This is a genomic window from Lysinibacillus sp. NPDC093197, from assembly GCF_044754025.1.
Taxonomy (GTDB): domain Bacteria; phylum Bacillota; class Bacilli; order Bacillales_A; family Planococcaceae; genus Lysinibacillus.
The window spans coordinates 174005-230661 of the sequence record NZ_JBIVOH010000007.1; the positions used below are offsets into that span (position 1 = coordinate 174005).

At 38.9% G+C, this 56657-nt stretch carries 71 protein-coding genes, 1 pseudogene and 2 other annotated features (1 of these 74 cut by a window edge); all 72 genes and pseudogenes read left to right on the plus strand.

Going from position 1 to position 56657, the window contains the following annotated elements; all coding sequences use genetic code 11:
• Window positions 1-655, plus strand: the 3' portion of a protein-coding gene (gene ispD, locus ACIP9G_RS17645) for a 2-C-methyl-D-erythritol 4-phosphate cytidylyltransferase (protein ID WP_340821732.1). The gene continues 38 nt to the left of window position 1, outside the view; 655 of the gene's 693 nt are visible here — the last part of the coding sequence; the start codon falls outside the window, past its left edge; its stop codon occupies window positions 653-655.
• A 249-nt stretch (window positions 656-904) separates the two neighbouring features.
• Window positions 905-1381: a 2-C-methyl-D-erythritol 2,4-cyclodiphosphate synthase gene (gene ispF / locus ACIP9G_RS17650; RefSeq protein ID WP_401021084.1), complete on the plus strand. Its 477-nt coding sequence runs from the start codon at window positions 905-907 to the stop codon at window positions 1379-1381.
• Between the two features lie 121 nt (window positions 1382-1502).
• Window positions 1503-2963 (plus strand): glutamate--tRNA ligase, encoded by a 1461-nt coding sequence (gltX, locus tag ACIP9G_RS17655; RefSeq protein WP_401021086.1) that lies wholly within the window; start codon window positions 1503-1505, stop codon window positions 2961-2963.
• A gap of 49 nt (window positions 2964-3012) precedes the next feature.
• Window positions 3013-3230, plus strand: a binding site (T-box leader).
• Window positions 3231-3418: 188 nt separating this feature from the next.
• Window positions 3419-4069 carry a serine O-acetyltransferase EpsC gene (epsC, locus tag ACIP9G_RS17660; protein ID WP_340821735.1) on the plus strand — a complete coding sequence of 217 codons (651 nt, stop codon included), beginning with the start codon at window positions 3419-3421 and terminating at the stop codon, window positions 4067-4069.
• Window positions 4066-5466, plus strand: a complete 1401-nt coding sequence (cysS, locus tag ACIP9G_RS17665; RefSeq protein ID WP_340821736.1) for a cysteine--tRNA ligase — start codon at window positions 4066-4068, stop codon at window positions 5464-5466. Before epsC ends, cysS begins: the two co-directional genes overlap by 4 nt.
• 5 nt (window positions 5467-5471) lie before the next feature.
• Complete coding sequence (locus ACIP9G_RS17670) at window positions 5472-5891, plus strand: Mini-ribonuclease 3 (RefSeq protein ID WP_340821737.1); 420 nt, start codon at window positions 5472-5474, stop codon at window positions 5889-5891.
• Window positions 5891-6643 carry a 23S rRNA (guanosine(2251)-2'-O)-methyltransferase RlmB gene (gene rlmB, locus ACIP9G_RS17675; protein ID WP_401021090.1) on the plus strand — a complete coding sequence of 251 codons (753 nt, stop codon included), beginning with the start codon at window positions 5891-5893 and terminating at the stop codon, window positions 6641-6643. Before ACIP9G_RS17670 ends, rlmB begins: the two co-directional genes overlap by 1 nt.
• Window positions 6644-6645: 2 nt before the next feature.
• Complete coding sequence (locus ACIP9G_RS17680; protein WP_401021092.1) at window positions 6646-7158, plus strand: NYN domain-containing protein; 513 nt, start codon at window positions 6646-6648, stop codon at window positions 7156-7158.
• A 68-nt stretch (window positions 7159-7226) separates the two neighbouring features.
• Window positions 7227-7874 (plus strand): RNA polymerase sporulation sigma factor SigH, encoded by a 648-nt coding sequence (gene sigH / locus ACIP9G_RS17685; RefSeq protein ID WP_024364386.1) that lies wholly within the window; start codon window positions 7227-7229, stop codon window positions 7872-7874.
• A gap of 76 nt (window positions 7875-7950) precedes the next feature.
• On the plus strand, window positions 7951-8097 hold the full coding sequence (gene rpmG, locus ACIP9G_RS17690; RefSeq protein WP_340821740.1) for a 50S ribosomal protein L33: 147 nt from the start codon (window positions 7951-7953) through the stop codon (window positions 8095-8097).
• Between the two features lie 48 nt (window positions 8098-8145).
• On the plus strand, window positions 8146-8331 hold the full coding sequence (gene secE, locus ACIP9G_RS17695) for a preprotein translocase subunit SecE (RefSeq protein ID WP_004233589.1): 186 nt from the start codon (window positions 8146-8148) through the stop codon (window positions 8329-8331).
• Between the two features lie 313 nt (window positions 8332-8644).
• On the plus strand, window positions 8645-9178 hold the full coding sequence (nusG, locus tag ACIP9G_RS17700) for a transcription termination/antitermination protein NusG (RefSeq protein WP_340821742.1): 534 nt from the start codon (window positions 8645-8647) through the stop codon (window positions 9176-9178).
• A gap of 231 nt (window positions 9179-9409) precedes the next feature.
• Window positions 9410-9835 (plus strand): 50S ribosomal protein L11, encoded by a 426-nt coding sequence (gene rplK, locus ACIP9G_RS17705; protein ID WP_004233593.1) that lies wholly within the window; start codon window positions 9410-9412, stop codon window positions 9833-9835.
• Between the two features lie 116 nt (window positions 9836-9951).
• The gene (gene rplA, locus ACIP9G_RS17710) at window positions 9952-10650 is read left to right on the plus strand and encodes a 50S ribosomal protein L1 (protein ID WP_401012515.1); all 699 of its coding nucleotides are present in this window, start codon (window positions 9952-9954) and stop codon (window positions 10648-10650) included.
• Window positions 10651-10704: 54 nt separating this feature from the next.
• Window positions 10705-10851 (plus strand) — a sequence feature (ribosomal protein L10 leader region).
• 32 nt (window positions 10852-10883) lie between these two features.
• Window positions 10884-11384 (plus strand): 50S ribosomal protein L10, encoded by a 501-nt coding sequence (gene rplJ / locus ACIP9G_RS17715; protein ID WP_010860619.1) that lies wholly within the window; start codon window positions 10884-10886, stop codon window positions 11382-11384.
• A 72-nt stretch (window positions 11385-11456) separates the two neighbouring features.
• Complete coding sequence (rplL, locus tag ACIP9G_RS17720) at window positions 11457-11816, plus strand: 50S ribosomal protein L7/L12 (RefSeq protein WP_010860618.1); 360 nt, start codon at window positions 11457-11459, stop codon at window positions 11814-11816.
• A 74-nt stretch (window positions 11817-11890) separates the two neighbouring features.
• Window positions 11891-12493, plus strand: coding sequence for a class I SAM-dependent methyltransferase (locus ACIP9G_RS17725; RefSeq protein ID WP_401021095.1), 603 nt, complete (start codon window positions 11891-11893; stop codon window positions 12491-12493).
• Window positions 12494-12735: 242 nt separating this feature from the next.
• Window positions 12736-16311, plus strand: a complete 3576-nt coding sequence (rpoB, locus tag ACIP9G_RS17730; protein ID WP_340821747.1) for a DNA-directed RNA polymerase subunit beta — start codon at window positions 12736-12738, stop codon at window positions 16309-16311.
• Window positions 16312-16517: 206 nt separating this feature from the next.
• On the plus strand, window positions 16518-20204 hold the full coding sequence (gene rpoC / locus ACIP9G_RS17735) for a DNA-directed RNA polymerase subunit beta' (protein WP_401021097.1): 3687 nt from the start codon (window positions 16518-16520) through the stop codon (window positions 20202-20204).
• A 135-nt stretch (window positions 20205-20339) separates the two neighbouring features.
• Window positions 20340-20588: a ribosomal L7Ae/L30e/S12e/Gadd45 family protein gene (locus tag ACIP9G_RS17740; RefSeq protein ID WP_340821750.1), complete on the plus strand. Its 249-nt coding sequence runs from the start codon at window positions 20340-20342 to the stop codon at window positions 20586-20588.
• 98 nt (window positions 20589-20686) lie between these two features.
• On the plus strand, window positions 20687-21106 hold the full coding sequence (gene rpsL, locus ACIP9G_RS17745) for a 30S ribosomal protein S12 (RefSeq protein ID WP_010860613.1): 420 nt from the start codon (window positions 20687-20689) through the stop codon (window positions 21104-21106).
• A 148-nt stretch (window positions 21107-21254) separates the two neighbouring features.
• Window positions 21255-21725: a 30S ribosomal protein S7 gene (gene rpsG, locus ACIP9G_RS17750; RefSeq protein WP_024364378.1), complete on the plus strand. Its 471-nt coding sequence runs from the start codon at window positions 21255-21257 to the stop codon at window positions 21723-21725.
• 42 nt (window positions 21726-21767) lie between these two features.
• Window positions 21768-23846: an elongation factor G gene (gene fusA, locus ACIP9G_RS17755; RefSeq protein WP_340821752.1), complete on the plus strand. Its 2079-nt coding sequence runs from the start codon at window positions 21768-21770 to the stop codon at window positions 23844-23846.
• 136 nt (window positions 23847-23982) lie between these two features.
• On the plus strand, window positions 23983-25170 hold the full coding sequence (gene tuf, locus ACIP9G_RS17760; RefSeq protein WP_340821753.1) for an elongation factor Tu: 1188 nt from the start codon (window positions 23983-23985) through the stop codon (window positions 25168-25170).
• Between the two features lie 100 nt (window positions 25171-25270).
• Complete coding sequence (locus ACIP9G_RS17765) at window positions 25271-25954, plus strand: response regulator (protein WP_401021131.1); 684 nt, start codon at window positions 25271-25273, stop codon at window positions 25952-25954.
• Window positions 25955-26977 (plus strand): sensor histidine kinase, encoded by a 1023-nt coding sequence (locus tag ACIP9G_RS17770; RefSeq protein WP_401021100.1) that lies wholly within the window; start codon window positions 25955-25957, stop codon window positions 26975-26977.
• A 96-nt stretch (window positions 26978-27073) separates the two neighbouring features.
• On the plus strand, window positions 27074-27835 hold the full coding sequence (locus ACIP9G_RS17775) for an ABC transporter ATP-binding protein (RefSeq protein WP_340821756.1): 762 nt from the start codon (window positions 27074-27076) through the stop codon (window positions 27833-27835).
• The gene (locus tag ACIP9G_RS17780) at window positions 27825-29804 is read left to right on the plus strand and encodes an FtsX-like permease family protein (protein WP_401021101.1); all 1980 of its coding nucleotides are present in this window, start codon (window positions 27825-27827) and stop codon (window positions 29802-29804) included. The genes ACIP9G_RS17775 and ACIP9G_RS17780 overlap by 11 nt, the downstream gene beginning before the upstream one ends.
• A gap of 198 nt (window positions 29805-30002) precedes the next feature.
• Entirely contained in the window at window positions 30003-31319 is a 1317-nt protein-coding gene (locus tag ACIP9G_RS17785) for a Na+/H+ antiporter family protein (RefSeq protein WP_401021103.1), read from the plus strand.
• A gap of 366 nt (window positions 31320-31685) precedes the next feature.
• Window positions 31686-31994 carry a 30S ribosomal protein S10 gene (gene rpsJ, locus ACIP9G_RS17790; RefSeq protein ID WP_004233624.1) on the plus strand — a complete coding sequence of 103 codons (309 nt, stop codon included), beginning with the start codon at window positions 31686-31688 and terminating at the stop codon, window positions 31992-31994.
• 46 nt (window positions 31995-32040) lie between these two features.
• On the plus strand, window positions 32041-32670 hold the full coding sequence (rplC, locus tag ACIP9G_RS17795) for a 50S ribosomal protein L3 (protein WP_340821760.1): 630 nt from the start codon (window positions 32041-32043) through the stop codon (window positions 32668-32670).
• Between the two features lie 26 nt (window positions 32671-32696).
• On the plus strand, window positions 32697-33320 hold the full coding sequence (rplD, locus tag ACIP9G_RS17800) for a 50S ribosomal protein L4 (protein ID WP_401021105.1): 624 nt from the start codon (window positions 32697-32699) through the stop codon (window positions 33318-33320).
• A complete protein-coding gene (gene rplW / locus ACIP9G_RS17805) occupies window positions 33320-33604 on the plus strand; it encodes a 50S ribosomal protein L23 (RefSeq protein WP_036205532.1) in 285 nt (94 codons plus the stop codon). The genes rplD and rplW overlap by 1 nt, the downstream gene beginning before the upstream one ends.
• A gap of 47 nt (window positions 33605-33651) precedes the next feature.
• Complete coding sequence (rplB, locus tag ACIP9G_RS17810; RefSeq protein WP_340821765.1) at window positions 33652-34482, plus strand: 50S ribosomal protein L2; 831 nt, start codon at window positions 33652-33654, stop codon at window positions 34480-34482.
• Between the two features lie 60 nt (window positions 34483-34542).
• Window positions 34543-34821 carry a 30S ribosomal protein S19 gene (gene rpsS / locus ACIP9G_RS17815; protein ID WP_004233637.1) on the plus strand — a complete coding sequence of 93 codons (279 nt, stop codon included), beginning with the start codon at window positions 34543-34545 and terminating at the stop codon, window positions 34819-34821.
• 22 nt (window positions 34822-34843) lie between these two features.
• The gene (gene rplV, locus ACIP9G_RS17820) at window positions 34844-35188 is read left to right on the plus strand and encodes a 50S ribosomal protein L22 (protein WP_004233639.1); all 345 of its coding nucleotides are present in this window, start codon (window positions 34844-34846) and stop codon (window positions 35186-35188) included.
• Between the two features lie 3 nt (window positions 35189-35191).
• Entirely contained in the window at window positions 35192-35845 is a 654-nt protein-coding gene (rpsC, locus tag ACIP9G_RS17825) for a 30S ribosomal protein S3 (protein WP_340821766.1), read from the plus strand.
• A 1-nt stretch (window position 35846) separates the two neighbouring features.
• On the plus strand, window positions 35847-36281 hold the full coding sequence (gene rplP, locus ACIP9G_RS17830) for a 50S ribosomal protein L16 (RefSeq protein ID WP_010860599.1): 435 nt from the start codon (window positions 35847-35849) through the stop codon (window positions 36279-36281).
• Window positions 36271-36471 (plus strand): 50S ribosomal protein L29, encoded by a 201-nt coding sequence (gene rpmC / locus ACIP9G_RS17835; RefSeq protein ID WP_004233646.1) that lies wholly within the window; start codon window positions 36271-36273, stop codon window positions 36469-36471. Before rplP ends, rpmC begins: the two co-directional genes overlap by 11 nt.
• Window positions 36472-36489: 18 nt before the next feature.
• Window positions 36490-36753, plus strand: a complete 264-nt coding sequence (gene rpsQ, locus ACIP9G_RS17840; protein ID WP_024364366.1) for a 30S ribosomal protein S17 — start codon at window positions 36490-36492, stop codon at window positions 36751-36753.
• A gap of 43 nt (window positions 36754-36796) precedes the next feature.
• Window positions 36797-37165 carry a 50S ribosomal protein L14 gene (gene rplN / locus ACIP9G_RS17845; RefSeq protein WP_004233650.1) on the plus strand — a complete coding sequence of 123 codons (369 nt, stop codon included), beginning with the start codon at window positions 36797-36799 and terminating at the stop codon, window positions 37163-37165.
• Between the two features lie 35 nt (window positions 37166-37200).
• Window positions 37201-37509, plus strand: coding sequence for a 50S ribosomal protein L24 (rplX, locus tag ACIP9G_RS17850; protein WP_107925086.1), 309 nt, complete (start codon window positions 37201-37203; stop codon window positions 37507-37509).
• Window positions 37510-37538: 29 nt separating this feature from the next.
• On the plus strand, window positions 37539-38078 hold the full coding sequence (rplE, locus tag ACIP9G_RS17855; protein ID WP_340821771.1) for a 50S ribosomal protein L5: 540 nt from the start codon (window positions 37539-37541) through the stop codon (window positions 38076-38078).
• 22 nt (window positions 38079-38100) lie between these two features.
• Window positions 38101-38286, plus strand: coding sequence for a type Z 30S ribosomal protein S14 (locus ACIP9G_RS17860; protein WP_004233656.1), 186 nt, complete (start codon window positions 38101-38103; stop codon window positions 38284-38286).
• A 29-nt stretch (window positions 38287-38315) separates the two neighbouring features.
• Entirely contained in the window at window positions 38316-38714 is a 399-nt protein-coding gene (gene rpsH / locus ACIP9G_RS17865; RefSeq protein WP_008181717.1) for a 30S ribosomal protein S8, read from the plus strand.
• A gap of 30 nt (window positions 38715-38744) precedes the next feature.
• Window positions 38745-39284, plus strand: coding sequence for a 50S ribosomal protein L6 (gene rplF, locus ACIP9G_RS17870; protein ID WP_340821772.1), 540 nt, complete (start codon window positions 38745-38747; stop codon window positions 39282-39284).
• A 32-nt stretch (window positions 39285-39316) separates the two neighbouring features.
• Window positions 39317-39676 carry a 50S ribosomal protein L18 gene (gene rplR / locus ACIP9G_RS17875; RefSeq protein WP_340821773.1) on the plus strand — a complete coding sequence of 120 codons (360 nt, stop codon included), beginning with the start codon at window positions 39317-39319 and terminating at the stop codon, window positions 39674-39676.
• Window positions 39677-39697: 21 nt separating this feature from the next.
• On the plus strand, window positions 39698-40201 hold the full coding sequence (gene rpsE / locus ACIP9G_RS17880; protein WP_024364362.1) for a 30S ribosomal protein S5: 504 nt from the start codon (window positions 39698-39700) through the stop codon (window positions 40199-40201).
• A 13-nt stretch (window positions 40202-40214) separates the two neighbouring features.
• A complete protein-coding gene (rpmD, locus tag ACIP9G_RS17885) occupies window positions 40215-40397 on the plus strand; it encodes a 50S ribosomal protein L30 (protein ID WP_024364361.1) in 183 nt (60 codons plus the stop codon).
• A gap of 34 nt (window positions 40398-40431) precedes the next feature.
• Window positions 40432-40872 carry a 50S ribosomal protein L15 gene (gene rplO / locus ACIP9G_RS17890; protein WP_173479258.1) on the plus strand — a complete coding sequence of 147 codons (441 nt, stop codon included), beginning with the start codon at window positions 40432-40434 and terminating at the stop codon, window positions 40870-40872.
• Window positions 40872-42167 (plus strand): preprotein translocase subunit SecY, encoded by a 1296-nt coding sequence (secY, locus tag ACIP9G_RS17895; protein ID WP_173479259.1) that lies wholly within the window; start codon window positions 40872-40874, stop codon window positions 42165-42167. The genes rplO and secY overlap by 1 nt, the downstream gene beginning before the upstream one ends.
• A 69-nt stretch (window positions 42168-42236) precedes the next feature.
• Window positions 42237-42890, plus strand: coding sequence for an adenylate kinase (locus ACIP9G_RS17900; protein WP_340821776.1), 654 nt, complete (start codon window positions 42237-42239; stop codon window positions 42888-42890).
• A gap of 249 nt (window positions 42891-43139) precedes the next feature.
• A pseudogene (locus ACIP9G_RS17905) lies at window positions 43140-43217 on the plus strand (type I methionyl aminopeptidase); the annotation flags it as partial.
• Between the two features lie 88 nt (window positions 43218-43305).
• Window positions 43306-43524, plus strand: a complete 219-nt coding sequence (gene infA / locus ACIP9G_RS17910) for a translation initiation factor IF-1 (protein ID WP_004233690.1) — start codon at window positions 43306-43308, stop codon at window positions 43522-43524.
• 37 nt (window positions 43525-43561) lie between these two features.
• Complete coding sequence (gene rpmJ / locus ACIP9G_RS17915) at window positions 43562-43675, plus strand: 50S ribosomal protein L36 (RefSeq protein ID WP_000868344.1); 114 nt, start codon at window positions 43562-43564, stop codon at window positions 43673-43675.
• Between the two features lie 24 nt (window positions 43676-43699).
• Window positions 43700-44065, plus strand: coding sequence for a 30S ribosomal protein S13 (rpsM, locus tag ACIP9G_RS17920; RefSeq protein WP_024364357.1), 366 nt, complete (start codon window positions 43700-43702; stop codon window positions 44063-44065).
• Window positions 44066-44090: 25 nt separating this feature from the next.
• Window positions 44091-44480, plus strand: coding sequence for a 30S ribosomal protein S11 (gene rpsK / locus ACIP9G_RS17925; RefSeq protein WP_004233731.1), 390 nt, complete (start codon window positions 44091-44093; stop codon window positions 44478-44480).
• A 139-nt stretch (window positions 44481-44619) separates the two neighbouring features.
• Window positions 44620-45564 (plus strand): DNA-directed RNA polymerase subunit alpha, encoded by a 945-nt coding sequence (locus ACIP9G_RS17930; RefSeq protein WP_004233733.1) that lies wholly within the window; start codon window positions 44620-44622, stop codon window positions 45562-45564.
• Window positions 45565-45620: 56 nt separating this feature from the next.
• Window positions 45621-46001 (plus strand): 50S ribosomal protein L17, encoded by a 381-nt coding sequence (gene rplQ, locus ACIP9G_RS17935; RefSeq protein WP_010860588.1) that lies wholly within the window; start codon window positions 45621-45623, stop codon window positions 45999-46001.
• A gap of 385 nt (window positions 46002-46386) precedes the next feature.
• A complete protein-coding gene (locus tag ACIP9G_RS17940; protein WP_340821777.1) occupies window positions 46387-47232 on the plus strand; it encodes an energy-coupling factor ABC transporter ATP-binding protein in 846 nt (281 codons plus the stop codon).
• Window positions 47208-48080 (plus strand): energy-coupling factor ABC transporter ATP-binding protein, encoded by an 873-nt coding sequence (locus ACIP9G_RS17945; RefSeq protein ID WP_401021110.1) that lies wholly within the window; start codon window positions 47208-47210, stop codon window positions 48078-48080. Before ACIP9G_RS17940 ends, ACIP9G_RS17945 begins: the two co-directional genes overlap by 25 nt.
• Window positions 48077-48874, plus strand: a complete 798-nt coding sequence (locus ACIP9G_RS17950; protein ID WP_340821781.1) for an energy-coupling factor transporter transmembrane component T family protein — start codon at window positions 48077-48079, stop codon at window positions 48872-48874. The genes ACIP9G_RS17945 and ACIP9G_RS17950 overlap by 4 nt, the downstream gene beginning before the upstream one ends.
• Window positions 48875-48886: 12 nt before the next feature.
• Window positions 48887-49627 carry a tRNA pseudouridine(38-40) synthase TruA gene (gene truA / locus ACIP9G_RS17955; RefSeq protein ID WP_401021113.1) on the plus strand — a complete coding sequence of 247 codons (741 nt, stop codon included), beginning with the start codon at window positions 48887-48889 and terminating at the stop codon, window positions 49625-49627.
• Window positions 49628-49897: 270 nt separating this feature from the next.
• The gene (gene rplM / locus ACIP9G_RS17960; protein WP_173479261.1) at window positions 49898-50335 is read left to right on the plus strand and encodes a 50S ribosomal protein L13; all 438 of its coding nucleotides are present in this window, start codon (window positions 49898-49900) and stop codon (window positions 50333-50335) included.
• A 25-nt stretch (window positions 50336-50360) separates the two neighbouring features.
• Window positions 50361-50753 carry a 30S ribosomal protein S9 gene (rpsI, locus tag ACIP9G_RS17965; protein WP_004233744.1) on the plus strand — a complete coding sequence of 131 codons (393 nt, stop codon included), beginning with the start codon at window positions 50361-50363 and terminating at the stop codon, window positions 50751-50753.
• A 1260-nt stretch (window positions 50754-52013) separates the two neighbouring features.
• The gene (locus ACIP9G_RS17970) at window positions 52014-52547 is read left to right on the plus strand and encodes a S8 family peptidase (protein ID WP_401021114.1); all 534 of its coding nucleotides are present in this window, start codon (window positions 52014-52016) and stop codon (window positions 52545-52547) included.
• A 123-nt stretch (window positions 52548-52670) separates the two neighbouring features.
• Window positions 52671-53129, plus strand: coding sequence for a YxiG family protein (locus ACIP9G_RS17975; protein ID WP_401021116.1), 459 nt, complete (start codon window positions 52671-52673; stop codon window positions 53127-53129).
• 39 nt (window positions 53130-53168) lie between these two features.
• The gene (locus tag ACIP9G_RS17980) at window positions 53169-53615 is read left to right on the plus strand and encodes a YxiG family protein (RefSeq protein ID WP_340821788.1); all 447 of its coding nucleotides are present in this window, start codon (window positions 53169-53171) and stop codon (window positions 53613-53615) included.
• Between the two features lie 74 nt (window positions 53616-53689).
• Window positions 53690-54133 (plus strand): YxiG family protein, encoded by a 444-nt coding sequence (locus ACIP9G_RS17985; protein ID WP_401021119.1) that lies wholly within the window; start codon window positions 53690-53692, stop codon window positions 54131-54133.
• A 32-nt stretch (window positions 54134-54165) separates the two neighbouring features.
• Entirely contained in the window at window positions 54166-54642 is a 477-nt protein-coding gene (locus ACIP9G_RS17990; RefSeq protein WP_340821790.1) for a YxiG family protein, read from the plus strand.
• 145 nt (window positions 54643-54787) lie between these two features.
• A complete protein-coding gene (locus ACIP9G_RS17995; RefSeq protein ID WP_340821793.1) occupies window positions 54788-55501 on the plus strand; it encodes an N-acetylmuramoyl-L-alanine amidase in 714 nt (237 codons plus the stop codon).
• A gap of 72 nt (window positions 55502-55573) precedes the next feature.
• Entirely contained in the window at window positions 55574-56629 is a 1056-nt protein-coding gene (locus tag ACIP9G_RS18000; RefSeq protein ID WP_401021122.1) for a P-loop NTPase, read from the plus strand.
• Window positions 56630-56657 lie beyond the last annotated feature (28 nt).

The following is a 56657-nucleotide window of genomic DNA, read 5'->3' on the forward strand; positions in this document are numbered from 1 at the left end:
GAAGCGAATGGGAGCAGGACTAAATAAATTATTTTTAGAGCTTTTAGGGAAACCGATTTTAATACACACATTAGAAGTATTTGAGCAAGATAGAAACTGCACAGGAATTTGGCTTGCGGTGAAGCCGGAGGAGCGAGCGTTTATTCAAGAATTGCTCGTGAATTATGGCATCTCTAAGGTCAAGGGCTTGCCCGATGGTGGTGCAGAGCGCCAACATTCGGTTCATTCCTGCATGAAGGAAATGGAGCAAGTTGATATCGTTTTAGTGCATGATGCAGCACGTCCATTTATTACGCACGCAATTATTGCAAACCTTGTGCAAAGTGCTCATGATTTTGGCGCTGCTATCGCTGGCGTTCGTGCAAAGGATACGATGAAAAAAGTACGTGATGGCATCATTGAAGAAACAGTAGATCGTGAAAGCCTGTGGATGATTCAAACACCGCAAGCTTTTCGCTTTGATTTGATTGTAGAGGCCGAAGATGTTGCCGAGAAAGTAGGCTTCCTAGGTACAGACGAGGCAATGCTAGTTGAACGTCTTGGTCATGCTGTTCATATTGTAGAGAGTACCTACGAAAATGTGAAGATGACAACTAAAGAAGATTTACTATTTGGTGAAGCAATTTTACGTCGCCGAGTGTCGGAAACTTATTAAAAATAACTTTTAAATCTCATCAGCTTTAAATGTAGCTGATGGGATTTTTTTTATTCATCTTGAACAAACTATAAAAAACTTTAAGTATGTTGTTTATCTCTATCTTAAGTAAGATATGTATGGAAAGAGTTTTGAAGATGATGTGGAGAGCTCAATTTCCTAGGAAATATGGTAAACTGTCTATAAATAGAAAATCATAAAGGCAGGTGAATGCTGTTACAATTATCTCTGTTGTAACGGCAGTATTGTATGTTTCGAGTAGGACAAGGTTTTGACGTACATGCATTTGAAGAAGGGCGTCCACTAATTATTGGCGGTATTACAATTCCGCATGAAAAAGGCTTAGTAGGGCATTCGGATGCAGATGTATTATTACACACAGTAACAGATGCAGCACTTGGGGCAATAGGTGAAGGCGATATTGGTCGTCATTTTCCAGATACAGATCCTGAATGGAAGGATGCTGATTCAGCAAAGTTACTAGAGTATATTTGGAAAATCGTTGAAGACAAAGGCTATGTGCTTGGCAATATAGATTGCACCATTATGGCACAACGTCCAAAAATGGCGCCTTACATTGAGCAAATGAGAAACCGCATTGCAACGCTATTAAACGCAGACGCATCACAAGTGAATGTCAAAGCGACAACTACTGAAAGACTGGGCTTTACAGGTCGAGAAGAAGGCATCGCTTCAATGGCAACGATTCTATTGATAAAAAAATAAAAAATGGCGCGTGTCCAATTCCTAAGCACGCGCTACTTTTATTTCCTATACTACAGTGGTAAAATGAACAATTAAAAAGGTCGGAATTATTTTCAGACGAACATTTAGGAGGCATTTAATTATGACGAAAGAAGTTCGCGTTCGTTACGCGCCATCACCAACTGGATTTTTACATATTGGCGGTGCTCGTACAGCGTTATTCAACTATTTATATGCAAAACATCATAACGGTAAATTCATCGTGCGTATTGAAGATACGGATATTGAGCGTAATGTAGAAGGTGGAGAAGCGTCTCAGTTAGATAACTTAAAATGGTTAGGTATCGAATATGACGAGTCAATCGATATTGGTGGTCCTTATGCGCCTTATCGTCAAATGGAACGCCTAGATATTTATAAAGAGCATGCTGAAAAGTTATTACAAGAAGGTAAAGCTTATAAATGTTTCTGTTCATCAGAAAAATTAGAGGCATCTCGTGAAGAGCAAAAAGCTCGTGGCGTTGCAGCACCAACATATGATGGTACTTGCCGTCATTTATCTGCTGAAGAAGTAGCGGCTAAAGAAGCGGCTGGCGAGCAATATACAATTCGTATGCGTGTACCTGAAAATGTAACATATGAATTTGAAGATTTAGTGCGTGGACAAGTATCGTTCGAATCAAAAGATGTTGGTGACTGGGTACTTGTGAAAGCAAATGGTATTCCAACATACAACTATGCGGTAGTGTTAGATGATCACTTTATGGAAATTTCACACGTATTCCGTGGTGAAGAACATTTATCAAACACACCAAAACAAATGATGATTTTTGATGCATTTGGCTGGGAATATCCTCGCTTTGGGCATATGACATTAATCATTAACGAGAACCGCAAAAAATTATCAAAACGTGACGAGTCAATTATTCAATTCGTAACGCAATATAAAGACCTTGGTTATTTACCAGAAGCTATGTTCAATTTCTTCGCTTTACTAGGTTGGTCTCCTGAAGGTGAAGAAGAGATTTTTACAAAAGAAGAATTTATTAAAATGTTTGATGAGAAACGTTTATCAAAATCGCCATCTATGTTTGATAAGCAAAAGCTTACTTGGATGAACAATCAGTACATCAAAAAATTATCTTTAGAAGAAGTAGTGGCTTTATCTTTACCACACTTACAAAAAGCTGGCGTATTACCAGAAGAGCTAACAGCTGAAGAGCGTGCTTGGGCGACAGATTTAATCGCGCTTTACCATGAGCAAATGAGCTTTGGTGCTGAAATCGTAGAGCTATCTAGCCTATTCTTTAACGATCATATTGAATATGATGAGGAAGCAAAAGCAGTTTTAGCTGGCGAGCAGGTACCAGAGGTAATGGCTGCGTTTAAAGTGCAACTTGAAAATTTAGAAGAATTTACACCTGAAACTGTCAAAGCAGCTATTAAAGCTGTGCAAAAAGAAACAGGGCATAAAGGTAAAAATTTATTTATGCCAATCCGTGTTGTGACGACAGGTGAAACGCACGGTCCTGAGCTTCCGAATGCTATTTGTTTAATCGGTAAAGAGAAAACAATTGACCGTGTAGAAAAATACGCGAAATAATAGAAATTTATTGACAAACTGTTTCTTCAATGTAAAATGAATGTACATTGAGAAAGCGTTGATAAGGAGAAGTACGTGGCGCAAGCTCTAAAGAGAGGACCATCACCGGCTGAAAGTGGTCTGAGCCAAGGCAAAACCGAAATGCACCTTTGAGCATAAAGCTGAACAATAGTAGGCTTTATCGGGTCGTTCCCGTTATAGGACGTCCAAAGTGGAAGGCTTATGCCTTCAATCAGAGTGGAACCGCGCAAATTCAGCGTCTCTGTCATTCCTTTTTAGGAATGATAGGGGCGCTTTTTATTATTTTTTTATGATTTTCGGGTGTTAGATGAAAAAGGGAAATCATTACTAATAACAATAGGTTTTAAAGTAATTTTGCATAGGGTTATTGTAAGGATTGGAAATAACGTGGTCGAGATCACAAACACACATTGAATCGAAAAGGGGGAGTTTTGATGTTTAAAAGAATAAAGGAAGATGTAGAGACTATTTTCGAAAATGATCCAGCGGCGCGCAGTGTACTTGAAGTTGTGTTAACATATTCAGGGCTGCATGCTACATGGGCGCATCGTGTTGCACACTGGTTTTTTAAAAGACGTTTTTATTTTATCGCACGCGTGATTTCACAAATAAGTCGCTTCTTTACAGGAATTGAAATACACCCTGGTGCTAAAATTGGTCGTCGCTTCTTTATTGACCACGGCATGGGTGTTGTTATAGGGGAAACATGTGAGATAGGTGATAATGTTACACTTTATCAAGGTGTTACACTAGGCGGTACAGGGAAAGAAAAAGGTAAGCGCCACCCGACATTAGAAGATAATGTGTTAGTTGCCACTGGTGCAAAAGTATTAGGTTCTATTACAATTGGTGAGAATAGTAAAATTGGTGCGGGTTCAGTAGTATTAAAAGAAGTACCACCAAATTCTACGGTAGTCGGTATCCCTGGTAAAGTAGTGATGAGAGATGGTGTTCGTTTGGAGAAAAAACTAGACCATCAAAATATTCCTGACCCTGTAGAGGAACGTTGTCAAGGTTTCGAAAAGCAAATAGCAGCATTGCAAGAAGAAATCGGACGCTTACAAAAGGAGAGAGAAACACAATGAGTATTCAAATTTTTAACTCATTAACAAGACAAAAAGAAACTTTCGTACCGCTAGAAGAAGGCAAAGTTAAAATGTATGTTTGCGGTCCGACTGTTTATAACTATATTCATATTGGGAATTCACGTCCTGTAATTGTGTACGATACGGTACGACGATATTTTCAATATAAAGGCTACGATGTGAAATTTGTATCAAATTTCACGGATGTGGACGATAAAATTATTAAAGCAGCAAACGAGCTTGGTGAAGAAGTTCATGAGCTTACTGACCGATTTATTGCTGCATATTTTGAAGATGTTACGGCACTAGGATGCAAAAAGGCCGACGTACATCCTCGTGTAACGGATCACATGGATGACATTATTGAATTTATTAAAGTGTTAATCGAAAAAGGTTACGCATATGAATCGGCTGGCGATGTGTATTACCGAACTCGAAAATTTAACGGCTACGGTAAGCTTTCACATCAATCGGTGGATGATTTAAAAATCGGTGCACGTATCGAAGCAGGCGAGAAAAAAGACGATGCATTAGACTTTGCATTATGGAAAGCAGCAAAACCTGGTGAGATTTATTGGGAAAGTCCTTGGGGCAACGGACGTCCAGGATGGCATATTGAATGCTCGGTCATGGCACGTGAGCATTTAGGTGATACAATTGATATACATGCAGGTGGTCAAGATTTAACATTCCCGCATCATGAAAATGAAATTGCGCAATCCGAAGCACATAACGATACAACATTTGCGCGTTACTGGATGCATAATGGATATATTAATATTGATAATGAAAAAATGTCTAAATCCCTTGGTAATTTTGTGCTCGTGAACGATATACGTAAACAAATCGATCCGCAAATTTTACGTTTCTTTATGTTATCTGTACATTACCGTCACCCAATTAACTTTGCTAAAGATTTAGTAGATGCGGCAGCTACTGGTTTAGAGCGTATTCGCACTTCTTATAACAACGTCAAGTACCGCTTATCCGCTACTGCAAGTCTCGGTGAACACTCGGACGAATGGCTCCAACAAATCGCTACACAAAAAGCACAATTTGAAGAAGCGATGGATGATGATTTCAATACAGCAAATGCTATTTCAGTATTATTTGAATTAGCTCGTATTGCTAATATTTACTTGAATGAGACAAATACTGATGAAAAAGTATTATTAACTTTTGTTGAAACTTTTGAGGTATTAGGTGACGTCTTAGGTATTGAATTTGCAAAAGAGGCTGAACTGCTAGACGAAGAGGTTGAAGCACTTTTGCAGGAACGCGTAGAAGCAAGAAAAAATCGTGACTTTGCTCGTTCAGATGAAATCCGCGACCATTTACAGGCGCAAGGTATCATTTTAGAGGATACACGCCAAGGGACAAGATGGAAACGAGGGTAAGTAACTTGGATAAACTCCGAAATGAAGATGTTAAGCAATTAAATGCATTAGCGCTCGCATATATGGGAGATGCGGTTTTAGAACAAAAGGTCCGCGAGTATTTACTGCGTAGTGGCCGTGTAAAGCCGAATACACTCCATAGAGAAGCAACGCATTATGTATCAGCAAAGGCACAGTCAACGATTGTACATCGCATGATAGATGAAAACTTTTTAACAGAGCAGGAATTGGCAGTGTTCCGACGAGGACGCAACGCCAAGTCCGGTTCTGTTCCAAAAAATACAGATGTCCAAACTTACCGTAATAGCTCCGGCTTTGAGGCGGTGCTCGGAAGCTTGTATTTACTAGGTGAATTAGAACGCGTTTATGACATCATTGCATACGCTATTCAAATAATCGAGGAATTAAAAGGAGTGTCAAAATAATGGCAGAACAAAATGGTGAAATTATTGCCGGTAAAAACCCAGTGTTAGAAGCACTTCGTTCAGGCCGCGATATGAATAAAGTATGGATTGCAGAAGGTGTTAAAAAGTCAGGGGTCAATGAACTGCTTGATTTAGCGCGTGAACGTGGCATCATTGTTCAATTTGTTCCGAAAAAAAAGATCGATCAATTATCGGATGCTAATCATCAAGGAATTGTTGCCTCTGTTGCAGCGTATAGCTATGCAGAGTTAGAGGATTTATTTGCAGCGGCACAAAAAAAACAAGAAGATCCGTTTTTCTTAATATTAGATGAGTTAGAAGATCCACATAATTTAGGCTCTATTATGCGAACAGCAGATGCAATTGGCGTTCATGGTATAATTATTCCAAAGCGTCGCTCAGTGAGTTTGACAGCGGTTGTGGCGAAAGCTTCTACAGGAGCGATTGAACATGTACCAGTTGTGCGTGTTAATAACCTAGCACAAACAGTAGATGAGTTAAAAGAGCGCGGCGTATGGATTGCTGGTACAGATGCAAAAGGTTCTGCGGATTATCGAAAAATGGATGCAACCTTACCACTTGCAATTATTATTGGTAGCGAGGGCAAAGGGATGGGTCGCCTGTTAAAAGAGAAATGTGACTTTTTATATCATCTGCCTATGGTTGGGCATGTCACATCATTAAATGCTTCTGTTGCTGCCGCACTATTAATGTACGAAGTGTATCGTAAACGTCAAGAAGCGAATGAGTAACGATGAAAAACATTTTGCTTGTTGACGGCTATAATATGATTGGAGCTTGGAAAGAGCTACGCCCATTACGTGACACAAATTTTGAAGATGCACGTAACCGATTAATTGAGCTTATGGCTGAATATAAAGCGGCGATAGGATGGCGCGTGATCGTAGTTTTTGACGCCCATCTTGTGCCGGGGGTGGAACAATCTTATATAGAGAATGGTGTCGAAATCATTTATACAAGGAAAAATGAAACAGCAGATGAACGCATTGAAAAGATGACACATGAACTAAAGGCAAGACATGTACAAATTCACGTCGCAACTTCCGATATGGCAGAACAAAGTGTTATTTTTGGTAATGGTGCACTACGCAAATCGGCAAGAGAGCTAGAAATTGATATGAGCATTATTCAGCATAAAATTTCTCACGATGTAAAAAGAAAGCAAGAAAGCAAGCCACCTTCACGCATTGAGCTAAAGCCAGATGTGGCACTTGCCTTCGAAAAGTGGCGTCGTGGATTAAAATGATTGATTGACGCATATTTTCCAATTCCGTTATACTGTTCCTAATTATCTGTTGCAGCTGAGGTGATACCATGTTTAAAAATAGTATTGTACAAGTGACGCAAGATTTTGAACGATTCAATGATGAAGAGCTTATTGAAATGGTGCATCAAGGTAATACAGATGCGTTGGATTTTTTAATTACAAAATACCGTTTGCTAGTAAGAGCAAAGGCAAGGTCTTATTTTTTAATAGGTGCTGATAAAGAGGATATTGTACAAGAGGGTATGATTGGCTTGTATAAAGCTGTCCGTGATTTTAAAGGGGACAAGCTAGCTTCTTTTCGAGCTTTTGCAGAGTTATGTATAACAAGACAAATTATTACAGCTATTAAAACAGCAACAAGGCAAAAACATATTCCACTAAATTCCTATGTTTCTCTAGATAAGCCTATTTTTGATGAGGAATCAGATCGCACATTAATGGATGTTTTAACAGGCGCTATTATGGATGATCCAGAAGAGTTAATGATTCATAGAGAAGAGTTTGGTTATTTAGAAGAAAAAATGAGTGAAATTTTAAGTGAATTGGAGCTACAAGTATTAGCTCTATACTTAGATGGGCAATCTTATCATGAAATTTCTGCAAAATTGAATCGGCATGTAAAGTCAATTGATAATGCTTTGCAACGAGTGAAGCGGAAATTAGAGCGTCATTTAGTGCTCGAGGAAATGTCATAGAGGGCATGTACCCTTGTTGACATTGACAATTTTAGGTGTTAGTCTTTAAAAGACAAAGTGCCGAAAAGGTGATTACATGGCAAAGAAAGTCGTGCTAAATTGTGAAAAATGCGGATCGAGAAATTACACTTTTCCTGCTAAGGGAGATACTACTGTACGTCTCGAATTAAAGAAATTTTGCTCGCATTGCAATGAACATACAGTGCATAAACAAACGTTATAAAATATTTTGTAAATAGACAGATATGATTGATTCGGAGGTTAGGCTAGAATGGGCAAGATTAAAAGTTTTTTCAGCGACGTAATGTCGGAAATGCGAAAAACTAGCTGGCCAAAAAGTAAAGAACTGACGAAATATACAGTCGTTGTAATTTCAACTGTAGTAATTATGGCTTTATTTTTTGTGTTAGTAGACTTAGGTATTTCATCATTATTCCGCTGGTACTTAGATTTATAATTTAGAAAAGAGCATGTTAATACTTTTGAAAATAGCCCGTCCATTACAATAACGGGTTTTTTCGTTTGTTTTATTAAGTGAAGAGCAGTAAAATGTTCTCATTATGATTAAGTGTGACTACCGGCGAAAGTATGTTGGTAGCGATAGATGACTATGCTAATTAGGTATATATCATCGAGCTTTCGCTTGCTAAGGCGAAAGCTATGTTTTTCTATTGGGAAGTTTGTGAAAAGAATAAAGGATGCACTTTGCATATCGCGATCATTTTCACTTTTATTTGTAAGGGAGGGACGGACGAGTAGTCCTAGCAGTTATGGAGAAAAATTGGTATGTTGTTCATACGTATTCAGGGTATGAAAACCGTGTAAAAGCAAACCTAGAAAAACGTGTTGAAACAATGGGGATGCAAGATAAAATCTTCCGCGTTATCGTGCCTGAGCACGAGGAAACAGAAATGAAGGACGGCAAAAAGCGCACAATGATGCGTAAAGTCTTTCCTGGTTATGTCCTAGTAGAGCTAATTATGACAGATGATTCTTGGTATGTTGTCCGCAATACGCCAGGTGTTACTGGCTTTATCGGTTCATCAGGTGGCGGAGCAAAACCAACGCCTCTATTACCAGAAGAAGCAGATCGTCTATTAGAACAAATGGGCATGACTGATAAAATTGTTGAAATCGATATTACTATCGGTGAAGCAGTTGAAGTATTAGAAGGACCATTTGCGCACTTCCAAGGACGTGTTGAAGAAATCGACGCTGAAAAAGGAAAACTGAAAGTATCTGTAGATATGTTCGGTCGCGAAACGATTATGGAACTGGATTTTGAACAAATTCAAAAATTATAGTTTTCCATTCTAGTTACCATATTACGTATGATTGAGCGTATATCGCAGATTTTGTTAATTACTACTTGCTTAAAAAATTTAAAAGTGGTATCATTTCAAAGGTCAGACTGTCATACTTCGGTTGACGTCTGTAATGATAATTTTAATGTTATCGGCAATTAGCTGACAGACAGATATTGAGTGGGAGGGGCAACCCAATTACCACATCACGGACTTAAGGAGGTGTGTCTCGTGGCTAAAAAAGTTATTAAAGTTGTTAAACTTCAAATCCCTGCTGGTAAAGCAAACCCAGCTCCACCGGTTGGTCCTGCATTAGGTCAAGCAGGTGTGAACATCATGGGATTCTGTAAAGAATTCAATGCGCGTACTGCTGATCAAGCTGGTCTTATTATTCCGGTTGAAATTTCAGTATTCGAAGACCGTTCATTTACTTTCATTACGAAAACTCCACCTGCAGCAGTTTTACTTAAAGTAGCAGCTGGTATCCAATCTGGATCTGGTGAACCAAACCGTAAAAAAGTTGCAACGGTTAAACGTGATAAAGTTCGCGAAATCGCTGAAACTAAAATGCCAGACCTTAACGCTGCTTCAGTTGAAGCTGCTATGTTAATGGTTGAAGGTACTGCACGAAGCATGGGTATTGTTATCGAAGACTAATCCCAGTTACTTGATGTTTTTGTTTTTGGAAGGTTGCGGAGTTTCTTTGTGAACGCGCAACCTTTATTCGTGGGAGGTAAAATCCGCTATAACCACAATCAAGGAGGAAATATATAATGGCTAAAAAAGGTAAAAAGCTGCAAGATGCAGTGAAATTAATCGACCGTAACAACGTATACGGCGCACAAGAAGCAATCGAACTTGCTCAAAAAACTAGCACAGTAAACTTCGACGCTACTGTAGAAGTTGCTTTCCGTTTAGGAATCGATACTCGTAAAAACGACCAACAAATCCGTGGTGCAGTAGTGCTACCAAACGGTACTGGTAAAACTCAACGCGTATTAGTTTTCGCTAAAGGTGAAAAACTTAAAGAAGCAGAAGCTGCTGGCGCTGACTATGTAGGCGATGCAGAATACATCCAAAAAATCCAACAAGGTTGGTTTGACTTCGATGTAATCGTAGCAACTCCTGACATGATGGGTGAAGTTGGTAAACTTGGTCGTGTATTAGGACCTAAAGGCTTAATGCCAAACCCTAAAACTGGTACAGTTACATTTGACGTAACGAAAGCAATCGAAGAAATCAAAGCTGGTAAAGTAGAATACCGCGCTGACAAAGCTGGTATTATCCACGCTCCTATCGGTAAAGTTTCTTTTGCTACAGAAAAACTTGTAGAAAACTTCTTAACTGTATTTGACGTTGTTCAAAAAGCAAAACCTGCTGCAGCTAAAGGTACTTACATGAAATCTGTAAACGTTACAACTACAATGGGCCCAGCTATTAAAATTGACGCTGCTAACGTAGTAGTAAAATAATTTTATATAAATCGATTGACAGCTATCCGTATCTTTGGTAAGATGGATGCTGTTGTGAATCATCCATTTGTACCGTAGACAGTAGGAGTGACTTGTCACTTAATGATCCTACCGAGGACATCGGAATTCGGATTCTTATTTTAAAGATGATGACTTTCAGCCTCTGTGTCTATATGACCCAGAGGCTTTACTTTTGTCGGTATAAATGACCCATTCTAATAGGAGGTGTCATCATGAGCAAAGCAATCGAAAACAAACAATCACAAGTGCAAGAAATCACTGAAAAATTCCAAGGCGCTGCTTCTGTAGTAGTAGTGGATTATCGTGGTCTTAATGTTGCACAAGTGACTGAACTTCGTAAACAACTTCGTGAAGCTGGTGTTGAGTTTAAAGTTTACAAAAACACTTTAACTCGTCGTGCTGCTGAAGCTGCTGGCGTTGAAGGAATCAATGAAGTATTAACTGGTCCTAACGCAATCGCGTTCTCAACTGAAGATGTTGTAGCCCCTGCTAAAATCATCAACGAGTTCGCTAAGAAAAACGAAGCTTTAGAAATTAAAGCGGGTATTATTGAAGGTACAATCTCTTCTGTTGAAGATGTTAAAGCACTTGCAGAACTTCCATCACGCGAAGGTCTTCTTTCAATGCTTTTATCTGTACTTCAAGCTCCAGTGCGCAACTTCGCACTTGCAACAAAAGCTGTTGCAGAACAAAAAGAAGAACAAGGCGCATAATTTCTTGCGTTGCATAACTTCCGCGGCTTGACCGCAAAAAACTAAAACATATCCAATTAGGAGGAAATTATAATGAACAAAGAGCAAATCTTAGAAGCTATCAAAGCTATGACAGTTCTTGAATTAAACGATTTAGTAAAAGCTATCGAAGAAGAATTCGGTGTAACAGCTGCTGCTCCAGTAGCAGTAGTTGCTGGCGGTGCTGCTGCAGCTGAAGAAAAAACAGAATTCGACGTAGTATTAGCATCAGCTGGTGCTGAAAAAATTAAAGTAATCAAAGTGGTTCGCGAAATCACTGGTTTAGGTCTTAAAGAAGCTAAAGAAGTTGTAGATAACGCTCCTAAAGCTCTTAAAGAAGGCGTATCTAAAGATGAAGCTGAACAAATCAAAGCTAAACTTGAAGAAGTTGGCGCATCTGTAGAAGTTAAGTAATCTCGTATTACTTTTATACAAAAGGAAGCTCGTCATTGTGGCGAGCTTTTTCTTCATTCTGAGGAGGCGTGAAAATGTCAGATCACTATTATACAAGTAAGCCTCAAACTGAAAGTAAACCTCGTCACTGGACGTTCAAGTTACTTGGGCATACGTTTTCCTTTGAAACGGATGCAGGTGTATTTAGTAAAAGCGAAGTAGATTTTGGATCCCGTGTATTAATAGATGCGTTTCAAACGCCAGATGTAGATGGTGCGATTTTTGATGTAGGTTGTGGCTATGGGCCAATTGGGTTATCGATTGCCAAGTCAAATCCTGAGCGCACTATTTTGATGATGGATATTAATGAACGAGCAGTTGCGCTTTCTCAAAAAAATGCGCAAGTAAACGGTGTTCAAAATGTACGAATATTTGTCAGTGACGGACTATCGAATGTTGATGATGAGGCGAAGGCTGCAGCTATTTTAACCAATCCTCCAATTCGTGCAGGAAAGGACACGGTTTTCCGCTTTTACGACGGTGCTTATGATAAGTTAGTCACTTCTGGAGAGTTATGGGTAGTAATTCAGAAGAAGCAAGGTGCACCATCAACGGTTAGCTATTTAGAAGAAAAATTTTCTGAAGTCGATGTTGTGGAGAAGAAAAAAGGATACTGGATAGTGCGTGCAAAAAAATAAATGAAATATGTATAAAATATTGACTTGACAAAACGGCTATGATAACATGATACAATGCAAAAATATTATTTTGAGGTCGTGTGCCCTTTTGGTATATGAATGATTTTATATGGGTATACTTGCCAAGATAAGTTTAGTTAACCGAAAATGAGATCTTTTTGAAGACTCGTTTTCTTTTTGTCTTTCGAAATCATACACTATTTGGATGATTTTGCAAAGACCTAATATCGCTTTATTGAGGGGTGAATGAGTTGACAGGTCAACTAGTTCAGTACGGACAACACCGCCAGCGTAGAAGCTTTGCGCGTATTAAAGAGGTGCTTGAGCTTCCAAATCTGATTGAGATTCAAACGGCGTCTTACGAGTGGTTCCTTGAAGAAGGTTTACGTGAAATGTTCCGTGACATTTCGCCGATCGAGGACTTTACAGGTAATCTTTCATTAGAATTCATCGATTATGCATTAGGTGATCCTAAATATGATGTCGATGAGTGTAAAGAGCGAGATGTTACTTACGCAGCTCCATTACGTGTGAAAGTACGTCTTTACAACAAAGAAACAGACGAAGTGAAAGAACAAGATGTATTTATGGGTGACTTCCCATTAATGACAGAAACAGGTACGTTCATTATCAACGGTGCTGAACGTGTTATTGTTTCACAATTAGTTCGATCACCAAGTGTGTATTTCCATGATAAAACTGATAAAAACGGTAAAAAAGGCTTCGGTGCGACAGTAATTCCAAACCGTGGTGCTTGGTTAGAATATGAAACTGACGCGAAGGATGTAGTATATGTACGTATTGATCGTACTCGTAAGCTACCAGTAACAGTGTTACTTCGTGCATTAGGATTCGGTTCGGATCAAGAGATTATCGATATTATCGGTGATAACGAGTATTTACGTAATACGCTAGAAAAAGATAACTCTGAAAGTACAGAAAAAGCACTTTTAGAAATCTACGAGCGTTTACGTCCAGGTGAGCCACCAACAGTAGAAAGTGCGAAAAGTTTATTATATTCTCGTTTCTTTGATGCTAAACGCTATGATTTAGCGAATGTTGGTCGTTACAAAATGAACAAAAAGCTTCACATCAAAAATCGTTTATTCAACCAAACGATTGCTGAAACGCTTGTTGATCCAGAAACAGGCGAAATTTTAGTAGAGAAGGGCACTGTGCTAGATCGTCGTACTTTAGATAAGATTTTACCTTACCTAGAGGATTCTTCTAAAGGCATTGGCTACCGCACTTTATCACAAGTTGGCGGAGTTCTTGAAGATGACGTAACAATCCAATCTATTAAAATTTATGCACCTAAAGATGAAGCGCAAAAAGAAATCAATGTTATTAGTAATGCCTACATTGACGAAGAAGTGAAGAATATTACACCTGCTGATGTATTATCTTCAGTAAGTTATTTCTTCAACCTACTTTACCAAGTAGGAGCAACAGATGATATTGACCATTTAGGTAACCGTCGTCTGCGCTCTGTTGGTGAGTTATTACAAAACCAATTCCGTATCGGTTTATCTCGTATGGAACGTGTAGTGCGCGAGCGTATGTCTATTAATGATACAGCCGCTATCGTACCGCAACAATTAATCAATATTCGTCCAGTAATTGCGTCTATTAAAGAATTCTTTGGTAGCTCTCAATTATCTCAATTCATGGACCAAACAAACCCGCTGGCAGAGTTAACGCATAAACGTCGTCTATCTGCATTAGGGCCTGGTGGTTTAACGCGTGAGCGCGCTGGTTTCGAAGTGCGTGACGTTCACTATTCTCACTATGGTCGTATGTGTCCGATTGAGACACCTGAGGGTCCAAACATTGGTTTAATCAACTCGTTATCTTCATTCGCAAAAGTAAATAAATTTGGTTTCATTGAAACGCCATATCGTCGTATTGACCATGAAACTGGTCAAGTAACGGATCAAATTGATTACTTAACAGCTGACGAAGAAGATAACTACTATGTAGCACAAGCGAACTCGCTATTAAATCCTGATGGGACATTCACTAACGATGAAGTTGTAGGTCGTTTCCGTGGAGATAACACAGTTTTCAATAAGGCTCAAATGGACTATATGGACGTATCTCCTAAACAAGTAGTTTCTGCAGCGACTGCATGTATTCCATTCTTAGAAAACGATGACTCTAACCGTGCGCTTATGGGTGCCAACATGCAACGTCAAGCGGTTCCTCTTTTAAATCCAGAAGCTCCGTTTGTTGGTACTGGTATGGAACACGTAGATGCGCGTGACTCTGGTGCGGCTGTAGTTGCGAAATACGATGGTATTGTTGAGCATGTTGAAGCTCGTTCAATCCATGTACGTCGCATCGAAACAGTCGACGGTAAAGAAGTTAAAGGCGATTTAACAAAATATAAATTACAAAAATTCATTCGTTCAAACCAAGGTACTTCATACAACCAACGTCCACTTGTAAAAGTTGGCGAACGTGTGAAACCTCGCGATATTTTAGCAGATGGTCCATCTATGGAAAACGGTGAACTTGCTTTAGGTCGTAACGTACTTGTTGCGTTCATGACTTGGAACGGGTTCAACTATGAGGATGCTGTTATCATGAGTGAACGCCTTGTAAAAGACGATGTATATACTTCAGTTCATATTGAAGAATACGAGTCAGAATCTCGTGATACAAAATTAGGACCTGAAGAAATTACACGCGACATTCCAAACGTTGGGGAAGATGCACTTCGTAACTTAGACGAACGTGGTATTATCCGTATCGGTGCGGAAGTACGTGATGGTGATATTCTTGTAGGTAAAGTAACGCCTAAAGGGGTTACAGAATTAACAGCTGAAGAGCGCTTATTACATGCAATCTTTGGTGAAAAGGCACGTGAAGTTCGTGATACTTCATTACGCGTACCACATGGTGCGGGCGGTATCATCCTTGACGTTAAAGTATTTAACCGTGAAGACGGCGATGAGTTACCACCAGGTGTTAACCAATTAGTTCGTGCGTATATTGTTCAAAAACGTAAAATTCGCGTTGGGGACAAAATGGCCGGACGTCATGGTAACAAAGGGGTTATCTCTCGTATCTTACCGGAAGAGGATATGCCATTTATGCCAGATGGTACTCCTGTCGATATCATGTTAAACCCATTAGGTGTACCTTCTCGTATGAACATCGGACAAGTTTTAGAGTTACACTTAGGTATGGCTTCTCGTTACTTAGGTGTTCATATGGCAACACCAGTATTTGATGGTGCCAACGAAGAAGACGTATGGGAAACAATGGAAGAAGCAGGGATGAACCGTGACGGTAAAACAATCCTGTATGATGGACGTTCGGGTGAACCGTTCGATAACCGTGTATCTGTTGGGATCATGTACATGATCAAACTTGCACACATGGTTGACGATAAACTTCACGCACGTTCAACTGGTCCTTACTCACTTGTTACACAACAACCACTTGGTGGTAAAGCGCAGTTCGGTGGACAACGCTTTGGTGAGATGGAGGTATGGGCGCTTGAAGCATACGGTGCTGCATACACACTTCAAGAAATTTTAACTGTTAAATCCGATGACGTTGTTGGTCGTGTGAAAACATACGAGGCTATCGTTAAAGGCGAAAGCGTACCAGAGCCAGGCGTTCCAGAATCATTCAAAGTATTGATTAAAGAACTTCAATCTCTTGGTATGGATGTTAAAATGTTAACAATCAATGATGAAGAAGTAGAGCTTCGCGATCTAGACGAAGAAGAAGACCTTCAACCTGCTGACGCACTTAATATTGCGCCACAGCCAGAAACAGAAGAAGAGCCAGTAGAGTCTTTAGAATAATGGATAAGGTTTAGTTCACATTCGTGTGAATATGGTCAAACTTATTTTTCAAATTAGTCGGGCAGGATTTAACGCCCTGCTCGACTTTCTTTATGAATGAAATCAATCTATTTTTAATCTTTTGTCAAAATGTATTTTTGCAAACGATTGTCGAGCTGCGTAAAAGAGTCTTTATAAAGACCTATAACTAGAGGGAGGTAGGCTCCTTGATAGACGTTAATGAATTTGAATATATGAAAATTGGTTTAGCATCCCCTGACAAGATTCGTTCTTGGTCATATGGTGAAGTAAAAAAACCAGAAACAATTAACTATCGTACATTAAAACCAGAAAAAGATGGTTTATTCTGTGAACGTATTTTCGGTCCTACGAAAGACTGGGAATGTCACTGTGGTAAATACAAACGTGTTCGCTATAAAGGCGTAGTTTGTGACCGTTGTGGTGTTGAAGTAACACGTGCAAAAGTTCGTCGTGAACGTATGGGTCACATCGAATTAGCTGCTCCAGTTTCTCATATTTGGTACTTCAAAGGTATTCCAAGCCGTATGGGCCTTATTTTAGATATGTCTCCACGTGCTTTAGAAGAAGTAATTTACTTCGCATCTTACGTTGTAATTGAACCAGGTGCTACAAACTTAGAGAGTAAGCAATTACTTTCTGAAAAAGAGTACCGTGCATACCGTGAAAAATTCGGTGCAACTTTCGAAGCAGCGATGGGTGCAGAAGCAATCAAAAAGCTTCTTGCTAAAATCGATCTTGAAGATGAAACACATTCTTTAAAAGAAGAACTAAAATCAGCACAAGGTCAACGCCGTACACGTGCGATTAAACGTCTTGAAGTAGTAGAATCATTCCGTAACTCAGGTAACTCTCCAGAGTGGATGATTTTAGATGTACTACCTGTTATTCCACCGGAGCTTCGTCCAATGGTTCAATTAGATGGTGGTCGTTTTGCAACATCTGACTTAAATGATTTATATCGTCGTGTAATCAACCGTAATAACCGTTTAAAACGTTTATTAGATCTTGGCGCACCAAGCATTATCGTTCAAAACGAGAAACGTATGTTACAAGAAGCAGTTGATGCATTAATCGATAACGGTCGTCGTGGTCGTCCAGTCACTGGACCAGGTAACCGTCCGTTAAAATCACTTTCACATATGTTAAAAGGGAAACAAGGTCGTTTCCGTCAAAACTTACTTGGTAAACGTGTTGACTATTCTGGTCGTTCAGTTATCGTAGTAGGTCCAAACTTAAAAATGTACCAATGTGGTCTACCGAAGGAAATGGCAATCGAGCTATTTAAACCTTTCGTTATGAAAGAATTAGTAGAACGTGGTCTTGCACATAATATTAAATCTGCTAAACGTAAAATCGAACGTTTAAACAACGACGTATGGGACGTTTTAGAAGATGTTATCCGTGAGCATCCAGTATTACTAAACCGTGCACCAACGCTTCACCGTCTTGGTATTCAAGCGTTTGAACCAACACTTGTTGAAGGTCGTGCAATTCGTCTTCACCCATTAGTATGTACAGCTTATAACGCTGACTTCGATGGTGACCAAATGGCGGTTCACGTACCATTATCAGCAGAAGCACAAGCAGAAGCTCGACTTCTAATGCTTGCTGCACAAAACATCCTAAACCCGAAAGATGGTAAGCCAGTTGTAACACCATCTCAAGATATGGTATTAGGTAACTATTATTTAACACTTGAGCGTGAAGATGCTCGTGGTGAAGGTTCAATTTTCTATGGACCAAACGAAGTTTTAATCGCATATGATACAGGTCATGTTCACTTGCATACACGTATCGCGATCAAAGCAAGTTCACTGAACAACCCAACATTTACAGAAGAACAAAATAATATGTTCTTATTAACAACTGTTGGTAAAGTGATCTTTAATGAAATCTTGCCTGAATCATTCCCGTTCATTAACGAACCTACTGATTTCAACTTAGAGCAAGTAACGCCAGAGAAGTACTTCGCAAACTTAACAATTGACGAAGAAACTTTAGCAGAGCTTGAAGCAGATGCCGCTTACAGCCAATTAGATGAAAAAGGTAAAGTAGAGGCTCAACGTTCAGCAGTACTTCGCAAACATTTTGCATCAGTACCTGTTGTAAACCCATTCCGCAAGAAATTCTTAGGAAATATCATTGCAGAAGTGTTTAAACGTTTCCACATTACTGAAACATCTAAAATGCTTGACCGCATGAAAAACTTAGGTTTTAAATACTCAACTCGCGCTGGTATCACTGTTGGTGTATCTGACATCGTGGTATTACCAGACAAAGGTGAAATCCTAGCTGAAGCACAAGAGAAAGTAGATAAAGTTCAAGCGCAATTCCGTCGTGGTTTCATTACAGAAGAAGAGCGTTATGACCGTGTTATCTCTAGCTGGAGTGCAGCGAAAGATGAAATTCAATCAAAACTGATGAAGTCACTTGAGAAAACAAACCCAATCTTCATGATGTCTGACTCAGGTGCCCGTGGTAACGCGTCTAACTTTACACAGTTAGCTGGTATGCGTGGTCTGATGGCCAACCCGGCTGGTCGTATTATTGAACTTCCAATCAAATCTTCATTCCGTGAAGGTTTAACAGTATTGGAATACTTCATCTCAACACATGGTGCTCGTAAAGGTCTTGCCGATACAGCCCTAAAAACTGCCGATTCAGGTTACTTAACACGTCGTCTTGTAGACGTTGCACAAGATGTAATCGTTCGTGAAGATGATTGTGGAACTGACCGCGGCTTAACTATCGGTGCGTTAATGGAAGGTACAGAACTAATCGAAGCGTTAGACGAACGTATTGTTGGTCGTCATACGAAGAAAACGATTTTCCATCCAGAAACAGGCGATGTAATTCTAGAAAAAGACGGTTTAATCGACCAAGATGTCGCTCGTGTTATTATAGAAGCAGGTATCGAGGAAGTAACAATCCGTTCAGCATTCACATGTAATACAAAACATGGTGTATGTAAAAAATGTTACGGCATGAACTTAGCAACTGGTGAAAAAGTTGAAGTTGGGGAAGCAGTTGGTATTATTGCTGCTCAATCAATCGGTGAACCAGGTACTCAGTTAACAATGCGTACATTCCATACAGGTGGGGTAGCCGGAGACGATATTACTCAAGGTCTTCCTCGTATCCAAGAGATTTTCGAAGCACGTAATCCAAAAGGTCAATCTGTCATTTCTGAGATTGCTGGTACGGTTTCAGATATTACTGAAATTCGTGAAGGTCTAAAAGAAATTACAGTTCAAGGTGACGTAGAAACTCGTAAATACCAAGCACCTTATAATGCACGTCTGAAAGTTATCGAAGGTGACTCAATCGAACGTGGTCAAGTATTAACAGAAGGTTCTATCGATCCAAAACAATTATTAAAAGTAAAAGACGTTTCAACAGTTCAAGAATATTTACTAAAAGAAGTACAAAAAGTATACCGTATGCAAGGGGTAGAAATTGGAGACAAACATATCGAAGTAATGGTACGTCAAATGCTTCGTAAAGTTCGCGTAATTGAAGCTGGTGATACAGAATTATTACCTGGCTCATTATTAGATATTCACCAATTCTCAGAGGCAAATGTAGATGCTGTTATGAACGGCAAAAATCCTGCAACTTGTCGCCCTGTAATCCTAGGTATTACTAAAGCTTCACTAGAAACTGAATCATTCTTATCTGCTGCATCATTCCAAGAAACAACTCGTGTGTTAACGGATGCTGCAATTAAAGGTAAACGTGATGAACTTCTAGGATTAAAAGAGAACGTAATTATTGGTAAACTTGTTCCAGCAGGTACTGGTATGCAACGTTATCGTCAAATCCGCATTGAAAAAGATGAGCTTGACGCAGAAGATCTAGTTTCTGCTGAATAACTTAACTAAGCTCCGAAGAGATGGCAAAAGCGCATCTCTTCGGACTTTTTAAAGATATTAGTTGACAGTAGAAATTGATAATGATAATATATTGAAGGTTGATAGTTAACTGTCTGTACTTCGGAGGATATGAAAATGTCTTATGATAAAGTAAGGGCTAGTAAAACAATCATTGGTACAAAGCAAGCAGTAAAAGCAATGCAAGCTGGTTTAGTGAAAGAGCTTTTTGTGGCACTTGATGCAGACAATTGGGTAACCGATTCGGCCATAACTTTCGCGAGAGAGAACGGTATACCAGTTATTCTTGTCGAGTCCAAAAAGGAACTGGGCAAAGCCTGCGGAATCCATGTTGGAGCTGCGGTTGTTGCTATTGCTGTAGATTAGTTTTTGTGTATAAAACACAAAGACTTTGTTTTTACCCAAAAAATGAACCACCTGGATGTGTGGTATTAACAAGGAATAAATGAAGGGAGGAAATACCGATGCCTACAATTAACCAATTAGTACGTAAGCCTCGTCAATCTAAAATCACGAAATCAAAATCACCAGCGTTAAACAAAGGATATAACTCATTTAAAAAATCTTTAACTGATGTTAAATCTCCACAAAAACGTGGTGTTTGTACTCGTGTAGGTACAATGACACCTCGTAAACCAAACTCAGCGTTACGTAAATACGCTCGTGTACGTTTAACTAACCAAATTGAGGTTACAGCTTATATCCCAGGTGAAGGCCACAACTTACAAGAGCACAGTGTTGTTCTTATCCGTGGCGGACGCGTAAAAGACTTAGCGGGTGTTCGTTACCATATCGTACGTGGTGCTCTTGATACAGCTGGTGTAAACGGTCGTTTACAATCACGTTCTAAATACGGAACAAAACGCCCTAAAGAAAAAAAATAATTTAACACGTTAAGTGTTAATTAGTGTTGAGTCTTACGTCGATATCACCAAATTCCAATCATGCTAGCTGATTTAGAATTAAGTGATAACTTCGTACAAGGCCAACGTATAAAAATAAATCGATAATTATTCGAAAGGAGGAAAACACATGCCTCGTAAAGGTCCTGTTTCCAAACGTGACGTGTTACCAGATCCAATTTATAATTCAAAACTAGTAACTCGTTTAATCAATAAAATGATGGTTGATGGTAAAAGAGGTACTTCTCAAAAGATTTTATACGGTGCGTTCGAACTAGTTAAAGAACGTTCTGGTGAAAATCCAATCGAAGTATTCGAAGCTGCTCTAAACAACGTAATGCCAGTTCTTGAAGTACGTGCTCGCCGTGTTGGTGGTTCTAACTATCAAGTACCGGTTGAAGTTCGTCCAGAACGCCGTACAACTTTAGGTCTTCGTTACCTAGTTAACTATTCTCGTCTTCGTGGTGAAAAAACTATGGAAGAGCGTTTAGCTAACGAAATTCTAGATGCTTCTAACAACACTGGTGCATCAGTTAAAAAACGTGAAGATATGCACAAAATGGCAGAAGCGAACAAAGCATTCGCACACTACCGTTGGTAATCTAAACATAGCATAAGCCCAATATGGAAGGAGAAATACCTAATGAAACGCGAATTCTCTCTAGAGAATACTCGTAATATTGGGATCATGGCTCACATTGATGCTGGTAAAACAACAACAACTGAGCGTATCCTTTATTACACAGGTAAGATTCACAAAATCGGTGAAACTCATGAAGGCGCTTCTCAAATGGACTGGATGGAGCAAGAACAAGAACGTGGTATCACTATCACTTCTGCTGCTACAACAGCTCAATGGGCAGGCCACCGTGTAAACATCATCGATACTCCTGGACACGTAGACTTCACAGTTGAAGTAGAACGTTCATTACGCGTACTTGACGGTGCTGTAACAGTTCTTGATGCTCAATCAGGTGTTGAGCCTCAAACTGAAACTGTATGGCGTCAAGCTACAACATACGGCGTTCCACGTATCGTATTCATTAACAAAATGGATAAAACAGGTGCAGACTTCTTGTATTCAGTAGGAACTCTACATGATCGTTTACAAGCAAACGCTCACCCAATCCAATTACCTATCGGAGCTGAAGATCAGTTCTCTGCTATCATTGACTTAGTTGAAATGAAAGCAACTTTCTACGGCGACGAAAAAGGTACTGCAGTAACTGAAGGTGAAATTCCTGAAGAACACCGCGAATTAGCTGAAGAATACCGTGAAAAATTAATCGACGCTGTTGCAAGTGTTGATGAAGAAATCATGGAAAAATATTTAGAAGGCGAAGAAATCACTGTTGCTGAGCTTAAAGCGGCTATCCGTCGTGCTACAATTGCAGTAGAATTCTACCCAGTAATCTGTGGTACAGCATTCAAACACAAAGGCGTACGCCCAATGTTAAATGCAGTTATCGATTACTTACCATCTCCAGTTGATGTACCAGCAATCAAAGGTACTTCAGTTGATGGTGACGAAGAGTTAGAACGTAAATCTTCTGATGAAGAGCCATTCTCAGCTCTTGCATTCAAAGTTATGACTGACCCATTCGTAGGTAAATTAACTTTCTTCCGTGTGTACTCTGGAACATTAGATGCAGGTTCATACGTACAAAACTCTTCTAAAGGTAAACGTGAACGTGTAGGTCGTATCCTACAAATGCACGCTAACTCTCGTGAAGAGATTTCTAAAGTATTCGCTGGGGATATCGCAGCAGCAGTAGGTCTTAAAGATACTACTACTGGTGATACATTATGTGACGAGAAAAACCTAGTTATTCTTGAATCAATGGAATTCCCAGAACCAGTAATTTCTCTTTCTGTAGAACCAAAATCAAAAGCTGACCAAGATAAAATGGGTCAAGCTTTACAAAAACTTCAAGAAGAGGATCCAACTTTCCGTGCTCACACTGACACAGAAACTGGACAAACAATCATCTCAGGTATGGGTGAGCTTCACCTTGATATCTTAGTTGACCGTATGCGCCGTGAATTTAAAGTAGAAGCTAACGTAGGTGCTCCAATGGTATCTTACCGTGAAACATTCCGTAGCTCTGCAAAAGTTCAAGGTAAATTCACTCGCCAATCTGGTGGTCGTGGACAATATGGTGACGTAACGATTGAGTTCTCTCCAAATGAAGAAGGTAAAGGCTTTGAATTCGAAAACGCTATCGTTGGTGGTGTAATTCCTCGTGAATACATTCCTGCAGTTGAAGCAGGTCTTCGTGACTCTCTTGACCGCGGTGTAGTAGCTGGTTACCCACTAATCGACATTAAAGCGAAATTAGTATTCGGTTCTTACCATGACGTTGACTCGAATGAGATGGCGTTCAAAATCGCTGCATCTATGGCTCTTAAAGAAGCATCTAAACAATGTGATGCTGTAATTTTAGAACCAATGATGAAAGTTGAAGTAGTAATTCCTGAAGAGTACCTTGGTGATATCATGGGTAACATTACATCTCGTCGCGGACGCGTTGAGGGTATGGATGCTCGCGGTAACTCACAAGTTGTTCGTGCAATGGTTCCGTTAGCGGAAATGTTTGGTTACGCAACAACTCTTCGTTCAGCAACTCAAGGTCGTGGTGTATTCTCAATGACATTTGATCATTATGAAGAAGTACCAAAATCAATTGCTGCTGAAATCATCAAAAAAAATAAAGGTGAATAATTGAATTTTCATCTTGCATAAAGTATAACTAATTTGTAAGCTATGATTGCAGGATAGAGGATGGGCCCGTTCTCTATCAGCATTCATTCTATAAATTTTAAAAATAAAACATACAATTTCGAGGAGGCAATCTCTAATGGCTAAAGAAAAATTTGACCGTTCAAAAACGCATGCTAACATTGGTACAATCGGACACGTTGACCATGGTAAAACAACTTTAACTGCTGCAATCGCTACAGTTCTTTCTAAAAAAATGGGTGGTACAGCTAAATCATACGCTGATATCGATAACGCACCAGAAGAAAAAGAACGTGGTATCACAATCAACACTTCTCACGTAGAATATGAAACAGAATCTCGTCACTATGCACACGTTGACTGCCCAGGACACGCTGACTATGTTAAAAACATGATCACTGGTGCTGCACAAATGGACGGCGGTATCTTAGTAGTATCTGCTGCTGACGGCCCAATGCCACAAACTCGTGAACACATCCTTTTATCTCGTCAAGTAGGTGTTCCATACTTAGTAGTATTCATGAACAAATGTGATATGGTAGACGACGAAGAATTATTAGAATTAGTAGAAATGGAAATCCGTGACCTACTATCTGAATATGACTTCCCAGGCGATGATATCCCTGTAATCAAAGGTTCTGCTCTTAAAGCTCTTGAAGGCGAAGCAGAATGGGAAGAAAAAATCGTTGAATTAATGGACGCTGTAGATTCTTACATCCCAACTCCAGAACGTCAAACTGACAAACCATTCATGATGCCAGTAGAGGACGTATTCTCTATCACTGGTCGTGGTACAGTTGCAACTGGCCGTGTTGAACGTGGTCAAGTTAAAGTTGGTGACGTAGTTGAAATCGTAGGTATTTCTGAAGAAGCTAAATCTACAACTGTAACTGGCGTTGAAATGTTCCGTAAATTATTAGACTACGCTGAAGCTGGTGACAACATCGGTGCTTTACTTCGTGGTGTAGCTCGTGAAGATATCCAACGTGGACAAGTATTAGCTAAACCAGGCTCAATCACTCCACACACTAACTTCAAAGCTGAAGTTTACGTTTTATCTAAAGAAGAGGGTGGCCGTCATACTCCATTCTTCTCTAACTACCGTCCTCAGTTCTACTTCCGTACAACTGACGTAACAGGTATCTGTAACTTACCAGAAGGCGTTGAAATGGTAATGCCTGGTGATAACATCGAAATGACAGTAGAACTTATCGCTCCAATCGCTCTTGAAGAAGGTACTAAATTCTCTATCCGTGAGGGTGGCCGTACTGTAGGCGCTGGCGTAGTTGCTACTATCCAAAAATAATTTTTAGCCTATGCTAATTATAAAACCAATCTGTAGGGACGCTTACAGATTGGTTTTTTATGTTAAAATATAATTGTGGAAGGAGTGTATGTAAATGGAAATGAAGGTTTTGTTGATAGAAGATGATCCATCAATTTTTGCAATGATTCAAGAGCGTTTTTCGCAATGGTCCTTACAAGTGGTAGGTCCGAATGATTTTCAAAAGGTGATGGATGATTTTATAGAAGAGAAGCCCCAATTAGTTTTAATTGATATTCAATTACCAGCATATGATGGTTTTCATTGGTGTCGTGAAATACGGCATATTTCGAAAGTACCCATTCTCTTTCTATCCTCACGAGATCATCCAATGGATATGGTGATGGCTATGCAAATGGGTGCAGATGATTTTATACAAAAGCCTTTCCATATGGAAGTGTTACTTGCAAAAGTACAAGCTATTTTACGTCGTACTTATGATTATGTTGAAGAAGCAATGGATGTTACGCGTTTTAATGGTGCTGTTCTCGATTATGCGAGAAGCGAGATTATGTTTAATGGGGAGCTTGTTTCCTTAACTAAAAACGAATTGTTTATTTTACGTATTTTGTTGGAGAAGGGTAATCAAATTGTTTCGAGAGAAGACTTAATGAGGAAATTATGGGACGACGAGCGTTTCGTCAATGACAATACACTATCTGTAAATGTTAATCGTTTACGTACAAAGCTAGAGGATATTGGGTTACAGGAAGTCATTGTGACAAAAAAGGGACTTGGTTATATTGCCGTAACGCAGGTGACGTGAATGAGAATGGCATTATTGTTTTTAAGAGAACGGCTTGCGTGGATTGGTTTTTTTGTGTTTCTTCTTGTTATTCTTAACATATTATTTTCTTTAGATGTTGGTTTAGTAGCCATATCCATTTGGTACGTGAATATCATCATGGTCGTCACTTTTTCTATATTTTTATTATGGCGTTATGTAAGAGAAGTCGGTCAGTTGAAAGATTTCCTGGGAAATGTGGATAGTCGACTTGATGAGCCCCATACTCGAAGTTTAGCTTTATCACCATTTCAAGAGGCTTATTATAAAAAAATTGAAGATGTCTTCTATGATAAGGATGCAGAACTAAATGATGCGAAGGTGCAGCTACAAGAATATTCAGATGAGCTCCTTGCTTGGGTACATGAGGTGAAGGCTCCGTTAACAACGATAAATTTGATGTTAGATCATGTCGAGGATTTATCTTTACGTAGAAAATTAGAGACGGAGTGGTTAAGGCTCCATCTATTGGTTGATCAGCAGTTACATCAAACACGGCTAGCTTCTATAGAAAAAGATAATTATTTAACAGAAATTGAGCTTCGGTCAGTCGTCTATAAAGAAATACGTGCAATGCAGGCTTGGTGTTTAGAAAAAGATATTGGCTTCGATGTAGGAGAATTAACTGAAGTAGTGATGACAGATAGTAAATGGATAGCATTCATTGTTAGACAACTGTTATCCAATGCCATAAAATATAGCCCTGTAAATACAGAGATTATTATTTTTACTGAAGTTGATTTAACTGGGGCAACTTTGCTTCACATTAAGGATGCAGGTATAGGCATTCGTAAAGAGGATATGCCGCGAATTTTTCAAAAATCGTATACAGGTACGGTAGGAAGAGAATCTGCACAATCAACGGGTATGGGCTTGTATTTAGCACAGAATATTGCTCAAAAAATTGGTGTGCGAATTAGTGTACAGTCAGTTGTAGGAGAAGGCTCGATATTTACGCTACGATTTCCATTACAAAATGAATATGTCAAACTAACAGGTAGATGACGAAATTGTCACCTACCTTTTTATATTGTCATGTAAAACGCACGAAAAGAATAAGCAGACGGGGTACACTTGTAGTATAGAAAGGGGAGTTAACCTGTGGCAGTTTTAATTGGACGTAAAGTAAAAAAAGTATATGGTAAAAAATCAACAGCGCAAGAGGTGCTGAAAGGTATAGATTTAGAAGTAAATGAAGGTGAATTTGTTGGCATTATGGGTCCATCAGGCTCAGGCAAGACGACACTATTAAATGTTTTGTGTTCAATTGACTTTGCAACAGAAGGTGTAATTGAAATAAATGGCCAAAGTTTACGCGGTATGAAGGAAAAGGCGTTAGCTAATTTCCGTCGTGAGCAGCTCGGATTCATTTTCCAAGACTATAATTTATTGGACACGTTAACGGTCAAAGAAAATATTTTATTGCCATTAGCAATCGGAAAACTACCAAAAGCTGTTGCAGAAAGTCGCGTGAAGGAGCTGACATATTTACTTGGTATTGCAGATATTTTAAATAAATATCCGAACGAAATATCAGGTGGTCAGAAGCAACGAACATCTGCTGCTCGAGCTTTAATTACAAATCCATCAATGGTATTTGCAGATGAGCCTACCGGTGCACTCGATTCAAAATCAGCAACAGCATTGCTGAAAAACTTACAAGGCATTAATGAAACTAAAAAGGCGACGATTATGATGGTCACACATGATGCGGTGGCTGCAAGTTTCTGTACACGTGTTTTGTTTTTAAAAGATGGGCTTATTTACAGTGAGTTGTATAAAGGTGATAAGACTAGACAGGCGTTTTTCCAAGAAATCATGCATACGCAAAGTGTGCTAGGTGGTGACGGTTATGAGTCTTAGTAAGCTTGTATTCCGAAGCATGAAGAAAAATATGAAGCATTATTATTTATATTTTTTCGCACTTATTTTCAGTGTGACACTCTACTTTTCCTTCGTGACATTACAGCATAATGGTGAAGTTTTCAATACAGTTCAGAAGAGTGGCACAGCATCAGCAGGTTTTAAAGCAGCAACGTATATTTTGTATTTTATAATTTTATTTTTCGTCTTGTATGCTAACCATTTATTTATGAAGCGTCGCAGTAAAGAAATTGGCTTGTATCAGCTAATTGGGATGACGAAGGGCCTGATTGTACGATTATTGGCGTTAGAAAGTATTTTATTATTTGTAGGAGCTGTCGTTGTAGGGATGCTAGTAGGTTTCTTTAGCTCCCGCTTAATCGCAATGATATTATTGCGTCTACTTGAAAAAGAAACGCTTGTCACTATGACCTTTAGTACACAGGCATTACAGCAATCTATCGTTGTTTTCGCTATTTTATTAGTAGTTGTATTGCTACAAATGACGTGGATGATTCACCGAGTATCGCTGCTATCCTTATTTAGCGCTGCTAAACAAGCAGATGAGCGTGTGAAACGATTCAATCCATTACAAATGACTATCGGCTTCTTAGGGCTAGTGTTTATTGCATATGGCTACTATGCATCAACAAAGCTATTTGATATTAATACTGCAGGCAATCTATTTATAAATATGATAATTATTTTGGCTACTACAATTGGGGGAACGTTCCTAGTTTTTCGTTTCTCCGTAGCATTTATAATGAATACCGTTCGTTTAAAGAAAAATGGTCATTTGTCTGTCCATGATGTATTAGCATTAACACCGATTATGCATCGTATGAAAAGTAATGCTAAATCACTGACGCTTATTACCGTTTTAACAGGTGTATCTCTTGGGATTACAACACTATCATATATTTCGTATTATTCTTCAGAAGCATCAGCCTATAGCCGAGTACCGGGAGATTATATTTTGCATGAGGATCAAGGTCAGGCATTTTTAAATAAGCTAGAGGAAAATAATATAGCTTATGACAAGGTTGAATATCGTTTACAAGGAGTTACAGCTTCAATAGCTCAATTAATGGCTGATGGACAACAAGATAGCCCTTTTTATAATATGAAAGGGACGATATACACGATTCCGCTTTCTGATTATCAACAAAAAACACCAAATGCATCAGTTTCGGGTAATGATGTGATTTTAACAAACTATGGAGGCTATATGGCCGAGATGTTTCCTTTAGAAAAGGATCGAGATTTAGTAGTGTCAGCAGGTGGTCTTGAAGAAACACTGCATGTCAAAGCGATTCACGATGAAAGTATTATTGGTGGAACTATTACTGCTGGAGGCGGCGGACCGATTTTCGTAGTATCAGACACACTGTTTGACAAATTGTCTACTCAAGCAAAGCTTTTTCCTTGGCATAAACAAGCTTCTATTACGTTACAGTCAAAAAAAGACTTAGCGCTTGCTGAGAGATTATATAAAGAAACGAGCGCAAATGTTATTTCTATTGTAGACACTGATGGCAATACCCAAAATTTTATTATCGATTCGTTTGAAGCAGAGCGTAAAGATAATATTGAATCACTTGGGTTAACAATTTTTACAACAGCGTTTTTAGGTTTAGCATTTTTAATGACAACTGGTAGCATCCTGTACTTTAAACAAATGTCTGAAGCAGAAGAGGAACGAGGAGCCTATACAATTTTAAGAAAAATAGGCTTTTCAGAACGAGACATTATGAAGGGAATCTTTATGAAACAAGCGTTTAATTTTGGTGTTCCATTATTGATTGGACTCCTCCATAGTTATTTTGCGGTGAAATCAGGATGGTTTTTATTTGGTACGGAGTTAACAGCTCCATTGTGGATTGCTATGAGCTGTTATATAGCGTTATATGCAATCTTTGCGGTGCTTTCAGTTGGTTATTATAAAAAAGTAATTAGAGAGTCTCTGTAGACATTTAAATAGGTAGAAACTCCAAAAAACAGTGTGATCTTATATAGGTCATGCTGTTTTTTTGTTAACGTGACGCTGGAGGATAGATTTCATACTTTTCAGGCTTTTTGTAATGAATAAAAACTGCTTGACTTTCGTTTGTCAGAATATTAAAGTTTAACATATTAACAATCTAGTGTGCGAAAGTGAAGTGTCTTTATGAATGCGGTAATTGTGGCAGTAGCTGTCATGTTAATATTAAGTTTGCTTCGGATCAATGTAGTCCTGTCGCTTGTTTTAGGAGCCTTTGCAGGAGGGTTAGCAAGTGGTATGGGTATTCAAGCAACGGTTGAGTCATTTACAGAAGGATTAGGTGCAGGTGCCACTATCGCGCTAAGCTATGGCTTACTTGGTGGATTTGCTATAGCCATCTCTAAGACGGGAATACCTGAGTTAATGATATCGGGTATTTTGAACATGTTAAATAAAAATGGTTCTAGTAATAGAAAGGGCTTAGTAAAAGTATTAATGTTTCTTCTTATTTTTATGATGGCGATTTTCTCTCAAAATTTAATTCCGATTCATATCGCTTTTATCCCATTACTAATACCGCCTATTTTAAAGGTTTTAAATATGCTTGAAGTAGATCGTAGAATTATAGCAACATTGATTGCGGTTGGTTTGATTGGTACGTATAGCTTTGTGCCAGCTGGCTTCGGAGCCATTTTCCAAGAAATTGTTTCAACACAAGTTACGAATGCTGGCATGGTTGCAAAAGCAAGTGATGTTCCAGCAGCAATGGCGATTCCTATCTTGGGTATGTTGGTTGGATTAGCTATAGCGTTGTTTGTTTATCGTAAACCACGCAAATATCAAAATAATGATGTTGAAACATCAACTTTAAATGTGAAGGTAAGTAAATCGGTTATGATTTCAACCGTGATAGCGTTAATTGTTTCGCTATATGCACAAATCAGTACGGATTCTATGATAGTCGGAGCCTTTGCAGGAATAATGATCATGTATTTCACAGCGGCTCTTAAATGGAAAGAGGCAGATGAGATTTTATCTGAAGGTATGAAAATGATGGCGTTCATTGGCTTTGTAATGATTGCAGCAAATGGATTTGCATCAGTTATCAATGCAACGGGTGATGTAGATAGTTTAATTACAAGCTCTCTAGCTATCCTTCAAGGTAATAAAAGCTTAGCGGTATTCATCATGCTAGTAATCGGATTAATTGTAACAATGGGAATTGGCTCTTCTTTTGCTACTGTGCCGATTATAGCTACCTTATTTGTTCCTTTAGCTCAAGGACTAGGTATGAGCCCTTTAGCGATACTGTGTTTAATAGGTACAGCAGGCGCATTAGGAGACGCAGGTTCACCTGCATCCGATTCAACGCTAGGACCGACAGCCGGCTTAAATGTTGATGGTCAGCATAATCATATTTGGGACACATGTGTACCGACGTTTATCTTTATAAACATTCCACTTGTTATTTTTGGCTGGATCGCGTGTGTGTACTTTTTATAACGTTTATAAGCAGTCTCTAAACTTTAGAGACTGCTTTTATATTTGATAGTTGAACATTAATTGTTCGAAATGTCCGAAAACGTTGATGTTATTAGGTTATGTGTTGCAAAATCATAAAAAATTATATATACTAGTAAACGGCTTAAATAAGCGAGAAATATTAGTAGTAAAGAAAATCTACAACATTTAAAAGAATTTAGCGAAAAGACTTGCTTATTCTTTTTTTATTGTATATAATGTTGAATGTTGGTCTTTGACTGCGATGAAACGAGAGGTTGCCGACACACCCGGCCGCTTTGCCATGGCGGTGTGTTGGAGAATTTTCGTGGAGAATGTCTAGAAAATAGGCGAGAAGGAGGGAAAATAATGGCAAAACAAAAGATTCGTATTCGTTTAAAAGCGTATGATCACCGTATTTTAGATCAGTCTGCTGAGAAAATTGTGGAGACTGCAAAACGTTCAGGTGCAAGTGTATCAGGTCCGATTCCACTTCCAACTGAGAAGTCTGTGTACACAATTCTACGTGCTGTTCACAAGTACAAAGATTCTCGTGAACAATTCGAGATGCGTACGCATAAACGTCTGATCGATATCGTTAACCCAACACCACAAACTGTTGATGCGTTAATGAAACTTGATTTACCATCTGGCGTTGATATCGAAATCAAACTTTAATGGTAAAAACAATATAACTTTTTAAAACTTACAGGAGGTGTGACAAATGGCTAAAGGAATCTTAGGTAGAAAAATTGGTATGACACAAGTTTTCGCTGAAAACGGCGATTTAATCCCGGTAACAGTTATCGAAGCTACTCCAAACGTAGTTCTTCAAAAGAAAACTGTTGATACTGACGGCTACGAAGCGATCCAAGTTGGTTTCGAAGATAAGCGCGTTAAGCTTTCTAACAAACCACAACAAGGTCACGTAGCAAAAGCGAATACTGCTCCTAAGCGCTTCATTCGTGAATTCCGCAACGTGAACGTTGGAGAATACGAAGTTGGTCAAGAAGTCAAAGTAGAAATTTTCGCAGAAGGCGATGTAATTGATGTAACAGGAGTTACTAAAGGTAAAGGTTTCCAAGGTGTTATTAAACGCCACGGACAATCTCGTGGTCCAATGGCCCACGGTTCTCGTTACCACCGTCGTCCTGGTTCAATGGGTCCAGTTGCTCCGAACCGCGTATTTAAACAAAAGAAATTACCTGGTCAAATGGGTGGCACAGTAGTTACAATCCAAAACTTAGAGATCGTTAAAGTTGATGCGGAACGTAACCTACTACTTGTTAAAGGTAATGTTCCTGGTTCTAAAAAAGCTCTAGTTACAGTTAAAACTGCAATTAAAGCTAACTAATCACTTCAAGAAAGGAGGAAACAGGAATGACAAAAGTATCTGTACTTAGTCAAACAGGTGCTTCAGTTGGTGAAATCGAGTTAAACGAAGCGATCTTCGGAATCGAGCCAAATGAAGCAGTATTATTCGACGCAGTAGTTGCACAACGCGCTTCTCTTCGTCAAGGTAATCATAAGGTTAAAAACCGTTCTGAAGTTGCTGGTGGTGGTCGTAAACCATGGCGTCAAAAAGGAACTGGTCGTGCTCGTCAAGGTTCTATCCGTTCTCCACAATGGCGCGGCGGTGGTGTGGTATTTGGTCCAACTCCACGCAGCTACTCTTATAAATTACCTAAAAAAGTTCGTCGTTTAGCTCTTAAATCAGCTTTATCAGCTAAAGTTGTAGAACAAAACTTCTTAGTTCTTGATGCTCTTACACTAGCAGCACCAAAAACAAAAGAATTCACAAAAATTCTTAAAGATCTTTCTTTAGAGAAAAAATCTTTATTCGTAACTGCTGACCTTGATGAAAGCGTAGCATTATCTGCTCGTAACATCCCTGGTGTAACAGTTTTAACTGCAAATGGAATCAACGTTCTTGATCTATTAGGTCACGAAAAAGTTGTATTCACTAAATCTGCAGTAGAAAAAGTTGAGGAGGTGCTTGGATAATGGAAGCACGTGATATTTTAAAACGTCCGGTCATTACTGAGCGTTCTTCAGAACTTATGGCAGAGAAAAAGTATACTTTCGAAGTAGACACTCGCGCTAACAAAACTCAAGTAAAAGACGCTGTAGAAGAAATCTTTGGCGTAAACGTTGAGAAAGTAAACGTTCTTAACTACAAAGGTAAATTCAAACGCGTTGGCCGTTACGGTGGTTATACTAACAAACGTCGTAAAGCGATTGTTAAACTAACTGCGGACAGCAAAGACATCGAATTATTCGAAATGTAATCCTTTAGGGATTTATGATTTGAACAATCAAGAAGGAGGGAAACACAATGGCGATTAAAAAGTATAAACCTACCTCTAATGGTCGTCGTAATATGACGTCTTTAGACTTTGCGGAAATTACAACTAACAAGCCTGAGAAATCATTGCTTGAACCAACTAAACGCAAAGCTGGTCGTAACAACCAAGGTAAAATCACTGTTCGTCATCATGGTGGTGGTCATAAGAAGCAATATCGTGTCATCGATTTCAAGCGTATTAAAGATGGCATTCCAGCGAAAGTTGCTACTATCGAATATGATCCAAACCGTTCTGCGAATATCGCATTAATTAATTACGCTGATGGAGCAAAAGCTTACATCTTAGCACCAAAAGGTCTAGAGGTTGGTCAAACAATCGTATCTGGTCCTGATGCTGATATTAAAGTAGGTAATGCATTACCATTAGCAAACATTCCAATGGGTACAACAATCCATAACATCGAGTTAAAACCTGGTAAAGGTGGACAATTAGTACGTTCTGCTGGTACTTCTGCGCAAGTACTTGGTCGTGAAGACAAATACGTAATCGTTCGTCTACAATCTGGTGAAGTACGTTTAGTTCTTGCTACTTGCCGCGCTACAATCGGTCAAGTTGGTAACGAACAACATGAACTTGTACACATCGGTAAAGCAGGTCGTAGCCGTTGGTTAGGTAAACGCCCAACTGTTCGTGGTTCTGTAATGAACCCTAACGATCACCCACACGGTGGTGGTGAAGGACGTTCTCCAATCGGACGTAAATCACCAATGACTCCTTGGGGTAAACCAGCACTTGGTTACAAAACTCGTAACAAGAAAAACAAATCGGATAAATTCATCATCCGTAGTCGTAAAAAATAACGTGGTTAAACTACGGTTCTATGTGAGAGCCGTGGTGGAATCACAGAGGGAGGTTCCTACATGGGTCGCAGTTTGAAAAAAGGACCTTTTGTTGACGACCACTTAATGAAAAAAGTGGAAGCACAAGAGGCTTCTGAGAAGAAACAAGTTATTAAAACTTGGTCTCGCCGTTCTACAATCTTCCCGAACTTCATCGGATTAACAATTGCTGTATATGATGGACGTAAACATGTTCCTGTATACGTAACAGAAGATATGGTAGGCCACAAACTTGGTGAATTCGCGCCGACACGTACTTATAAAGGTCACGGTGCAGACGACAAGAAAACAAGACGCTAATTTTGAGAGGAGGTAATTCCTAATGACACAAGCTAAAGCTATCGCTCGCACAGTACGTATCGCTCCTCGTAAAGTCCGTCTAGTTGTAGACTTAATCCGAGGTAAGCAAGTAGGTGAGGCAGTTGCAATTTTACGTCATACTCCAAAAGCGGCGTCTCCAGTCGTTGAGAAAGTATTAAAATCTGCAGTTGCTAATGCTGAGCACAACTACGATCTAGACATCAACTCTTTAGTTGTTTCTGAAGTATTTGTTGATGAAGGTCCAACATTAAAACGTTTCCGTCCACGTGCACAAGGACGTGCAAGCGCAATTAACAAACGCACAAGCCACATCACTTTAGTGGTATCTGAGAAGAAGGAGGGTTAATCCGTGGGTCAAAAAGTACATCCAATAGGACTGCGCGTTGGTATTATTCGTGACTGGGAGTCAAAATGGTACGCTGAAAAAGACTATGCAACTCTACTTCACGAAGACATCAAAGTGCGTAAATATATTGAAACGGCTCTTAAAGACGCTTCTGTTTCTAAAGTTGAAATCGAACGTGCTGCAAACCGTGTAAACATTACAATTCACACTGCTAAACCAGGGATGGTAATCGGTAAAGGTGGTACTGAAGTTGAAAACCTTCGTAAATACCTTGGCGAACTAACTGGTAAACGTGTACACATCAACATTATCGAAATTAAACGTGCTGATCTTGACGCTCGTCTAGTAGCTGAAAACATCGCTCGTCAATTAGAAAACCGTGTTTCATTCCGTCGTGCGCAAAAGCAAGCGATCCAACGCACAATCCGTGCTGGAGCAAAAGGAATTAAAACACAAGTATCTGGTCGTTTAGGTGGCGCTGATATCGCGCGTGCTGAACACTATAGTGAAGGAACTGTTCCACTTCATACTCTACGTGCTGACATCGACTATGCACACGCAGAAGCTGACACTACTTACGGTAAATTAGGCGTTAAAGTATGGATCTACCGTGGTGAAGTTCTTCCTACGAAGAAATCTGTGGAAGGAGGCAAATAATATGTTATTGCCTAAACGCGTAAAATACCGTCGTGAACACCGCGGAAACATGCGTGGCGAAGCGAAAGGCGGCAAAGAAGTATCTTTCGGCGAATGGGGCTTACAAGCTCAAACTGCTAGCTGGATTACTAACCGTCAAATCGAATCTGCACGTATCGCGATGACTCGTTACATGAAACGTGGCGGTAAAGTTTGGATTAAAATCTTCCCGCACAAACCTTACACGAAAAAACCTCTAGAAGTCCGCATGGGTTCTGGTAAAGGTTCTCCTGAAGGTTGGGTAGCAGTTGTTAAACCAGGAAAAGTAATGTTCGAAATTGCTGGTGTATCTGAAGAGATTGCACGTGAAGCACTTCGTTTAGCATCACATAAGCTTCCTGTGAAATGTAAGATCGTAAAACGTCAAGAAACTGGTGGTGAATCTAATGAAAGCTAATGAAATCCGTGACCTTGCCACTTCTGAAATTGAATTAAAAGTGAAATCACTGAAAGAAGAGCTTTTCAACCTTCGCTTCCAATTGGCGACTGGTCAATTAGAAAACACAGCTCGTATTCGTGAAGTGCGTAAAGCAATCGCGCGTATGAAAACTGTTATTCGTGAAAGAGAAATCAGTGCAAATAACTGATAAAGGAGGTTTTCAAGTATGACTGAGCGTAATCAACGCAAAGTTTACACGGGCCGCGTCGTTTCAGATAAAATGGACAAAACAATTTCTGTTTTAGTTGAAACTCACAAAAAGCATAAGCTATATGGTAAACGTGTAAAGTACTCTAAAAAGTTTAAAGCTCATGATGAGCAAAACCAAGCGAAAATCGGTGATATCGTACGTATCATGGAGACTCGCCCGCTATCAGCTACTAAACGTTTCCGTCTAGTTGAAGTTGTAGAAAAAGCGGTTATTATTTAATAACTATTTCGGAACAACCAATTTCCGAAGGGAGGTAACCTAAGTGATCCAACAAGAAAGTCGTATGAAAGTTGCTGACAACTCAGGTGCACGTGAAGTTCTTACAATTAAAGTGCTTGGTGGCTCTGGCCGTAAAACTGCTAACATCGGTGATATCGTTGTTTGTACAGTTAAGAAAGCAACACCAGGTGGCGTTGTCAAGAAGGGTGACGTTGTTAAAGCTGTTATCGTTCGTACTAAATCAGGCGTTCGCCGTAAAGACGGTACTTACATCAAATTTGATGAAAATGCTTGTGTAATTATTCGTGATGATAAATCACCACGCGGAACTCGTATTTTCGGACCTGTTGCACGTGAATTACGTGACAGCAACTTCATGAAAATCGTTTCTCTAGCTCCAGAAGTTCTTTAATTTCATGACAGTGCCAATCAAGGAGGTGCGACAGCATGCATGTAAAAAAAGGTGACAAGGTTAAGGTTATCACTGGTAAGGACAAAGGCAAAGAAGGAGTAATCCTTGCTTCTTTCCCTAAACAAGATCGCGTTCTTGTTGAAGGTGTAAACATCGTGAAAAAACACGTTAAACCTAACCAATTGAATCCACAAGGTGGGATTGTTAGCCAAGAGGCTGCAATTCACGTTTCGAACGTAATGCTAATCGATCCTAAATCTGGCGAGCCGACTCGTGTAGGTTATAAAATCGAAAACGGTAAAAAAGTTCGTGTTGCAAAAAAATCAGGTGCAGTAATCGACTAATTAGTAAATAAAAGAAGGGAGGTACACACATGAGCCGCCTAAAAGAAAAATATTTAAATGAAGTTTCTCCTGCTCTAATGAGCAAATTTGGATATAAATCAGTAATGCAACTTCCAAAAGTTGATAAAATCGTTATCAACATGGGTGTTGGCGACGCAGTTCAAAACTCTAAAGCGCTAGATGCAGCTGTAGAAGAATTGACAATTATCACTGGTCAAAAACCAGTAGTAACTAAAGCTAAAAAATCGATCGCAGGTTTCCGTCTACGTGAAGGTATGCCTATCGGTGCTAAAGTTACATTACGCGGTGAGCGTATGTATGAATTCTTGGATAAATTAATCGCAATCGCATTACCTCGTGTACGTGACTTCCGTGGTGTTTCTAAAAAAGCATTCGATGGTCGCGGTAACTACACTCTAGGTGTTAAAGAGCAATTAATTTTCCCAGAAATCGATTACGATAAAGTTTCAAAAGTACGCGGTATGGACATCGTGATCGTAACGACAGCGAACTCTGACGAAGAATCTCGCGAGTTATTGACACAATTCGGTATGCCGTTCCAAAAGTAATTTAAACAAGGAGGGCGAAAACGTGGCTAAAAAATCTATGATCGTTAAACAACAACGTAAGCAAAAGTTTAAAGTGCAAGAATATACACGTTGTGAACGCTGTGGTCGTCCACACTCAGTATATCGCAAATTCAAACTTTGCCGTATTTGTTTCCGAGAACTTGCATATAAGGGACAAATTCCTGGCGTGAAAAAAGCCAGCTGGTAATCCCCTAATTTGGGAAGGAGGTAAATGTAATGACAATGACTGATCCGATTGCAGATATGCTAACTCGCATTCGTAATGCGAACATGGTTCGTCACGAGAAGTTAGAAGTACCCGCTTCCAACGTGAAAAAAGAAATCGCTGAAATTTTAAAGCGTGAAGGTTTCGTACGTGACGTAGAATACGTGGAAGACAACAAACAAGGTATCATCCGTATCTTCTTAAAATACGGTAAAGATAACGAACGCGTTATCACTGGCCTAAAACGTATTTCTAAACCAGGTCTACGTGTATATGCTAAAACAAATGAAGTTCCTAAAGTACTGAACGGTCTTGGTATCGCTTTAGTGTCAACTTCACAAGGTTTATTAACAGATAAAGAAGCTCGCGCTAAACAAGTTGGCGGCGAAGTTCTAGCATACGTTTGGTAATTAGCAATAAATGAATGGAGGTGCAACTAAATGTCTCGTGTAGGTAAAAAAATTATCGAGGTACCAGCTAACGTAACTGTTACTGTCGAAGCTGACAACACTGTTACTGTTAAAGGTCCTAAAGGCGAACTTGTTCGTTCTTTCCACCAAGATATGAAAATTGAGCAAGAAGGTAATGTGATCTCTGTATCTCGACCTTCTGATTCAAAAGAACACCGCACAAACCACGGTACAACTCGTGCGCTATTAGCGAACATGGTTACTGGTGTTTCTGTAGGTTTCGAAAAATCATTAGAACTTATCGGTGTCGGTTACCGTGCGCAATTACAAGGTAAAAAGCTTGTACTTAACGTAGGTTACTCTCACCCAGTTGAGTTCACACCAGAAGATGGTCTTGAAGTAGAAGTTCCTTCTAACACAAAAATCATCGTTAAAGGTATCAGCAAAGAACGCGTTGGCGCTCTTGCATCGAATATCCGTGACGTTCGTCCACCAGAGCCGTATAAAGGTAAAGGTATCCGTTACGAAGGCGAATACGTTCGTCGTAAAGAAGGTAAAACAGGTAAATAATGCTGCCTAAGCATTAGAAAGGAGTGACCCTTGTGATTACGAAACAGGATAAAAATCAAGTTCGTAAAAAACGTCATGCGCGAGTACGTTCTAAAATTTCGGGTACTGCTGAGCGTCCACGCTTAAACGTATTCCGTTCTAACAAGAACATCTACGCTCAACTTATCGATGACGTAGCAGGCGTAACTATTGTTAGCGCATCTTCTCAAGAGAATGATTTTGAAGGTGCTGGTAACAACGTTGAGGCTGCATCAAAAATCGGTGAAACAATCGCGAAACGCGCTGCGGAAAAAAATATTACTGCTATAGTATTTGACCGTGGTGGTTACTTATATCATGGACGTGTTAAAGCTTTAGCTGAAGCTGCACGTGAGAACGGTTTAGAATTTTAATAAGAAGGAGGGACACATTTCATGAGTCGAATTGACGCAAACAAACTTGGAGAACTTGAAGAACGCGTAGTTACTATTAACCGTGTTGCTAAAGTTGTTAAAGGTGGACGTCGCTTCCGCTTCACAGCATTAGTTGTAGTTGGCGATAGAAACGGACATGTTGGTTTCGGTACTGGTAAAGCTCAAGAGGTGCCAGATGCTATCCGTAAAGCTGTTGAAGATGCGAAGAAAAACTTAATCGAAGTGCCACGTGTAGGTGGAACAACTCCACACTTAGTGCTTGGTCGCTTCGGTGCAGGAGAAATCCTAATCAAACCTGCTGCTCCTGGTACAGGGGTTATCGCTGGTGGTCCAGTACGTGCCGTACTAGAACTTGCTGGTATTACTGATATTCTTTCAAAATCACTTGGATCTAACACACCAATTAACATGGTGCGTGCTACTGTTCAAGGTTTAACTGAATTAAAACGCGTAGAGGACGTTGCAAAATTACGTGGCAAATCAGTGGAAGAAATATTAGGATAAGGGGGGAATAATAATGGCTAACAAATTAGAAATCACCCTTACAAAATCTGTGATCGGTTCTAAACCGGCACAACGTAAAACTATTGAAGCACTTGGTTTACGTAAATTAAATCAAACTGTTGAGAAAGCTGATAATGCAGCTACTCGCGGTATGCTTGATAAAGTAGCTCACTTAGTTACTGTAAAAGAAAATTAATTTTCAATTAATGAACAAGGAGGTGCCACCCACTATGAAACTGCATGAGTTAAAACCAGCAGAAGGTTCTCGTAAGCAACGCAATCGCGTTGGTCGTGGTATCGGTTCTGGTAACGGTAAAACTGCGGGTAGAGGTCATAAAGGTCAAAACTCTCGATCTGGCGGCGGTGTACGCCCAGGATTTGAGGGCGGACAAAACCCGTTATTCCGTCGTTTACCAAAACGTGGCTTTACGAACATTAACCGTAAAGAATACGCTATCGTTAACCTTGACACATTAAACCGTTTCGAAGACGGTGCAGAAGTAACAACTGCATTATTACTTGAAACTGGTCTTGTGAGCAATGAAAAAGCTGGAATTAAAGTTCTTGGAAACGGAACACTTAACAAAAAGCTTACAGTTAAAGCTCATAAATTCTCAGCTTCAGCGAAAGAAGCAATTGAGAATGCCGGCGGAACTACTGAGGTGATTTAATGTTTCAGACAATCTCTAACTTTATGCGTGTTCGAGATATAAGAAATAAAATCATTTTCACTCTTTTAATGTTAATCGTTTTCCGTATTGGTACATTCATACCAGTACCGAACGTTGACGCAAATGTATTAAAGGCAACTGATGAGTTTAACCTCGTTGGTTTCCTCAATACTTTTGGCGGTGGTGCTTTGAAAAACTTCTCTATCTTCGCGATGGGAATTATGCCATACATCACAGCCTCAATTATTGTTCAGTTATTGCAAATGGACGTAGTACCGAAGTTTGCTGAGTGGGCAAAGCAAGGTGAAGTCGGAAGACGTAAACTTGCACAATTTACTCGCTACTTTACAATTATTCTTGCTTTTATCCAATCATTCGCGATGTCATTTGGTTTCAACAAAATGTATGGTGGATCTTTGATTAAAGAAGAGGGAATTCTAACTTACGTTACAATTTCAATTGTATTGACAGCTGGTACAGCTTTCCTTGTATGGCTTGCTGAGCAAATTACTGCACATGGTGTTGGTAATGGTATTTCTGTTGTAATTTTCGCAGGTATCGTTGCAGCATTACCTACAGGAATAAACCAAATTTATGCACAACAAATAGAGGGTGCTGGTGATAAACTGTTTATTAACATTATCATCCTTGCATTACTTGCTTTGATTTTACTTGCAATTGTCGTTGGTGTAATTTACGTGCAACAAGCACTTCGTAAAATCCCAATTCAATATGCAAAACGAGTTACTGGACGCAATCAACAAACAGGTGGTCAACAAACGCACTTACCGTTAAAAGTAAATGCTGCAGGGGTTATTCCGGTAATCTTCTCAGTAGCGTTCCTTGTTACGCCTCGTACGTTAGCAGCGTTCTTTGGTCAAAATGATGTAACAACATTCATTGAAAACACGTTTGATTATCAGAAACCTGTTGGGATGTTGATTTACGTTGCATTGATCGTCGCGTTCACATATTTCTACGCATTCGTACAAGTGAATCCGGAAAATGTGGCAGACAACTTGAAAAAACAAGGTGCTTACATTCCAGGTATTCGCCCGGGTGAAAACACTCAAACGTATTTAACAAGCGTGTTATATCGTCTGACTTTTGTTGGCGCGATATTCTTAACTGTAATTGCTGTAATGCCGATTATATTCATCAACCTTATGAATCTACCTGCTTCAGTGCAAATCGGTGGTACTAGTATAATTATCGTAGTCGGCGTAGCGCTAGAAACGATGAAACAGCTAGAATCCCAACTTGTTAAACGTCACTACAAAGGCTTTATGAAATAATGTTGATTTTTAGGGAACGATCTTCGTTTCCTAAAAATCAGCAAACCTTTTGTGGGAGGACTATTTCCGATGAATATCGTTTTAATGGGTCTGCCAGGTGCTGGTAAAGGTACACAGGCAGATAAAATTGTAGAGAAGTACGCAATTCCTCATATTTCTACAGGAGATATGTTCCGTGCCGCTATTAAAGATGGTACAGAACTAGGCTTACAGGCTAAATCGTTTATGGATCAAGGTGCTCTAGTACCTGATGAAGTAACGATTGGAATTGTTCGCGAGCGACTTGCTAAACCTGATTGTGAAAAGGGCTTCTTATTAGATGGATTCCCACGTACTGTTCCACAAGCTGAAGCATTAGATAGCATTTTAGCTGATCTTGGTAAAGCTATTGAGCATACGTTAAACATTCAAGTTGAAAAAGATGAGCTTATTGCTCGTTTATCAGGTCGTCGTATTTGTAAAACATGTGGTACATCTTATCATTTAATTTTCAATCCACCAGCTGTGGAAGGTAAATGTGATAAAGATGGCGGCGAGCTTTACACACGTGCGGATGATAATCCTGAAACGGTTGCAAACCGTCTGGAAGTAAATATGAATCAAGCACAACCTTTGCTCAACTTCTATGAAGCAAAAGGTGTGTTAACAAATATTGATGGACAGCAAGATATTAATAAAGTGTTTGCTGATCTTGATGCTCTTTTACAGAGCAGCCGCAGCTGATACCCGGCTCCGGGCGCAGAATACTGCTTCCGCGGGAGGCATGCGGGAGCAACACCGAAACATAATTTTTTTGAGAGTTGCAAAAGCATATTGTGCCCGGTATATATTTCTTTTAAAAAGTGCAACATTACTTTTGGGAGAGTATAATGGGTTTCGTGGAAGCATCTGTGTAACGGGTATGAATATCTCATCAAAGACATTCCGGTATTCGTGTAAACATGGGAGATTCAGTGCCCAAACTGGTCCTGTATATTCCGTGGATTGTGTGAAGCGAAACCAGACGAGCGTCTTTCAAACATCTCTCATACAATCCAAACATATGTTGAAACGAGGTTGCTTCTATAGTTGCAGCAGATATCCGTTTGATGTAACGATGAGAACTTTAATTTGCATATAGAGAGGAGAGACAGAGTAGATGGCGAAAGATGATGTAATTGAAGTCGAAGGAACAGTTGTTGAGACTTTGCCAAACGCGATGTTTAAGGTAGAATTAGAAAATGGACATGTGATTTTAGCACACGTATCTGGTAAGATTCGTATGCACTTTATCCGTATTCTACCTGGAGATAAGGTTACTATCGAGTTATCTCCTTATGATTTAACTCGCGGTCGTATCACATACCGTTTTAAATAATCTTTTGCGCTCCGGACTATTAAGGAGGTTAGGTTAGATGAAAGTGAGACCATCTGTGAAACCGATCTGCGAAAAATGTAAAGTAATTCGCCGACGCGGTAAAGTAATGGTAATCTGTGAAAATCCTAAACACAAACAAAAACAAGGTTGATTCTAAAGGAGGTGCACAACGTACATGGCACGTATTGCTGGTGTTGACATTCCTCGCGACAAACGCGTGGTAATTTCATTAACTTACATTTACGGTATTGGTAAAACTACAGCTCAGAAAGTATTAGCTGGCGCAGGTATTTCAGAAGATACACGCGTACGCGACTTAACTGAAGATCAGTTAAACCTAATCCGTGAACAATTAGATTCTTACAAACTTGAAGGTGACTTACGTCGCGAAACTTCATTAAATATTAAACGTCTGATGGAAATCGGTTCATTCCGTGGTATCCGTCACCGTCGTGGTTTACCTGTTCGTGGTCAAAATACGAAGAACAATGCGCGTACGCGTAAAGGTCCTCGTAAAACAGTTGCGAACAAGAAAAAATAATACGTAAAGGAGGTTCCTTCTTAACATGGCTCGTAAACAACAAACTCGTAAACGTCGTGTGAAAAAGAATATCGAATCTGGTATTGCACACATTCGTTCTACATTTAACAATACAATTGTAACGATTACAGATATGCAAGGTAACGCTGTATCTTGGTCAAGTGCTGGTGCTCTTGGTTTCCGTGGTTCACGTAAATCTACACCATTCGCTGCACAAATGGCTGCAGAAACTGCTGCTAAAACATCCCTTGAACATGGTCTGAAAACGTTGGAAGTAACTGTTAAAGGTCCTGGTGCTGGTCGTGAAGCTGCAATTCGTGCACTTCAAGCTGCTGGTTTAGAAGTAACTGCTATTAAAGACGTTACTCCAGTTCCTCACAATGGTTGCCGTCCGCCAAAACGTCGTCGCGTGTAATGGGTGCGTCTCATATTGTATGAGAACATCATTTTTTGTACAGACTGTCTTGTGCAGATATTAAACGATACGTCAATGACGATCGAATCTATGATGGAAAGAACCTATACATTCGATGTTTTGAAGGAGGGTAAATGAAATGATCGAAATTGAAAAACCAAAGATTGAAACGGTGGAGATCAGCGAAGATTCCAAATATGGAAAGTTTGTTGTAGAACCGCTTGAACGCGGATATGGAAACACTTTGGGTAATTCTTTACGTCGTATCCTTCTGTCTTCATTACCAGGAGCTGCTGTCACTTCAATCCAAATTGATGGTGTACTTCACGAATTCTCTACTGTAGAAGGCGTTGTAGAAGATGTAGCTTCAATTATTTTGAACGTGAAAAAGCTTGCTCTTAAAATCTACTCTGACGAAGAAAAAGTTATTGAGATTGATGTAAAGGGCGATGGTACAGTTACGGCTGCTGACATTACACATGACAGTGACGTAGAAATTTTAAACCCAGATCTATATATTGCAACAATCGCTAAAAACGGTCATTTACGTATGCGTATGTACGCTCAACGCGGCCGTGGTTACACTCCTGCTGATCAAAACAAACGTGAGGATCTTCCTATCGGCGTGATCCCGATCGACTCTATTTACACTCCAGTATCACGCGTCAATTTCCAAGTGGAAAATACTCGTGTAGGTCAGTCTTCTGACTACGATAAACTTTCTCTTGATGTGTGGACAGATGGTAGCATCGGTCCGAAAGAGGCGATTTCGCTCGGAGCAAAAATTTTAACCGAGCATCTAAACATCTTCGTTGGCATGACAGATGAGGCACAAACTGCTGAAATCATGGTCGAAAAAGAAGAAGATCAAAAAGAAAAAGTTTTAGAGATGACTATTGAAGAACTTGATCTTTCTGTTCGTTCTTACAACTGCTTAAAACGCGCTGGTATTAATACAGTACTAGAACTTGCGAATAAGTCAGAAGACGACATGATGAAAGTTCGTAACCTTGGACGTAAGTCATTAGAAGAGGTAAAAGCGAAGTTAGAAGAGCTTGGTTTAGGGTTACGCAAAGAAGACTAAGCGATTTAAACAAAACTTATAAGATCAGATATTTTTTATAAAGGAGGGAAACATCCATGGGTTACAGAAAACTTGGTCGTACAAGTTCTCAACGTAAAGCGATGTTACGTGACTTAGCTACTGATTTAATCATCAACGAGCGTATCGAAACTACTGAGGCTCGCGCTAAAGAAGTACGTAAAGCTGTTGAAAAAATGATTACTTTAGGTAAACGCGGAGATTTACATGCACGCCGTCAAGCTGCTGCATTCATCCGTCGTGAACTAGTAACAACTACTGACGAAGAAGGTAACGAAACAACTTCATTTGCGCTACAAAAGCTATTTGATGATGTTGCACCACGTTACGCAGAACGTCAAGGTGGTTACACTCGTATTCTTAAAGTAGGTCCTCGTCGTGGTGACGGTGCACCTGTTGTTGTGATTGAATTAGTTTAATCATAAGAGAAAACAAGTGGTGAAGAGGGTGGAACCACCACCCTCTTTCTTTATAAAACGATTTATACGACAAATAATTAAGCTGAGCGTTATGATGAGCGGGCACTTTAGTGTGGCGTCTCGTTTAGCTCTCCGCACCTCATTCAAAAGAAGCAAGGGCTTGAGCACCCGTGTTTCTTGTAAATGTAACGACTAGCGCATTTCTATCGAATGAGGTGCGCGCTTTTTTATTATTAACAGCGCCAATTGATGGTGCTTTTTTTAATATATAGGAATAAGCGCTTAGGCACTTTTCTTATACCGACATATTGATTGTGGTAGAATTCATACATAAAAAAGTGTAAGTTAGTTAGTATAGCTGAGCATGTAGAGAGGAGTTCTAGAAATGCCCGAAATTTTATCGTTAAATAATGTGACGTTTTCATATACACCTGAAGATCCAGAGCTGCGAAATGCTGTCGAAAATGTAAGCTTCGCCGTACAGGAAGGTGAATGGATTGCTATAGTTGGCCATAATGGTTCTGGTAAATCAACGATAGCCAAACTAATGAATGGTTTACTATTCCCGCAACAGGGAGATGTACGTATATTACGAGAAGTATTAAATGAAGATAATCTGTGGGAATGTCGCTCGCAAATGGGGATGGTTTTTCAAAATCCAGACAATCAATTTGTAGGAGCTACAGTACAAGATGATGTTGCCTTTGCTCTTGAAAATAACGGCATACCGTTTGAAGAGATGGTAAAGCGTGTACATGCATCACTAGAACAAGTAAAGATGAGCAGTTTTTTGGATCATGAGCCACATCATTTATCAGGCGGACAGAAGCAACGCGTCGCTATCGCAGGAGCATTAGCTTTGAAGCCAAAGTTGCTCATTTTAGATGAGGCAACATCTATGTTAGATCCACAAGGACGTATAGAGGTTTTACAAACTGTACAAACATTACGTGCAGAAACAGGGCTAACAGTTTTATCGATTACACACGATTTAGAAGAAGCCATGTTGGCGGATCGTATACTTTTCATGAATGATGGCAAAAAGTTTGCAGAAGGCCCACCTGCTGAAATTTTTTCGCTGGGGGACAAGTTAACGGAGTTAGGTCTTGATCTACCGTTTGCCATGAAGTTATCAAAGTTATTGCAAAAGGAAGGTGTTCCGTTAATGGGACAACATATGACAGAAGAAGAGTTGGTGAATGATTTATGGACATCAAACTTCAACAAGTAAGCTATGCATACTCTCAAGGAACACCTTTTGAAAAACGTGCGTTATTCGATGTGGACTTTGAGATTCCATCTCACACGTACCAAGCGATTATTGGCCATACGGGGTCCGGTAAATCGACTATTCTTCAGCATTTTAATGCACTCCTAAAGCCAACATCAGGCAAGGTGCAAATAGGAGAGCGCACAGTGGAAGCTGGTAAAAAGGCAAAGAATTTAAAGGCAGTTCGTCAACGTGTAGGTATTGTTTTTCAATTTCCAGAGCATCAGCTGTTTGAAGAAACAGTATTAAAGGATATTATGTTCGGGCCTATGAATTTTGGTGTCTCACAGAAAGAAGCCGAGATACGTGCTAGAGAGCTTGTCCGATTAGTTGGATTGCCTGAAAATGTGCTCGACAAATCACCATTTGATCTATCGGGCGGACAAATGCGACGTGTAGCAATTGCGGGTGTATTGGCAATGGAGCCAGAGGTGATTGTTTTAGACGAACCAACAGCTGGGCTAGATCCTCGTGGACAAAAAGAAATTATGGATATGTTTTATGCATTACATCAGGAGCGTAGTTTAACGACGATTCTCGTTACGCATAGTATGGAGGATGCAGCTCGTTATGCTGACAATATCGTCATTATGCATGAGGGGAAAAATGTATTGACTGGAACACCACGTGAGATTTTTAAGGATGTTGAGACATTAAAGCAATTTCGTTTAGAGCCACCCCGTATTGTACGCTTCCAACAAAAGGTTGAAAAGATGATCAATACACCTCTAGCAAAGGTATGTTTAACAGAAGAGGAGCTAGCGATTGAAATGGCTCGATTATTGAGAGAGGAGCGTGCAGAGTCATGATGGAGAAGATGATTTTCGGGCGCTTCCTGCCAGGAGATTCTCCTGTTCATAAGCTTGACCCACGATCTAAACTCGTATTCGTTTTTGCATTTATCATTATTGTATTTTTAGCTAATAATACAATAACATATGCAATGCTATTAGCTTTTACGTTACTCATTGTTTTAGTGTCACGTATACGCTTGTACTTTTTAATAAATGGCTTGAAGCCTGTTCTCTTTTTAATGGCGTTTACTTTCTTGCTACATATCTTTATGACGAAGGAAGGCGACCTATTATTTCATTGGAAATTTATCTCCATCTACGAGGGCGGCGTTCGCCAAGGGATTTATATTTCAACGCGTTTCCTAGTTTTAGTGTTTATGACGTCTATTTTAACACTGACAACATCTCCGATTTCCATTACAGATGGGATTGAGGTGTTGCTAAATCCATTGAAAAAAATAAAAGTACCTGTTCATGAGCTAGCGCTAATGATGTCCATTTCACTGCGCTTTATTCCAACTTTGATGGATGAGACAGATAAGATTATGAAGGCGCAAATGGCGCGTGGTTCTGATCTATCTTCAGGACCGATAAAAGACCGCATTAAAGCGGTTGTTCCACTGTTAGTCCCACTCTTTGTAAGTGCCTTTAAACGTGCAGAGGACTTGGCGACTGCGATGGAGGTTCGAGGCTATCGTGGCGGTGAAGGACGTACGCGCTATCGTAAGCTGAAGTGGGATATAGGTGATACATTTGCGCTTGCCTTATTAGTAGCAATGGCTGTTTTATTATTTTTCTATAGAAGTTAAAGGAGTAGCTTTATGCGACGATTAAAAGCAATTATTAGTTATGATGGAACGCAATTTTCTGGTTATCAAGTGCAACCAGGAGAGCGTACAGTACAAGCAGAAGTTGAGCGTGTACTTGCTGTTATGCATAAAGGTAACAAGGTTAAAGTAACGGCAAGTGGTCGCACTGATGCAAGAGTACATGCAACTGGACAAACACTGCATTTTGATACGCCGCTTGCAATACCAGTAGAAAAATATATGAAGGCGTTAAATGTCCAGCTTCCAAGAGATATCCGTGTATTATCGATAGAGGAAGTAGCAGATGATTTTCATGCGCGTTATAGTGTAACAGGAAAACGCTATCGCTATATATGGTCTTGTGAGCCTGTACAAAGCCCGTTCCGTAGACATTACACAGTAGAGACTAATGGTGTGAAACCAGACGTGAAAGCGATGCAGGAGGCTGCAAGTGCTATTATCGGGACACATGACTTCTCATGCTTTTGCGCGGCGAATACTAGTGTGCAAAATAAAGTGCGAACAGTAAACGCACTTCAATTTGAGTGGCATGGTGAAGAGCTACATATGGTCATTGAAGGTAGTGGCTTCTTATACAATATGGTACGCATCATTGCCGGCACTTTATGGGAAGTCGGCATAGGGCGCAGAGAAGTAAAAAATGTTGAGACCGTTGTTGCATCGATGGATCGTGACCAGGCTGGCAAAACGGCGCCACCACAAGGTTTATACCTTGAAAAAGTGTACTATTAGGGCTATTTGTTTAAGAGAATACTGTATGTTTTATAGGAGCGGAAATTCGCTTTAAATGGAACAAAATATGAGGGGCAAAATGCCAATGCAAATGCCAAACGTTACCCTGTACAACTTCACCAGGTGTTTAATGAAATTGCTTGACTTTAAAAGCCATTCATTATATGATAACAGATGGTATTTTCATTACCACCACAAAATAAGCCCCGAAACTTATAGTGTAGACTAATGAAAAATAACGGTAATCGAATCGATTAGGAGGATATATACATGCGTACAACATTCATGGCTAAAGGTCACGAAGTAGACCGTAAATGGTTAGTAGTTGATGCAGAAGGCCAAACTCTTGGACGTTTAGCTTCTGAAGTAGCTGCAATCTTACGTGGTAAACATAAACCAACATTCACACCAAACGTTGACACAGGTGATCACGTAATCATCATCAACGCTGACAAAATCCATTTAACTGGTAACAAATTAGAGGGTAAACTTTACCGTCACCATACTCAATTTGCGGGTGGTTTAAAAACTCGTACTGCTGGTGAAATGTTAGAAAAGTACCCAACACGTATGATCGAATTAGCTATTAAAGGGATGCTTCCTAAAAACTCTTTAGGTCGTAAAATGTTCGGTAAACTTAACGTTTACACTGGAACTGAGCACCCACATGCTGCACAAAAACCAGAAGCTTATGAGCTTCGCGGATAATATAAATTAAGAGGAGGATATTACTTTGGCACAAGTTCAATACATCGGCACTGGTCGCCGTAAAAGCTCTGTAGCTCGTGTACGTTTAGTACCAGGTACAGGTAAAATTGTTATCAACAAACGTGAAATCGAAGAATACGTACCATTCGCTGCATTACGTGAAGTAATTAAACAACCATTAGTAGCTACTGAAACTACAGGAAGCTATGACATCCACGTAAACGTTAACGGTGGTGGATATACTGGTCAAGCTGGAGCTGTACGTCATGGTATCGCTCGTGCTCTACTTCAAGTAGACCCAGATTTCCGTGCTGCACTTAAATCAGCTGGATTACTTACTCGTGATTCACGCATGAAAGAACGTAAAAAACCAGGTCTACGCGGCGCTCGTCGTGCACCTCAGTTCTCAAAACGTTAATCAACCGATTATATACGTTTTCAAAACCCTTTCCCACTTTTGTGGGGAGGGTTTTTTTGTGTTTTTAATGAAGTTCACTTATTAAAAATATTGAAAATTCTTTGCAGTTTTTAGTAAAATTTTTAAAAAAGAATATTAGATGCGAAGGGTATTTAGAGATTTAAAATTACATAACAAAGGATGTGTAAGTTTCTTATGGATATGGAAAGGAAGCAAGACCTTGCTTTCAAGTTTATTCTCGCCTACTTTATTGTTTTCATTATCTTAAAAGAAATATTTACTTTTTCAAGGCTGGTTAATTATGCTGTACCCTTCATTGGATTCCTCATCGCAGCATTTTTACGTTATAAATTGATTGTAAAAAATCGGAATAAATCCTAAGAATTAAAGCTTACGTATGGTCACCTCTTTTTAATATCATTATTTATGAATCTCTGCATCTACTAACTAGAAAATAATAAGGAATATGCAAAGGATGTGTAAACATTCTAATGAATATGGAAAAGAAGCGAGACATTGCAGCAAAGTGTTTACTAGTAAGCTTTGTTATTTTTAATTTCTTAACTACTGAAATTTTTGCTACTTCAAAACAGTTTAGATTTACAGGCTACTTCATTGGTTTCCTTATTGCTATATTCTTACGTTATAAATTTAAAGATAAAAAATCGGAATAACTTTTATGTAATATAATCTTTGGAAAAATTTCTAAAAATATTGATAAATCATATATTTTTTTGTAAAATCTAAAAAAAAATGATTGATACTATATTTTTATAAAGTTAAAAATTATGATTACATAAAATTAGCTAGATTTTAAATCAATTGATAAATAGAAAAACTAAAAATAGTGGGTGGTGATTTTAAAACAATACTGTAACAAAAATTATTTACTAGACCCTCGTAGTGCATCTGGATTTGCTTAAAACACTGATTGAACAACCTCTTAATTTAAAAGAATCAAAAATATAAAAATCTAAGATTCGAGTCGCTTTATCCTTTAGATTTAAAACTTACGAACAATCCACTTTAGAGAAACATCAATCTTTCATTACCATACTAAGAAATTTCATTCGCTCTCTATGAACAAATCTACCATTAGCCTTGTTACAACATCTAAATATGGTCATGCTAATTTATAGATTTGAGATTTGAATTATGTGACTATTAACGGTTGAACTGATGTCCTTGAAACAAGTTTAACTTTTTTTATATGCAAAATATTGATTCTAAAATTAATAGAGGAAAGAGGTATTTAATAATATGCTTAAAAAGCAAGACGTCCTCTTTTTATTTTTAATGGTATTAATAATTTTAGGTTGTGAATATTTCAAAGAAAATGAAACTTCATTAGAGGATAAAAAAGTAAAAGTCGGCATTATTGATAGTGGTATTTTTGTCCAACATGAATTGTTTGAAAATTTGAATTTATGTAATTACGATATTTTAGAAAAAAAGGAAGTGGATAATCCAATTGATTTATTGGGGCATGGTACTGCGGTTACATCAGTTATAGTTAATAACTTGGAATTAGAAGAACAAAAGAATATTCAATTCTTTAATATTGTTTATTTAAATGAAAATGGGAAGGGGGAAATAGAATACTTTGTTGATGCGGTTGAATGGGCTATTACAAAAGAAATAGATGTTCTTAATTTAAGTATTGGTTTCCAAAGTTATCATTCAGAAATAGAAAGAGTAGTAAAGAAAGCTTTAGATTCTGGAATGATTATTATTAGTTCTGCAGGTAATAATTTAGGGTTTAATAGATCCTTATTGGCGTATGTCAGTAGGTAGTAAATCAATAGATATAAATGGTAACTTTGAAAGTAAAAAAGAAAAAACACATATTAAGTTAGACGAATCTTCACCTGCTACAATTATTAAACTAATAAAAAAATTCAAAAAATAGGAGATAATATGGAAAGAAACAAAATGATTGAAGAAATTGAAAAGCTTTTATTTAAACAAGCCGAGTTCGGGAGAGTATATAAATTTAATATTGATTATTTCGAAAAAACTGTGAGATTAGTAGTGCTGGGTGTTAGCGGAAGACAAATTGAAAAAACAATGATTTTATTTGAACAAGTGCTTTCACTATACATGTGTCAGTTTGACGAAGCAGAAGGGATTCGTTTAAATGAACTAGGATATGGAGATGATGTATTGTTATCAGAAATAGGCTATCATCCTAATGGATTCGGTAAAATTAAATTGGACAGAATAGATTTAAAATCAAATATAATAAAAGAAAATGTAGCTGATACAAACTTTTATTTTCAATTAAACGACAAAGATTATTTCTTTCTTGAAGCGAATCGCTTAGTAATCAATGATAAAGAATTTAATAATCTTTTAAAGTTTAAAAAGGATACTTGAGCTAAAAATATTTAAAATTGATTGTAGTGTGGAGATACTATGACGAGAGAAAAAATGATTGAAGAAATAGAGACACTTTTATTTACAGAAGCAGAGTTTGGAAGGCTTTTTGATGTTCAAATCGATTATTTAAAGGAAACTGTAAGATTAGATGTGCTTAGTACAAGCAGAAAACGCATTAAAAAGACCATTCTATTATTTGAACAAGTACTTTCTGTGTACGTGTGTAATTCTGAGGATGCAGAGGGCTTTCGTTTAAAAGAGCTGAATGATAAGGACGAAGCATTATTATCAGAAATCAGCTACCACCCATATGGATTTGGCAAAATTATAGTGGAGACTATAAATGCAAAATTAAAAGGTATTAAAGAAATTACTTCAAATACCAATTTTTATTTCCAAGTAAACAATAAAGATTATTTCTTTTTGGAAGCAAATCGTTTAGTCATCAATAATAAAGTGTTTAATAATTTGTTAGTACTTTAAAAAGAGGTTAAATTAGATGTAGGAAGTTTAAATTGATTTCAATAATTTAGTAAAAATAAGAGTAGGGATAGATTATGAAGCGGGAGAAAATAATTGAAGAAATAGAGTCACTTTTATTTACACAAGCTGAGTTCGGTATAGTTGTTGATATTAATATAGATTATTTTGAAGACAATGTGAAATTAATTGTGGTTAGTTTAGGTGAAAAGCTAATTGAAAAAACAGTTATATTATTTGAACAAGTACTTTCTTTGTACATGTGTAAGTCTGATGATGCAGAGGGATTTCGTTTAAATGAGCTTGGTTATGGGGATGATATATTGTTGTCAGAAATCAGCTACCACCCATATGGCTTCGGTAAAATTAAAGCTGAGAACATAAATGCCAACTTAAAAGATATCGAAATTACTTCAAATACCAATTTTTATTTCCAAGTAAACAATAAAGATTATTTCTTTTTGGAAGCCAATCGTTTAGTAATCAATAATAAAGTGTTTAATAATTTGTTAGTTCCTTAAAAACGTGAATTCTTTTAAGTGAAGGAGATATTATGGAACAAGAAAAAATAATGGAAGAAATTCAAATGCTTTTATCGGAAGAAGTAGAGTTCGGTGTCGTGATGAATGTAGATATAGGTTATTTTGGAGAAACCGTTAAATTAGTTGTCGCTAAAAAATACAAACAAGAAGTTTTGAAAAAGGTCGTATTCTTTGAACAAGTACTGTCTTTCTACATGTGTCAGCTCGAAAATATAGAGGGCATTCGTTTAAATGACTACGATTACGGAGATGAGCAATTGCTAACAGGGATTAGCTATCATCCAAATGGCGTTGACAAAATTACAATCGAAAGTTTAGATCCAGAATTAAAAGGTATAGAAGAAATTTCATCTACTACAAATTTTAGCTTCCACATTAACAATAAAGCCTGTTTCTTTATAGAAGCGAATCGTGTAGTTTTTGAAGGTAAGTTTTTTAAAGATTTAATCGCGCCAGAAAATGAACTGAAATGGGAAGATGAAAGTTGATTGACTAGAAGCTGTGCGTGGAGCGTACCGAAACATAAATCATACATTTTAAACTCTCAAGAAGCTTGGGAGTTTTTTTTGTTTACTTTCTAGCATAGTTCCATCACTAACTTCGTACACTATCTATAAAGGGTGGTGGATATGGGTGAAGCGCTGGCTTGCACTAGGAGTAATTATGCTGATGAGTATAGTGGTCGTGGCATATGAAACGAATGCTTCGGACCGCAACTTCTTCTTACCTGACCCACTAGGTGGCATAAAAATTGTCATCGATGCGGGACACGGTGGTCAGGATGGAGGTGCTTCAAAGGGCGAAGTAATTGAAAAGGAAATTACACTTGCAATTGCTCAGCATGTGGAGAAGCAATTAAAGAAGAAGGGCGCTACGGTCGTGATGACACGTACAAAGGATGGGGATGTTATTGAAGAACACGCGCCATCAGAAAAATTTGGTACATTGAGGGAACGAAAAAAGCAGGATATCTTTTTACGAAAGGATATTGTTGCAAAAGAACAACCAGATATTTTTATAACAATTCACGCTAATGCAATTCCTGAAACAAAGTGGCGTGGAGCGCAGGTGTTTTATCATAAAGAAGGACATGCTGATGGGGAATTGCTAGCGAAGAGCATTCAGCAATCTATTCGAACGAACTTACAAAATACGGATCGGGAAGCATTATCGATTAAACAAATCTACTTGTTGAAAAAGGCGGAAGTACCAGCTGCGTTAGTGGAGACTGGATTTATCAGTAATGATGAGGAACGTGCACTATTAGTCGATAAAAAATATCAAGAGAAAATGGCAACTGCTATCGTTGAAGGTATTGAAGACTACTTACTTGGGAAAATTGAATAGAGCAACAGCTGCTATGTAAATCAGAGCATTATGATATACTAACATTGACAGAAAATAAGGGGAGTGTTCGTCGTGATAACTGAACAACAAGTACGAGAAAAACTGGGACAACTACAAGATCCATTTTTACATAAAACCTTAGCAGAAACAGACGGTATTACGAATGTATCAATTAAAGAAGAAAAAAATCATGTGAGTGTAAAAATTGCTATTGCTAAAACAAATACACCCGAACAAATGCAGCTTCAAATGAAAATTGTGGATGTATTAAAAGAAGCGGGCGCTAACACTGTTGGTATTCGTTTTGAAGAGTTATCGGCAGAAAAACTGCAAAGCTTCCGTGGAACAGCAACAGAAGCAGAAGCTCAAGATATTTTATCACCACTAAGCACAGTGCAGGTAATTTCAATTGCATCTGGTAAAGGTGGCGTAGGGAAATCTACAGTATCTGTTAACTTAGCGGTTGCTTTAGCACGCCTTGGTAAAAAAGTAGGCTTAATTGATGCCGACATTTATGGATTCAGTGTGCCCGATATGATGGGTGTTACAGATATGCCGAAAGTAGTGGATAATCGTATTTACCCTGTTGACCGTTTTGGTGTAAAAGTGATTTCAATGGGATTCTTTGTTGAGAATAACGCACCAATCGTTTGGCGTGGGCCAATGCTTGGAAAGGTATTAGATCAATTTTTCCGTGATGTAGAATGGGGAGAACTAGATTACCTTCTATTAGATTTACCACCAGGAACAGGCGACGTTGCTTTAGATATTCATCAAATGTTACCTTCTTCAAAAGAAATTGTTGTGACAACGCCTCATCCAACAGCAGCATTCGTTGCAGCTCGTGCAGGTGCAATGGCTCTACAAACAGAACATGAGATTCTAGGCGTTATTGAAAATATGGCGTGGTTTGAGTCAAAATCAGGGGAACGTGAATTTGTATTTGGCCAAGGTGGCGGTGCAAAATTAACTGAAGAACTTCGTACAGAGCTACTTGGACAAATTCCACTAGGTCAGCCAGATTGGACTGATGAAGATTTCGCGCCTTCTGTGTATGCCGAAAATCATTCTACAGGACAAACTTATTTAGATATTGCTTCGAAAATCATTGAAAAATTAAATAAATAATCAAAAAGGATTTCCTCGGCTATTCGAG

Bases quoted from the DNA above. Each gene is read 5' to 3' on its own strand.
- ispF (WP_401021084.1), top strand. From the start codon at position 905: ATGTTTCGAGTAGGACAAGGTTTTGACGTACATGCATTTGAAGAAGGG.
- gltX (WP_401021086.1), top strand. From the start codon at position 1,503: ATGACGAAAGAAGTTCGCGTTCGTTACGCGCCATCACCAACTGGATTT.
- epsC (WP_340821735.1), top strand. From the start codon at position 3,419: ATGTTTAAAAGAATAAAGGAAGATGTAGAGACTATTTTCGAAAATGAT.
- cysS (WP_340821736.1), top strand. From the start codon at position 4,066: ATGAGTATTCAAATTTTTAACTCATTAACAAGACAAAAAGAAACTTTC.
- rlmB (WP_401021090.1), top strand. From the start codon at position 5,891: ATGGCAGAACAAAATGGTGAAATTATTGCCGGTAAAAACCCAGTGTTA.
- ACIP9G_RS17680 (WP_401021092.1), top strand. From the start codon at position 6,646: ATGAAAAACATTTTGCTTGTTGACGGCTATAATATGATTGGAGCTTGG.
- sigH (WP_024364386.1), top strand. From the start codon at position 7,227: ATGTTTAAAAATAGTATTGTACAAGTGACGCAAGATTTTGAACGATTC.
- rpmG (WP_340821740.1), top strand. From the start codon at position 7,951: ATGGCAAAGAAAGTCGTGCTAAATTGTGAAAAATGCGGATCGAGAAAT.
- secE (WP_004233589.1), top strand. From the start codon at position 8,146: ATGGGCAAGATTAAAAGTTTTTTCAGCGACGTAATGTCGGAAATGCGA.
- nusG (WP_340821742.1), top strand. From the start codon at position 8,645: ATGGAGAAAAATTGGTATGTTGTTCATACGTATTCAGGGTATGAAAAC.
- rplA (WP_401012515.1), top strand. From the start codon at position 9,952: ATGGCTAAAAAAGGTAAAAAGCTGCAAGATGCAGTGAAATTAATCGAC.
- rplJ (WP_010860619.1), top strand. From the start codon at position 10,884: ATGAGCAAAGCAATCGAAAACAAACAATCACAAGTGCAAGAAATCACT.
- rplL (WP_010860618.1), top strand. From the start codon at position 11,457: ATGAACAAAGAGCAAATCTTAGAAGCTATCAAAGCTATGACAGTTCTT.
- ACIP9G_RS17725 (WP_401021095.1), top strand. From the start codon at position 11,891: ATGTCAGATCACTATTATACAAGTAAGCCTCAAACTGAAAGTAAACCT.
- ACIP9G_RS17740 (WP_340821750.1), top strand. From the start codon at position 20,340: ATGTCTTATGATAAAGTAAGGGCTAGTAAAACAATCATTGGTACAAAG.
- rpsL (WP_010860613.1), top strand. From the start codon at position 20,687: ATGCCTACAATTAACCAATTAGTACGTAAGCCTCGTCAATCTAAAATC.
- rpsG (WP_024364378.1), top strand. From the start codon at position 21,255: ATGCCTCGTAAAGGTCCTGTTTCCAAACGTGACGTGTTACCAGATCCA.
- fusA (WP_340821752.1), top strand. From the start codon at position 21,768: ATGAAACGCGAATTCTCTCTAGAGAATACTCGTAATATTGGGATCATG.
- tuf (WP_340821753.1), top strand. From the start codon at position 23,983: ATGGCTAAAGAAAAATTTGACCGTTCAAAAACGCATGCTAACATTGGT.
- ACIP9G_RS17765 (WP_401021131.1), top strand. From the start codon at position 25,271: ATGAAGGTTTTGTTGATAGAAGATGATCCATCAATTTTTGCAATGATT.
- ACIP9G_RS17770 (WP_401021100.1), top strand. From the start codon at position 25,955: ATGAGAATGGCATTATTGTTTTTAAGAGAACGGCTTGCGTGGATTGGT.
- ACIP9G_RS17780 (WP_401021101.1), top strand. From the start codon at position 27,825: ATGAGTCTTAGTAAGCTTGTATTCCGAAGCATGAAGAAAAATATGAAG.
- ACIP9G_RS17785 (WP_401021103.1), top strand. From the start codon at position 30,003: ATGAATGCGGTAATTGTGGCAGTAGCTGTCATGTTAATATTAAGTTTG.
- rpsJ (WP_004233624.1), top strand. From the start codon at position 31,686: ATGGCAAAACAAAAGATTCGTATTCGTTTAAAAGCGTATGATCACCGT.
- rplC (WP_340821760.1), top strand. From the start codon at position 32,041: ATGGCTAAAGGAATCTTAGGTAGAAAAATTGGTATGACACAAGTTTTC.
- rplD (WP_401021105.1), top strand. From the start codon at position 32,697: ATGACAAAAGTATCTGTACTTAGTCAAACAGGTGCTTCAGTTGGTGAA.
- rplW (WP_036205532.1), top strand. From the start codon at position 33,320: ATGGAAGCACGTGATATTTTAAAACGTCCGGTCATTACTGAGCGTTCT.
- rplB (WP_340821765.1), top strand. From the start codon at position 33,652: ATGGCGATTAAAAAGTATAAACCTACCTCTAATGGTCGTCGTAATATG.
- rpsS (WP_004233637.1), top strand. From the start codon at position 34,543: ATGGGTCGCAGTTTGAAAAAAGGACCTTTTGTTGACGACCACTTAATG.
- rplV (WP_004233639.1), top strand. From the start codon at position 34,844: ATGACACAAGCTAAAGCTATCGCTCGCACAGTACGTATCGCTCCTCGT.
- rplP (WP_010860599.1), top strand. From the start codon at position 35,847: ATGTTATTGCCTAAACGCGTAAAATACCGTCGTGAACACCGCGGAAAC.
- rpmC (WP_004233646.1), top strand. From the start codon at position 36,271: ATGAAAGCTAATGAAATCCGTGACCTTGCCACTTCTGAAATTGAATTA.
- rpsQ (WP_024364366.1), top strand. From the start codon at position 36,490: ATGACTGAGCGTAATCAACGCAAAGTTTACACGGGCCGCGTCGTTTCA.
- rplX (WP_107925086.1), top strand. From the start codon at position 37,201: ATGCATGTAAAAAAAGGTGACAAGGTTAAGGTTATCACTGGTAAGGAC.
- rplE (WP_340821771.1), top strand. From the start codon at position 37,539: ATGAGCCGCCTAAAAGAAAAATATTTAAATGAAGTTTCTCCTGCTCTA.
- rpsH (WP_008181717.1), top strand. From the start codon at position 38,316: ATGACAATGACTGATCCGATTGCAGATATGCTAACTCGCATTCGTAAT.
- rplF (WP_340821772.1), top strand. From the start codon at position 38,745: ATGTCTCGTGTAGGTAAAAAAATTATCGAGGTACCAGCTAACGTAACT.
- rpsE (WP_024364362.1), top strand. From the start codon at position 39,698: ATGAGTCGAATTGACGCAAACAAACTTGGAGAACTTGAAGAACGCGTA.
- rpmD (WP_024364361.1), top strand. From the start codon at position 40,215: ATGGCTAACAAATTAGAAATCACCCTTACAAAATCTGTGATCGGTTCT.
- rplO (WP_173479258.1), top strand. From the start codon at position 40,432: ATGAAACTGCATGAGTTAAAACCAGCAGAAGGTTCTCGTAAGCAACGC.
- secY (WP_173479259.1), top strand. From the start codon at position 40,872: ATGTTTCAGACAATCTCTAACTTTATGCGTGTTCGAGATATAAGAAAT.
- ACIP9G_RS17900 (WP_340821776.1), top strand. From the start codon at position 42,237: ATGAATATCGTTTTAATGGGTCTGCCAGGTGCTGGTAAAGGTACACAG.
- infA (WP_004233690.1), top strand. From the start codon at position 43,306: ATGGCGAAAGATGATGTAATTGAAGTCGAAGGAACAGTTGTTGAGACT.
- rpmJ (WP_000868344.1), top strand. From the start codon at position 43,562: ATGAAAGTGAGACCATCTGTGAAACCGATCTGCGAAAAATGTAAAGTA.
- rpsM (WP_024364357.1), top strand. From the start codon at position 43,700: ATGGCACGTATTGCTGGTGTTGACATTCCTCGCGACAAACGCGTGGTA.
- rpsK (WP_004233731.1), top strand. From the start codon at position 44,091: ATGGCTCGTAAACAACAAACTCGTAAACGTCGTGTGAAAAAGAATATC.
- ACIP9G_RS17930 (WP_004233733.1), top strand. From the start codon at position 44,620: ATGATCGAAATTGAAAAACCAAAGATTGAAACGGTGGAGATCAGCGAA.
- rplQ (WP_010860588.1), top strand. From the start codon at position 45,621: ATGGGTTACAGAAAACTTGGTCGTACAAGTTCTCAACGTAAAGCGATG.
- ACIP9G_RS17940 (WP_340821777.1), top strand. From the start codon at position 46,387: ATGCCCGAAATTTTATCGTTAAATAATGTGACGTTTTCATATACACCT.
- ACIP9G_RS17945 (WP_401021110.1), top strand. From the start codon at position 47,208: ATGGACATCAAACTTCAACAAGTAAGCTATGCATACTCTCAAGGAACA.
- ACIP9G_RS17950 (WP_340821781.1), top strand. From the start codon at position 48,077: ATGATGGAGAAGATGATTTTCGGGCGCTTCCTGCCAGGAGATTCTCCT.
- truA (WP_401021113.1), top strand. From the start codon at position 48,887: ATGCGACGATTAAAAGCAATTATTAGTTATGATGGAACGCAATTTTCT.
- rplM (WP_173479261.1), top strand. From the start codon at position 49,898: ATGCGTACAACATTCATGGCTAAAGGTCACGAAGTAGACCGTAAATGG.
- ACIP9G_RS17970 (WP_401021114.1), top strand. From the start codon at position 52,014: ATGCTTAAAAAGCAAGACGTCCTCTTTTTATTTTTAATGGTATTAATA.
- ACIP9G_RS17975 (WP_401021116.1), top strand. From the start codon at position 52,671: ATGGAAAGAAACAAAATGATTGAAGAAATTGAAAAGCTTTTATTTAAA.
- ACIP9G_RS17980 (WP_340821788.1), top strand. From the start codon at position 53,169: ATGACGAGAGAAAAAATGATTGAAGAAATAGAGACACTTTTATTTACA.
- ACIP9G_RS17985 (WP_401021119.1), top strand. From the start codon at position 53,690: ATGAAGCGGGAGAAAATAATTGAAGAAATAGAGTCACTTTTATTTACA.
- ACIP9G_RS17990 (WP_340821790.1), top strand. From the start codon at position 54,166: ATGGAACAAGAAAAAATAATGGAAGAAATTCAAATGCTTTTATCGGAA.